We start from the raw sequence: 57098 nt of genomic DNA on the forward strand, positions 1-57098 counted from the left end.
GCCATTTGCAAACGGCGCTGCTGCGGGGTCATCACCGGCGCCGGGATACCGGCGGTCAGGCGCGGCAGGGGCTTTCCCTCAAGCTTGGTCAGCGACGCGATACGCGCCACCTCTTCGACCAGATCGGCCTCGCCCTGAACGTCGGGGCGCCAGCTTGGCACATGTGCCAGATTCCCCTCGAGACGGAAGCCAAGGCGCGTCAGGGTCTGGCGCTGTTCGCTTTCGGGGATGTCCATACCAACAAGGGACTGCACCCGCTCGGCGTTCAGACGGTAGGCGCGGGAATGGTCCGGCACATCCCCCGCAGAAACCACATGCGACGCCTCACCTCCACACAGATCCAGGATCATCTGGGTGGCACGCTCCAACCCTTCGTAGGTGTATTCAGGATCAACGCCACGCTCGAAGCGGTAGCGGGCGTCGGAATTGATCTTCAGCGCACGTCCGGTGGTTGCGATCTGGACATGATCCCAGAACGCGCTTTCCAGGAAGACATCCACTGTTTCCTCGGTGCAGCCGGTTTCCTCGCCACCCATGATGCCCGCGACGCTTTCCGGACCGTTGTCATCGGAGATCACCATCATCCCGGGCGCAAAGCGATAGGTCTTCTCGTCCAGCGCCAGCAGCTCCTCGCCGCCCGCCGCACGGTGAATGCGCAGATTGCCGGCGACCTTGGCCGCGTCAAAGACATGCAGGGGACGGTTCTGATCGAAGGTGAAGAAATTGGTGATGTCCACCAGCGCCGAAATGGGACGCAGCCCGATGGCGTTCAGACGGTCCTGCAACCATTTCGGCGAGGGGCCGTTCTTCACACCGCGGATCAGCCGGCCCGTGAATAGGGGGCAGCCATCCAGCGTGTCCTCGTCAATAGTGACCTTGATCGGGCTGTCGAACTGACCTTCGACCGGCGCATAGTCCCGGGTTTTCAGCGTCCCCAAACCGCGCGCGGCCAGATCGCGGGCGATCCCGTAGACGCCCAGCGCATCCGGGCGGTTGGGCGTGATCGCGATTTCGATCATGGGGTCCACCTTGGCGGGATCGTTCTGCGCCAGCCAGTCCACCAGCTTTTCGCCCACCTCGCCCGAGGGCAACTCGACAATGCCGTCGTGATCCTCGCCCAGCGTCAGCTCCTTCCAGGAGGCCATCATGCCATGGCTTTCGACGCCGCGGATCTTGCCCACTGAGAGGGTGAAATCCAGCCCGGGCACATAGTCACCCGGCTTGCAGAGCACCACGGTAATGCCTTCGCGCGCATTGGGCGCACCGCACACGATCTGCTTTTCGCCCTCATCGGTCATCACCCGGCAGACGCGCAGGCGGTCCGCATCCGGATGTTGTTCCGCGCCGACCACTTTGGCCAGGGTAAAGGCCCCGAGAGCGTCGGCAGGGTTCACGACCTCCTCGACCTCCAGCCCGAGGTCGGTCAGGGTCTCGGTGATCTCCTCGACGGTTGCATCGGTGTCGAGGTGGTCCTTGAGCCAGGAGAGAGTGAATTTCATCGGTCAGCGCCCTTTGGCAAAGTCATCAGGTTTGACCATGGCAATGACAAAGAATGCCCCGGGGTTCAAGCCTTGGCAGATCCAGACGCCCCCGGCGCGGCAAACTGCGGCGCGAATGCCGCCTTGGCCTCTCCTCACAAAGGCAGAATGACGTCCACGACGTGTGCACATGGCGCAACAAAGCCGCCCGCCCCTTAGCCGGCCAGCAGGCGCAACCCCTGCGTCACATCGGTACGCACCGCCAGACGCAGCCCTGGCTCGTCGCCCGCCTTCAACGCCGCGATAATAAGCTTGTGATTATGCGGCGGCTCGGTCCGGCCCAGCCGACCATACAGCGCCCGCATGGTCGGCCCCAGTTGCAGCCAGACCGTCTCTGCCATCGCCAGCATCGCAGGCGCCTGCGCCCGCAGGTAAAGCGTGCGGTGGAATTCAAGGTTGGTGCGAATATACCCCACCGCATCGCGTTTGGAGATCTTCTCGGCCACGGTGCCGTTGATCGCCTGCAACCGGTCGATCAGCGCCATATGGGCGCGCGGCAGGGCGCGAGAGGCAAGCTCAACCTCGATCAGGGCGCGCAGAGCTGCAAGTTCCTCGATCCGCTCGTTCGAGAGCTCCGGCGTCGAGACCCGCCCCGAGGACGACAGAAACAGCGCGCCTTCGGCCACCAACCGCCGCACCGACTCGCGTGCGGGCGTCATCGACACGTCGTAGTCCTTGCCAATTCCGCGCAGCGTCAGGGCTTCGCCCGGGCTTATTTCGCCGTGCATGATGCGGGTACGAAGCGCCCGATAAACGCGATCATGGGCCGAGCCTGTGTTCTCGGCAGTGGGTCGATTGCCCGTCAGCAGCTTGTCCATGGCGCGGTATGTGATCACAAAACCGGTGAAGATCAATCCTTTTCGGAGATATCTTCGAAACGATAGCGGTGCAGGGCATTGCCATCGCTCTGCAACCAGCGGCGTGGCGCAGCGTAGTCACCATATAGATCCTCGACCACCGACCAGAACGCGGGCGAGTGGTTCATCTCCTGCAAATGCGCCACCTCATGGGCCGCCACATAGGTCAGGACGTCCGGCGGCGCGAGGATCAGCCGCCAGGAGTACATCAGCCCTCCGGCCGCGGAACATGATCCCCAGCGTGACCGGGTATCGCGCAGGCTCAGGCTACAATAGGACCGACCCAATTGGGCCGCGTATCTGTCGGATGCCGCCGCAAGTCGATCCCGGGCAAGTTCCTTCAGGTATCGCTCCAGCCGGCGCGCCGGTGCCGACCCAGGCACGATCAGGGCCTCGCCGCGCTGCTCGACCCTGCGGCCCGCACCGATGCGGATATCCAGCTCCCGCCCCTCTACCGGCAGTCGTATCCCCGCCCGCACCGCAACCGGCTTTGGCTGCCGGGCGAGATGGCTGCGGATCCAGTCTTCCTTCTCCAGCAGAAACGCGCGGCCCTCCCGTTCGGACACCCGCGTGGGCAAGGTCAGCGTCACCCGCCCGTCGAGCGAGGAAATCCGGAGCGATAACCGCCGCGCCCGGGCCGAGCGGCGCAGTATGACCCGGACATCCGGATCGCCGGGCAGGCTCAGTTCTGGCATGACATCTCCCCACGCAGGCATGGCCGCAAAGGCTTTGACAGGGTCTGTCGCTTATGGCAAGGCACCTGAATCGTCTTACCGACTCACGCTATTTTCATAGGGGACCCACATGCCCAAGGAAGAATGGGGTACTAAACGTGTCTGCCCGACCACTGGCAAACGCTTTTACGACCTGAACAAGAACCCGATCGTCAGCCCCTACACGGGCGAGGTCGTGGAGATCGACACCGCCAAGAGCCGCATGATCGAAGCAGACGCGGAAGATGCGGCAAGCCTGAAGGCAAAACAGAACACCGACGGCGACGAGGCCGTGCTGGAAGATGACGACGACGCAGTCGACATGGACCTCGGTGACGATGTTCTTGAAGACGACGAAGAGGACAACGTGTCCCTCGATGAGATCGCGGATGTTGCCAACGAGGACGACGAGTCCTGAGGCGCCCGCACAGGGCCCCGCGCGATCGCTTGGCGGCGCGGGGCTGAAACCGGATCTCGGTTGCCCCCCTTACTCCGACTTTGAGCTGTTCTCCACGGTGTTGGCTGGACACGCCAGCACAGCAGAGCCTACCGCTTGGCGGTGCAGGTCACGCGCCGCTGAGCCCTTGCCCTCCCCCGAAACACCGGGGCCGTCGATACGGCCTGTCATCTCTGCGTCAGAGGTTGCCTCCTGCACAGGAGGCCACCGCGCAAAAGGCTCCGCCACTAAAAGATGCCGCATCGATTGAGAACGCACCCACGCCTCTCCGGCCGACACAGGTGCGCCTCACACAGCAGCCATCAATTACAAGCACCCGGCACCCGTCTTTCTGCTCCCTTACAGGTGTACGCCTCGCCTGCCCGCACCAAAGTTTTCACGCTGATCTGACAGGGGAATCTAAAAAATCCGCGTCCGGCGACATTTTCCGCTTGCAGCCAAATCTCTCCTCCCTTAAACGACCTCTCACACCGCAGGGGCGATGCCCAAGCGGAGTTGGAAGGGGCCTTAGCTCAGCTGGGAGAGCGCCTGCATGGCATGCAGGAGGTCAGCGGTTCGATCCCGCTAGGCTCCACCAACCCTTCCTGTTGAAAAGCACCAGATAGTTCTGCCTTTTTCGTCAGAGGATTTGCCTCTGTCGCGCAGCCAGGTGCTATTTTCCCTACGAAAATCCATGCTGCCTTGATCCGCGCCTTTCGGAGAGTCGATCGCTCGCAGCCCCTACCCTGTCAAAACCGAGGATGGCCCATGAGCGACCATTTCTTCGTCGTGACGGGCGGCCCCGGTGCGGGCAAGACCAGCCTGATCACCGAGCTCTCTCGCCGCAGCTTCCACACAACCCCCGAATCCGGCCGCGCGATCATCCGTGAGGAGATGGCCAGCGGCGGAGACGCCCTCCCCTGGGCCGACCGCATGGCCTATGCCGAACGGATGCTTGAGCGCGACCTCCGCGCCTACGAGGACGCTCAGGCACTCTCAGGCCCCGTGATCTTCGACCGGGGCATTCCCGACATCATGGGCTACCTGACCCTCTGCGGCCTCCTCGTATCGCCCCACGTCGCCGCAGCAGCCAAGGCAGCCCACTACAACCGTCGCGTCTTCCTCGCGCCGTTCTGGGATGAGATCTTCACGCAAGACAGCGAACGCAAGCAGACTCGCGCCGAAGCCGAAGCGACCTGTGCCGTCATGCGCGAGACCTACACCGCCCTCGGATACGAAATCACGGAGCTGCCGCGCGCCGACATTGTAACACGCGCCGACTTTGTCTGTAAGCAACTGGCAAATTGACCGTCATCTCTAGTTGCCGTGGCGAAACTGCTGAAGCAGACAAACCGCATGGTCCCTCCGGCCTCCCGCTGCCCGACACTCACGGCTCCAATGCCGACATCCGCCTTGCCATTCAGATGCCGCGGCGCGGCCCATCGATCCGGGCATTCGCGGCAACCGCGAAGCGAACAAGCGAACGAATCTATAATTCACAGCAAACAACGACTTTCACTGTTATTGCGCTTGCCTCAGCCCCTAATTAACTCAAACATTTTGGTTGGCTTGTAGCTTCATGCTCCCCTGGCTTTCAGTCTCGATGACCTAGGAGACGGTTCGGCTCCATTGGCGGCCAGTCAACCGACTCAAAGTTCTCAAGTGCGCGCGCACCATAGTCCGGCTCGACGGTCTCCGCTCAAGCGATCAAACCACTGACATGGTAAAAGATACCGGACACGGTAGTTTTCCTTGAAGCTGCGTGCACAGACGGGCTTTGTTGCACAGTTCCTTCCCTGGAATTCATCTCAACAGTCCAGCGTGATACCTGGTATGTATGAGCAGTTGGGCCGCTACGAAATACGAGACCACGAACTGGTCGTCCTACAATGATGCAATTAAGCAGCGCGGATCGCTATCTATCTGGTTTGATCCGGAGATGGTTTGGACGCCGCCGCCCAGCGGCAAGCGCGGTCGGCAGCGAAGCTTCAGCGATGCGGCGATCCAGACTTGCCTCACGATGAAGGTGCGTTTGGTATACCGTTGAGACAGAAGACGGGTTTCGGTCAGAGCCTCCTGCGGCTGGTTGGGCTGGATTGGGCTGTGCCAGATTACAGCACGTTTTGCCGCCGCCAGAAGACGCTGAATGTAAGCCTGCCGTGTCGAGGCGGTACCGGCCCGCTCATTCTCCTGATCGATAGTACCGGCATCAAGGCCGAGGGTGAAGGCGAGTGGAGTGCGGAGGATCAGAAAACAGTCTGGGAGACTGTTTTCCAGACAAACGCGCAAGCATGGCGGTCCGAAACGCCGGATTTGGCGCAAGACACACATCGGTATTGATGAATGAACGCTGGAAGTGCGCGCCGTGGAGGTCACAAGCAGCAATGTCGGTGATGCGTCAATGCTGCCCGAACTGTTGGGTCACCCCCCCCCGACCAGACAATCGGATCAGTGACTGCCAACGGAGCATACGACACACGCAAATGCCACGAGGCCGTTGCCGTCCGGGATGCACATGCTGTGACCCCGCCGCGCAGGAACGCCAAGCCCTGGAAGCCCACCAGTGCAGGCGCTATCACACGCAAAGAAGCAGTGCGTGCGTCTCGTTACCTGGGGTGTGCCTGTGGCGAAAGCGGTCAGGATACCACCGCCGAAGCCGCGTCGAGAGCAAAATGCACTGCGTGAAACTGATGGGTCAAAGGCTCATGGCGCGGGACTTCGATAGACAGGTCGCGGAAATCCAAATCCGCATCGCCGTGCTCAACCGCTACACAGCCCTCAGCATACCTGTCACCGGGCCCATAGGCTAAATCCGCCCGGGGAAAGGGGAAGCACGCCCATAAACCGGTTTGTGCAACAAAGCCACGCCGACTAGTTCCGCGAAGCCCTGCAAAATAGAGGGACACGCGCCTGTACCCCCGGTCGGAAGCAGCGCAAAACATCGCTAAAGCATCACAAGCGTCGCTAGAAACACCGCAACCACACCGGCATAATGCTTGACCGGCTCAAAGATCGACGACGTGTCGCAACCAGATACTACCGGTGCCCCAAAACTCTCTCCTCCGCCATCGCACTCGTAGCGCTTGTTATTTTCTGTTTTGAGATGCTGTAACGGGGCCTGCGTCGCGCGCTGCCCGTTATCGCTTGCAAGCTGACAGATCAGCTGCCGACCTTCCCGTATTGGATCCATATGGAGGACTATGGGATGAGACTATTTGTCGGATTGGACGTGTCGTTGGCCAAGACTGCGATCTGCGTGATCAGCGAGCACGGCAAGATCATCGATGAGGCCGAAGCCGCGAGCGAGCCCGAGGTTCTGGTACGCAGGTTGGGTGATCTGGATGGTAGCATTGCCGCGATTGGACTGGAGGCTGGGCCATTGTCGCAATGGCTTCACCGTGGACTGACAGAAGCGGGGTTGGTTACAGTGCTCATGGAAACGCGCCAGGTGAAAGGTGCGTTGAAGGCAATGCCTATCAAGACGGATCGGCGGGATGCTGAGGGCATCGCGCGCCTGCTTCATCTCGGCTGGTTCCGCCCGGTTCACTGCAAATCCGCCTCGGCTCAAGAAACTCGGGCTGTTCTCGGCGCTCGGAAAGCCATTCAACAGAACATGATCGCGCTGGAGATGTCCCTGCGAGGACTGCTGCGTAACTTCGGTCTCAAGGTGGGCGCAATCTCTCGCGGCAGGTTCGAGACCCGCATTCGGGAGTTGGCGGATGGCAATCCCATGCTGGAAACGGCAACAACGCCGATGCTTCGTGCCAGAGCGACCTTGCGTCTGGAACTCGCAGCCCTTGAGAAGCAGGTGCGCCAGCTCGCTCAGGACGACCCGGTTTGCCGCCGACTGATGACGATGCCCGGGATCGGAGCGGTGGTGGCATTGACCTTCCGTGCAGCCGTTGATGATCCGGCGCGCTTCAGGTCTTCCAAGAGGATCGGTCGTTGGGCCGGCCTGACGCCCTCGCGTAACCAGTCCGGCGAGCGTGATGTCTCGGGCGGCATTACAAAAGCCGGAGACGTCAACCTGAGACGGGCCCTGTGCCAGGCCGCAACCGTCATGATGAACCGTGGACGATCAACATGGCTGAGAACATGGGGGGCACAGCTCGCGTAACGTCGTGGCCGAAAAATTGCGATGGTTGCACTGGCACGTCGTATCGCTGTCATCCTCCATCGGATTTGGGTTGATGGCACCGTCTTCGAACCGGACGTGGCGCCACAAATGGCCTGATCGGTTGTTCCGCCACCCGCTGCCTGTTTAATCGCAGGCCTTCGAGGTCCCGCAGGGACGTGGTTCCGACGATGCCGCGGTCTGGACTGTCGCCGACATCTGTCAAGCACGCCTATGAGATGGGCACGTCGGAATTACATCGAACCAGCATCATGTTGGCAGCCACCACACTGACCACGAACCGAAGCATGTACCCGAGGGGCCTTTGCCGAAAGCCGCGAGAGAAAGCAGTGCCGACACGACGAAGCAAAAGCACCGCTCTGGCGGATCATTCTGCTTGCCCGAAACATGTTGACTGAACCGACCCCGTTACCGAAGTCCTGAGCCTACGGGTGACCGTCCAATGTGACGGCGGAGAGTAGATGTCGCGTGTAGTCCTGTTTCGGCTTGGTAAACACCTCATCCGCGGGGCCATGTTCGACAATGTCGCCCGCCTTCATCACCAGGATCTCATGCGACATGGCGCGTACGACATTGAGATCGTGGCTGATGAAGAGATAGGCCAGCCCGTAGCGGGCCTGCAGGTCGCGCAGCAGGTCAACGATCTGCACTTGAACCGTCATATCAAGCGCCGATGTGGGCTCGTCCAGCACCACCAGTTTCGGGCGGAGTACCATGGCGCGGGCAATCGCAATGCGCTGGCGTTGTCCGCCGGAAAACTCATGCGGGTAGCGGTCCATTGCGGCGGGGTCGAGGCCGACCTCCTCCATCACTTCCGCCACCAGTTCGCGTGGTTTGCGGTGTTGGTCGACCTCGTGGATGGCCAGGCCTTCGGCAATGATCTGCTGACAGGTCATCCGCGGCGACAGCGAGCCAAAGGGGTCCTGAAACACGATCTGCATGTCCTTGCGCAGGCGGCGCAACTCACGCGTCGACCACTTGCGAAGGTCCTGACCCTGAAAACGCACTTCGCCCTCGGAGGCGATCAGACGCATGATCGCCAGCGCCATCGTGGTTTTGCCAGAACCGGATTCCCCGACGATGCCAAGGGTTTCGCCGGCGCGCACAGAAAGCGACATCGGGTTCACGGCCTTCACATGGCCAACCGTGCGTTTGAGCAGGCCGCGCTGGATCGGGAACCAGACCTTGAGGTCGTTTGCCGCGACAAGCTCATCTGCATTCTCAGGGACCGGCCCCGGTCTGCCGGATGGCTCAGCCGCCAGCAGCTTCTGCGTGTAGGGGTGTTTGGGATCGGCAAACAGCTCTGCCGTGGGGCCCTCTTCGACGATCTCGCCGGATTTCATCACGCAGACCCGATCAGCGATGCGGCGCACGATCGACAGATCATGGGTGATGAACAAAAGCCCCATGTCTTCGCTTGATTTCAGATCCGCAAGAAGGTCGAGGATCTGCGCCTGAATGGTCACATCAAGCGCCGTGGTGGGCTCGTCCGCAATCAGCACATCGGGCTTGTTGGCAAGCGCCATCGCGATCATCACCCGCTGACGTTGCCCACCCGAGAGCTGATGTGGGTAAGCGCCAAGTCGGGTTTCGGCGTCGCGGATACCGACCTTGTTCAACAGGTCCAGAATGCGCCCGCGCGCATCTTCGCCCATCACGCCCTGATGCAGAGCAAGCGCCTCGCCCAGCTGTTTTTCAATGGTGTGCAACGGGTTGAGCGAGGTCATCGGCTCCTGGAAGATGAAGGAGATATCGTTGCCGCGCACCCGTCGCAGGGTGCGTTCATCCGCGCCGATCATTTCCTGCCCATCATAGGTGACGGAGCCGGAGACCTGTGCGCTGTCGCCCAGCAATTGGACCGTGGACAATGCGGAGACCGATTTGCCGGACCCCGACTCGCCCACCAGCGCAACCGTTTCGCCGCGCGACACCGTGAAGGACACGCCCTTCACCGCCTCGGTGAGCTGACCATCTTGGCGAAAGGCAACGCGAAGGTCCTTGACCTGAAGAATGGGGGCTTGCGTCATTGCGGCTGCCCACCCCGGCGAGAGGTCGCGCGTTTTTCAATCCTCATGTCTGCATGGCTCATGAAAAGGTCTTTCTCGGGTCAAACGCGTCCCGCACGCCTTCAAAGATGAAGACCAGAAGCGAGAGCATGATTGCAAAGGTAAAGAAGGCGGTGAAGGCAAGCCACGGTGCCTGCAGGTTCTGTTTGGCTTGTAGGGTCATCTCACCCAGCGATGGCGCCGAAGACGGCAGGCCAAAGCCGAGGAAATCAAGGCTCGCCAAGGTGCCAATGGTACCGGTCACGATGAACGGCAGCATAGTGAGTGTCGCCACCATCGCATTGGGCAGCATATGGCGGAACATGATGGTGACGTTGCCCACGCCAAGCGCCTTGGCTGCGCGTACATATTCGAGGTTGCGCGCCCGCAGAAACTCTGCGCGCACCACGCCTACAAGCGCCGTCCAGCTGAACAGGATCATCAAAAACACCAGGAGCCAGAAACTGCGCCCTAAGATCGCAAACATGATGATGATGACATACAGCGATGGCGTTGCGGACCAGATCTCGATCACGCGCTGGAAGATCAGATCGATCCAGCCGCCAAAGAACCCCTGCACAGCGCCCGCGACAATTCCGATCAGGCTTGCGGCGATCGTGACCACAAGAGTGAAGACGATCGAGAGCCGAAAGCCATAAATGACGCGCGCCAGCACGTCGCGTTTGGTGTCATCGGTACCCAACCAGTTCTGCCCGTTGGGCGGCAGCGGCGCGGCCCCGGAGCGATCCACTGGCGTGTCAAAGCTGTAGGGGATCGGCGGCCAGAGCGACCAGCCTTCGACAAAATCCTCTCCCGCATAGGTGCCCGCGTCAATCTCGGCAATGATGCCATCCGGATCGTCGAAACAATCCAGACTGCCGCCGGAAGCGATCAGGCATTTCACTTCCGGGTCGCGATAGACGGCCTCGGTCTGGAAATCCCCCCCAAAGGCGGTCTCCGGATAGAAGTTCCAGATCGGAGTAAAATACTCGCCGCGATAGTTCACCAGGATCGGTTTGTCGTTGGCCAATACATCCGCAAACAGCGACAGGCCAAACAGAACCAAAAAGATCCTGAGCGACCAGAGGGCCCGGCGGTTGCGCTTGAAGTTGTTCCAGCGACGTTGGTTCAGCGGAGACAGTGCCATCAGATCACCCCTCCCGCTTTTCAAAATCGATGCGCGGATCGACCAGCACATACATGATGTCAGACAAGATCCCCACCACTAGGCCCATCAGCCCGAAGATGAAAAGTGTTCCAAAAACAATAGGGTAGTCGCGTGCCACTGCGGCCTCAAACCCGAGCCGCCCCAGTCCGTCCAGCGAGAAGATCGTCTCAATGATCAGGCTGCCGGTGAAGAAGATCGAGATAAACACGCCCGGAAACCCTGCAATCACGATCAGCATCGCATTGCGGAACACATGCCCATAGAGCACCCGGTTCTCAGTAAGCCCCTTGGCCCGCGCGGTCATCACATACTGTTTCTTGATCTCATCCAGAAAGGAGTTCTTGGTCAGCAGGGTCAGCGTCGCAAAGGCCGAAATGGTCGATGCCACCACCGGCAAGGTGATGTGCCAGAAATAATCGCCGATTTTGCCCAGAAGGCTCAGCTCTTCCCAATTTTCGGATGTGAGACCTCGCAGCGGGAAAATCTGCCAGTATGAGCCCCCGGCCAAGAGCACCAGCAACAGGATCGCAAACAGGAAGCCCGGGATTGCATAGGCCGCGATGATCACGCCACTGGTCCAACTGTCAAAGCTGCTGCCATCGCGCAGCGCCTTCTTCACCCCAAGCGGGATCGAGATCATATAGGCGATCAGCGTCGACCACAGGCCAAGCGAGATCGACACCGGCATTTTCTCCAGCACCAGATCGATCACGCCTATGTTGCGGAAGTAGCTCTCGCCAAAATCGAGCCGCATATAGTTCCACATCATGTTGAGGAACCGCTCCAGCGGCGGTTTGTCAAAGCCGAACTCCCGCTCCAGCTCTTCGATGAACTCGGGCGGCAGGCCGCGCGCGCCGGCATACTGGCTCTCGGCTTGGCCCACGGTTTCAGCGCCGCCATCGTTTGTGGCACCGGCAAAGCCGCCAAAGACGTCGCCGCCGCCTTCAAGACGGGCAATCATCTGTTCGACCGGCCCACCGGGAACGAATTGCACCAGCGCGAAATTCACCACCATGATCCCGATCAGGGTCGGGATCACCAGCAAGAGGCGCCGTAGAATATAGTTGAGCATCGGGGACTTACCTCAGCGCGCCTGCATCGCGCAGCGCCTTGGCCTTGTCCTCGTTATACCACCAGAAGTCCAGATACCCGAGGCTGTAGGGTGGGATTTCCGCCGGGTGTTCGTATTGGTCGTAATAGGCCGCCCAATGGTTGGGGTTGTACCACAGCGGGATCATGATGAACTCATGCCGCAAGGCGCGGTCGAGCGCGGTCATGATTGCAACTTCTTCCTCGCGGGTTTCTGCCCGCAGAGATTTTGCGATGATCTCATCCACCAGCGGCGACGCCAGCCCGGCCGGGTTGAACAGCGAATAGGCCGAGGCCTCGGACCCGAACCGCTGCTCCAACCCCGTCCCGGTGCCAAGGAAGGTCGTGTAGCGGTCGACAACCAGATCGTAGTCCCGATCCCGCTCGCGGCTGGTGTATTGCGCGGTATCGACAACCTCGAAATTGACGGCGACGCCAAGGTTATCAAGGTTGTCGACAAAATTCTCCATCACGCCGCGTGTTGTGGGCGAAGAGGAGGAGGAGAACAGGAAATCGAGTTCGAACGGCGCACCATCAGGGGTAACCCGCTTGCCGTCGCTGCCCACGACATAGCCCGCCTCCTCCAGAAGCGCAGCTGCCTTGCGCGCATTCCGGCGATCAAACAGTCGGGCCGGATCAGATGTTGCCGGAACATAGACCTCTTCGTTCAGCATCTCTGGCGGGACCAGATCACCAAGGCTTTTCAGGAAGTCCCGCTCCGCGCCTTCGGGGGTGCCCGTCGCCATCAAGGGCGAGTTCTGGGTGAAGGACGCCCGACGTTCGAACAGCCCGTAGAGCAGGCTTTCATTGGACCACTCAAAATTGAACGCCAAGGCCAGCGCCTCGCGGACACGGCGGTCCTGAAGCTTGGGGGATGCCAGATTGAACACAATGCCGGAGGCCGCGGGCGGTGCACCATTGGGCAGTTCTTCGAGCTTTACAGCGCCGCTCTCGACCTTGGGGAAGTCATAGCCGCTGGCCCATTTCTTGCTGTCGCCCTCGGCACGGAATGTGTACTCGCCCGCCTTGAACGCCTCAAAGGCGGCGGTGTCATCGGCAAAGATCTCGACCCGAAGCGCATCAAAGTTATGCCGCCCCTGATTGATCGGCAGGTCCTTGCCCCAGTAATCGGGATTGCGTTTCAGGACGATGCGGCGCGACAGATCGATTTCGTCGATCACATAGGGGCCAGAGCCCGGAGGCCCCTCGATCCAGTTCTCGTTGAGTTTCTGACCGGTTTCTTCGAACCATTTCTTCGACCAGGCAGGCACCCCGCCCACCTGTTCGACCAGGCTGCGGCGGGACACGCCGTCGGCAAAATAGAATTTGATGGTGTGGTCATCGATGACTTCGACCTTGGGGATCAGCTTCCGCACAAAATCGGCGTAGGACTGCAACCCCTGATCCAGCAGCAGATTGTGGCTGAACGCGATGTCATGCGCCGTGACCGGAGTGCCATCAGAGAACCGTGCTTCGGGCCGCATATGGAAAATGACCCAGCTCTTGTCTTCCGGATATTCCACGGTTTTGCACAGCAGGCAGTAGGACTGGCCATATTTGTCCGCAGGCGCGCCGTCCGCAAGCAGGCTTTCGTAGGGGTAGACGGAAAAGGCATGCGCGCGCCCCTTGCCGGAATAGGGATTCATACTGTCCAGCGTGCCGATGAAGGGCACGGACAGCTCCCCTCCCTTGGGCGCATCCGGGTTCACGTAATCGAAGTGCTCGAAATCAGCCGGGTAGTCCAGATTCCCATAGAAGGAATATCCGTGGCTGGTGGTCACATTACCGTCCTCTGCGCCCTGCGCTGCAAGGACGGAAGCCAGCAGAGCAGCGGAGGACAACAGCATGGCGCTGGCAAAGGATCTGGGCCTGGACACGATGGGGGAAATTGCAGCCACCTTTGCCATCACACGCGTGCGTCTGTTCGTCATCTGCCTAAACCCTTCTTATCCGACACAATCCCGAACCGCCGCGCCTCTGTCGGGCGGTCACCGGTGTCTTTTTCTGCTGCCTTCGAAGCTAAATGTCGGAGCCTGTTGTTTTCAAGCCGAGATTGCCGCCTCGCGCCGAATTGACAACCGATCCCCGCAGATCCGGGGGGCCGGAGTGCCCCACGCCGGGCAAAAGTACAAAATCAGGGCGCTGGATGCTGGATGATCGCAGAACAGCACCACATATGCCAAAGGGCCGCAGCGCAGGCTGCGGCCCTTTGTGAATGGTTCGGGAATGATCGGGGGACTGGGCCGATCAGTTGCCGAGGCTTTCCAGATAGGCAATCAGGTCCACACGATCATCGACCTTTTTCAGACCCGCAAACGACATGGTGGTGCCGGAAGCATAGGCAGAGGGTTTGGTCAGGAATGCGTTCAACTCCTCCTGCGTCCAAGCGCCCTCAAGAGAGGTCAGAGCACCGGAGTAGGCAAAACCACCCACCGACGCGATATCGCGACCAACCACGCCATCGAGATGGGGACCGGTTGCATCGGTCCCATCAACCTTGTGGCAGGCGGTACATTTGCGGAAGACCTTGGCGCCTTTGTCCACGTCGGCCTCGGCCATCAACGTGGCAAAATCCACCTCGGGCTCATCGCTTGCGCCACCGGCGTCGGCCACTTCGATGACATAGGACGCTTCGCCGTGTGCATCGACATGGTAAAGTTCCTCAGCAACCCATTTGCCCAGAAGGAAAACAAGGAACGCACCGCAGAAACCTGCGGTCGCTTTGGTGAGTGTCATCGTGTCAAACATGATAGCGAGTCCATTTCAGCTGTCTTGCAGGCTGTCTAAGGCTTCCCCTATCAACTGGCAAGGTATAGACACCGCGACTAAACGACCATTTCCCCAAGTTTTTGCAAAGATGACGCAGCTATGACCCAAAAAATCGCAATCCAGGGCGAACTCGGCTCCTACAGCCATGAGGCGTGCCGCAACAAGCGCCCCGACATGGAGGTGCTGCCCTGCCGCGGTTTTGAGGATGCGATCGAGGCGGTCCGGTCCGGCGCAGCCGAGCTTGCAATGCTGCCGGTGGAGAACACGACCTATGGGCGGGTGGCCGATATTCACCGGCTGCTGCCCCATTCCGGGCTGAAGATCATCGACGAGGCCTTTGTCCGGGTGCATATCAATCTGCTGGGGGTGCCGGGCGCGACGCTTGCAGATGTGAAAGAGGCCCATTCGCATCTGGTGCTACTGCCGCAATGCGCCAGCTTCCTGCGCACGCATGACATCCGGGGCCGCGTCAGCCCCGACAATGCCCGCGCTGCGCGCGAAGTCGCCGAACGCGGCGACATCACGCACGCAGCCCTGGCCTCGGAACTGGCAGGCGAGATCTACGGGCTGAATACGCTGGCGCGCCACATCGAGGATCAGGGCAACAACACCACCCGTTTCCTGACCATGGCACGCGAACCGGATCTGAGCCGACGCGGCGACAACGGCATGATCACCAGCTTTGTCTTTCAGGTGCGCAACATCCCCGCCGCGCTTTACAAGGCGATGGGGGGCTTTGCCACCAATGGCGTCAACATGACCAAGCTGGAGAGCTACATGGTCAACGGCTCTTTCACCGCGACGCAATTCTATGCGGATATCGACGGCCACCCGGAAGATCACAATGTGCGTCTCGCGATGGATGAACTGGCCTATTTCACCACCAACGTCGAGATTCTCGGCGTGTACCCTGCGGATCGCAAGCGCTGAGCACTGGCGCGGGCCAGCCGGGGCACCGCATCGCACTGTAGCGATGCCTCCCCGACGGCCGGATCAGGCCACGCTTGTGGCGCCGCTCTCCCCGTCGGCCTCGTCTGCGCACGCGATCAGACGCATGTTGTCCCGGTTCATCGGCATGCCGAAATAATACCCCTGGACCGACGCGCAGCTTTCACCGCGCAGGAATCGCAGCTCGTCCTCCACTTCGACCCCCTCGGCCAGCACGGGAATGTCCAGCGCCGCCCCCAGCAGCAGCGTCGAGCGGACGATGGCGGCGCGTTGCGCATCCTTATGCACATCGCGCACGAAGCTCCGGTCGATCTTGATCTTGTCGAAAGGAAAGGCCTGAAGCGTGGCAAGCGAGGAATAGCCGGTGCCAAAATCATCCATCGCAATGCGAATCCCGACCGACTTGAGCTTGTGCATCACCTTCAGCGTATGCGCCTGATCGTCGATAATACTGGCTTCGGTGATTTCCAGTTCCAGCCGGTCCGGTGAAAGTCCTGTCGCCATCAGGATATCCATGACATCCTCGACAAAGGACGGCTGGACCAGCTGCTGCGGCGCAACATTGACGGCAACGCTATAGGGGCGGTCCCATCCGGCAGCCTCGCGGCAGGCCTCCCGCAGCACCCATTGCCCGATTTCGCGAATGAGCCCCGTTTCCTCGGCCACCGGGATAAATTCGACCGGGGACACACGGCCCCGCGTCGGGTGGTTCCAGCGCAGCAGGACCTCGAACCCCACCGGCGCCAGCGTATCAAGCGCATTTTGCAACTGATAGACCAGCTCGAACTCGTCACGCTGAAGCGCCAGACGCAAGTCATGCACCATCTGCGTCCTGTCACGGCTGCGACGGTCCATCTCCTCGTTGAACAGGCAAATCGACGCGTCCGGTTCCGATTTTGCGCGGTACATCGCGACATCGGACTTGTGCAGCAGTTCCGACGGATCGCGCCCATCCTCCAGCGTGGTTGCGACACCGATGGCGGCGCCGACACGCAGAGACACTTCTTCTAGATCAATGGGTTCGACAATCGCTGCGTGCAACCGCTCGGCAAAGCTCAGCACTTCCTCGATACGGCGAAACCCCTCCTTGATGGCAACAAACTCGTCGCCGCCGACGCGGGTGACATATTCGTCCTCTCCCTGCTGCGAGATCAGACGCAGGGCCACGCGTGTCAGCACCGCATCGCCGACGGCATGGCCATAGACATCATTCACCTCCTTAAAGAGGTTGAGGTCCACGGTCAGGACCGCGACGCGGGTTGTTTCGTTCTCCTGCAGGCGGAGCTTCAGCGCATCCAGCCTGCGGGTCAGCCACATGCGATTGGGCATGCCGGTGAGCGGATCATGCAGCGCCGCATGATCGAGCTGGGTCCGTGTCTCCCCCTCCAGATTGACCTCGATACTGGCCGAGGCGATGGCAATCAGCAGGATGATGGCAGTCACCGCAAAGATCAGCATCGCCATGGCCGTATCGGAAATCGTCTGTGGCGGCACTACGACCGCAGAGTCCAGCCGGACATCAATCGCGCTCATGCCAGTGAAATGCATCAGACAGATCGCCAGCACCATGACCAGCGCCGGCCACGCGCGGCCGCCAAGACCACCGATACGACGTGCGATCAGGCCATAACTCAGCGCCCCGAGGCCCGCACCGATGCCGACGGACGCGGTCACTGTCCCGATGTGCCAGATAATGTTTCCCGGCAGCAAATAGGCACTCATCCCGGTGTAGTGCATCGCCGATACTGTCATGCCAAAGATCGCCCCGGCCATGATCGGTGCGGAGCCCCCCCGGGCAAAGGCAAGCCCGGCGTTGGCGGCAAACGCGCCAAGCACGCCGACCACCAGCGACACCCCCGTCATCACAGGCTCGTATCCGTGATCGTAGCCGGGTTCATAGGCCAGCATGGCAATGAAATGCGTGGACCAGATCGTGGCGCCGGTGATCAGCCCCGCCAGCGGCAACTGCACAAGCCGTCGCTTGCCCCGCCATTCGGTCAGCCGAGCGGACATATGCGTGGAAAGCACGGACCCGACAACGCAGATCAGGGCTGCAACGGCGACAAGACCATAGTTATGTTCCTGCGTAATGCAGTCCAACAAGCGGTACATTGAACAATCCTTGGCTCAGAGAGGTCGTGAGCCCACCCTCGCACAAGACTGTTAACAAGTGAGGCTAATGCCCCGCGCAAGCCCTTGAAAAAATAGATATAAGTCTAATAATTTTATGGAAGATTGACTGTTGTCGAGGCACGCCCCCCCCCCTCGACACTCATGGACACCGCAGATCAGCGCAGCCTCTGTATACCCAAACAGAGATCGGGACCGTACGTCCCAACAGGATCAGCCTGGACTGTTTCCGGCCATCCGACAGCGCAGACAGCACCCGGCTTTGCGAATCCGCGATCAAGCCAAGCGTTCAGGCCAAGCGCTCAGGCGGACTGTGCCAACCGTTCTTCGGTGGCTTTTGCGAACTCGGCCACGCGCTGGCGAAACTTCCGGTTCAGCTTGTTGCGGGCGAGCTTCAGAGACTGGATCAGCAAACGTGCCGCAAGTGTCTTGGGTGTCAGATCAACCCGCACGGTCATCCGCGTGCGGCGCGGCGACAGGGCCAACAGTTCCACCCGCATGGTCCCGCTCATGCCATTCCCCTTGGCCAGCACGGCAATCGCATTTGGCCTGTCGTGTTCCTGCAGGGAAACCGTCATATGGCGCTGGCTGCCGCGAAACACAAAGGCCACCTCCCAGGCAAGCCCGGACGCAGGGGTGGCCACCTCACCGATGCGCTGAACCTCGGCCCCACGCCGGATGGCAGATCGCTCGAACGCCTCGAAATCTGTAATGGCAGCAAAGGCCTGTTCGATCGAGCAATCGATGTCTTCCTTGGTTTCGAAATGCATGCTGCGCCTGCTCCGTCACAGTTTACTCATCACATCCGCGCCGCGGGCGGATCGCCGTCGAGGTCAAAATAGATCATGTCCGTTACCCGAGTGTATCCGCAACCCAGTTTTCCAAGAGAAAACCGGCAATCGCCCCCTTGCGCGGTTTCTGCACCTTCGGGTGCTGCCCCGAGATCATATCCATGACCTCTTGCCGGGTCAGCCAAAGCGCATCTTCGATTTCGCTGGGGTCAATCACGATGTCGCTGCTCAGCGCCTCACCGTGGCAGCCCAACATCAGCGACATCGGAAAGGCCCAGGGCTGACTGGCCAGGTAGCTGACCGGCCCCACCACGATGCCGGATTCCTCGAACACCTCGCGGCGCACGGCGGCCTCAAGCGTCTCTCCTGGCTCAACAAAGCCTGCCAGCAAAGAATACATGCCGTCTGGCCAGCCCGGAGACCGCCCCAGCAACACGCGATCCCCACGTGTGATCAGCATGATGACCACCGGATCGGTACGCGGGAAATGCGACGCGCCGCACTCCGGGCATCGCCGCTGCCAGCCAGCCTGCTCGATCCGGCTCGGCGCACCGCAGCAGGCACAGAAACCATGGGTGGCGTGCCAGCCCAGCAGCGCCTTTGCGGTCGCGGCCAGCTCCGCCTCCCGCGGGGTCAGCCGCGTCATCACCGCGCGCAATTCCGCAAAGACATGGTTCTGCGGCAACTCCGGGTGATGCTGGAGACTGGGATCAAGGAACGTGCCAAGGGTGGTCGCTTCGGTTTCGTCCGGTGACCAGTCCTGCACATCGACAGCGAAATATCCCGCGTCTGGGCCCTCCGCTTCCCCGACCGCATCGCAGCTTGACGCTTCGGCGCACCCCAGAAACAGCGCGGTCTCCCGACGACAGGCCACCAGCGGATGACTGGTCGACACAAGCGCCAGGCCTTCGGGGGCGGAGTCCGACGTCTTCTGCAGGCAAAGTGGCTTGCCCTGCCACAGCAGAAGCACCCGACTTGCGGGTGCGGACCACAGGCGTTCCAGCGCCTGAGCATCACCGCGGACATGCGCCGCGCGATCCAGTCCGCTGCCACCAAATGTGACCTGTTCCGCCCGCTTCATCATCGTCCTGCCCCGTTGTTGAGTATCCGCCTGCGCCCTGTTCGGCACGGGATGACCGACGTTGAACCATCGGTATGCAGACAGGCGATGCCGCATTCCCGACGGCGACTCAAGCAAAAATGCCACGGTTCACATTTTCTCGCAAAAAGCTGAACTGGAGGGTTCCGCCTGTTGCACAAGCCTGTTTTTCTCGGCGTTAACGAATTCGCACCCCCCTGCGGACACACCGGTCGAGCAGTCGGAGCAGCGGGGGAAGCGATGGGCGAAGAACGGCACGTGATGACAGGTTCAGACAAAGGCATGGATGCAATGCACCATGCCAGCCATGGCACGGATCAGGTGGCAGGCCGGTTGCGGGTACTGGCCACAACCGACGTGCACAGCAACCTGCTCAGCCATGATTATTACGCGGATTCGTCCAACCCGGCCTTTGGCCTGAGCCGCACCGCAAGCCTGATTGCCCGCGCCCGCAGCGAAACCGACGCGATGGGCGGCGCCACACTGCTGCTGGACAATGGCGACTGGTTGCAGGGCACCCCCCTGGCGGAGACCGCCGCCGGGCAGGCAGGCATTGTGCCTCCGGCAATTCTTGCCTTTGCCGAATTGCGATATGATGCGGTGGGACTGGGCAATCACGAGTTCAACTTCGGCCTTGATGCACTGTCACATGCGCTGGATGCCCTCCCCTGCCCGGCGCTTTGCTCCAACCTGCGCGCGCTGGATCCCTCGTTGGAGTTGCCAATCAAGCGCAGCCTGGTGCTGACCTGCCAGATTGCCGGCGCCGATCAGCCACCGGTACGCGTCGGCCTGTTTTCGGTCCTGCCGCCACAAACAATGATGTGGGACGCAGATCACCTCGCGGGGCGGGTCGAAATCGAAGACATGGTGGACTGCGCGCGTCATTGCATCAGCGATCTGCGTGCCGCAGGTGCAGATGTGGTCATCGCGCTGGCGCACACCGGGCTGGGCGCGGCTGAAGCCAGCCCCGGAATGGAGAATGCGCTGCGCCCGATCAGCGCCCTGCCCGGGCTCGACGCGGCGGTGGGGGGGCATACGCATCTGCTTCTGCCCGCTCCGCAAGGCCCGCAAGAGGCTCTTGACGTGCCGGTGGTGATGCCCGGCTTCGGGGGCTCGCACCTCGGGGTGATCGATCTGGATCTGGTGCATGAAAACGAAGGCTGGAAAATCGTGCGCTCCCACTGTGAACTCCGTGCGGTGGGCACCCGCACCTCGCAGGGCGTGCACCCCCTCGCCCCGGAGGACCCCGGCCTGGTCGACGTCCTTGCTCCGGCCCACGCTCACACCCGCGCTGAAATGGCCAAGCCGGTCGGCTGTGCATCAGATGCGCAGCATTCGTATTTCACATTTTTCGGGCAGGATCGGGCATTGGCGCTGACCGCTGCGGCGCAGGCTGCCGCAATACGTCCGGTGCTGGCGGAATCCGCCTTTTCCGACCTGCCTCTGTTGTCGGCTGTAGCCCCGGCCAAGTTCGGCGGTCGTGCAGGACCCGACAACTACACCGATGTGCCCGCCGGTCCGATGTCCCGGCGCCACGTCGCGGATCTCTATATCTACCCCAACGAATTGCGATGCTGCATCGTCACCGGACGCCAGGTGCGGGACTGGCTGGAGATGTCCGCCGGGTTCTTCAGCCAGCTGACCCCGGAGGCACCGGCGATGCCGTTGGTGGATCCGGATCGGGCCGGTCATAATTTCGATGTGCTGTTTGGCCTCGAATACGAAATCGATCCCACCGCCCCCGCATGGTTTGACGCTGCCGGACGGCGACGCCACGACGGACCGGGGCGTATCCGCAATCTGCGCTGGCAGGGCACCCCCCTGTCCGACACACAGCGGTTCGCGGTCGGGCTGAACAGTTACCGCAGCAGCGGCGGCGGCAATTTTCACATGCTGGATGGAGCCGCGTCGCTCCCCCTGGCCCGACAGCTGGTGCGAGAGGCCGTGACCGCCTATGTGACCGGCCTCCTGCCCGAAGACCCCCTGTCCGCCGCCCCGTACCCCTGGCGTTTTGCCTCTGGCCTTGGAGTCGAAGCGGTCGCCTTGACCGGCCCCGGTGCACGGGCCAGGCTGCATGAACTGCCACCCCAGGTCGCCCAGACGGCACGCATGCTGAACAGCGGTTTTCTCGCGCTGACACTGTCGCTCTGATCAATCCCTGAGGGGCAGGAAACCCGCGCCTGCGGGTTGTCATCCCTTCGTCACTTGCCTATATCGGGATTCGAGAGGTTGGCGCGGGCAAGCGCCTCGCCAACCTGGTCAGGTCCGGAAGGAAGCAGCCACAACGAGCCCCGCTTGGGTCGATGTCCAACCTCTCACTTTGCATTGCCCCGCCATTGGCGGGGTTTTGCGTTTCTGCCGTCTGCCGAACTGGCTCACAGATCGCAGCTTAGCCGGACGCTGGCGGCGCTGTGCGGCGCGGGCCGTAAGCCCAGGCGATCTGGGCGTCGGTCTCGATCGCGCAGGGGCGCACCAGACGCAGACGATGGAGCGCGGCGTCGGGCCGTTCCCCGCTTTCGATCATCAAGCGCAAGGCCACCATGCCGGACCGTCCGCAGCCGCCCCGGCAATGCACCAGCACGCGCCCGCCACCGGACAGGGCCTGCCGACACAGCCCGCTGATGTCCGCCCAACGCTCCTGCTGATCCGCTGTAGGCGTCTGGTAGTCCTCGATCGGCAGATGAAACCAACGACTGCCGAGCCCCTGAATATCACAGCCCAGCGTCTCGGTTCCGAGAATGACCTGCTCCACCCTTGTGGTGAGTGTCACCACGATCGAGGCCCGCCACTCTCGTATCAAACGCAGGTCTCCGGGGTAGTCCCCGCCAGCACCGGGCGCCTGACTGAGCGCCAGGATACCCTCACCAATGGACAGGGCATGAAGAGAAAGGGTTTGCGCAGCCTCTTGCGGCTGCAAATCGGAAACACTCACCATTTACCTTCCCCCGGAAGCGGCGCGCTTGTCCGCGCGCAACAGGCGTTGATGCATCATAGACTCGGCAACCGACGGATCGGTAGCCTTTTTTGCAGGGTCTCCCTCGTCCTGCGCCGCAACAGTGGTGGACGAAGCCGCCAACCGACCTTAGTTTGCACAAGACCATTGGCGCGGGCTGCGAATCCGGCGATGCGCCCCAGAAGACCACCCGAAAGGCCCTCATGAGCGAGCACAGCCCCGAGACCTCCAGCGCACCGCAAGGCGGACAATATCAGGTTCTGGCACGCAAGTATCGGCCCGAGACCTTTGCCGATCTGGTCGGTCAGGACGCGATGGTGCGCACGCTGAAAAATGCCTTTGCTGCGGATCGTATTGCGCAGGCCTTCATCATGACAGGGATTCGCGGCACCGGCAAAACCACCACCGCGCGGATCATTGCCAAGGGCATGAACTGCATCGGGGAGGACGGTCAGGGCGGCCCGACCACGGAGCCCTGCGGCAAATGCGAACATTGTACGGCGATCATGGAAGGTCGCCATGTGGATGTGATGGAGATGGATGCCGCATCGCGCACCGGTGTGGGTGACATCCGCGAGATTATCGACAGTGTGGCCTATCGCGCGGCTTCGGCGCGCTACAAGATCTACATCATCGATGAGGTCCACATGCTGTCGACCTCTGCTTTCAACGCGCTCTTGAAGACGCTTGAAGAGCCACCGGCGCATGTGAAATTCATCTTTGCCACCACCGAAATCCGCAAGGTGCCGGTGACGGTGCTGTCGCGCTGTCAGCGGTTTGACCTGCGCCGGATCGAGCCGGAGGTGATGATCGATCTGCTGCGCCGGATCGCCACCAATGAAAAAGCCGAGATCGCCGAGGATGCGCTGGCGCTGATTACCCGCGCGGCAGAAGGATCTGCACGGGATGCGACCTCACTGCTGGATCAGGCGATCAGCCATGGTGCCGGGGAGACCACAGCGGATCAGGTGCGCGCGATGCTCGGTCTTGCGGACCGGGGCCGGGTGCTGGATCTGATGGATATGATCCTGCGCGGCGACGCGGCGGCGGCCCTGACGGAGCTGTCCGGCCAATATGCCGAGGGCGCCGACCCGATGGCGGTGCTGCGGGATCTGGCCGAGATCACCCATTGGGTGTCGGTGGTAAAGATCACCCCCGATGCAGCAGAAGATCCGACCATCAGCCCGGATGAGCGCGCCCGTGGACAGGATATGGCCAGCCGCCTGCCGATGCGGGTTCTGACGCGCATGTGGCAGATGCTGCTCAAGGCGCTCGAGGAAGTCGCCGCCGCTCCAAATGCAATGATGGCGGCAGAGATGGCTGTGATCCGCCTGACCCATGTGGCCGACCTGCCCTCGCCCGAGGAACTGGTTCGCAAACTGCAGGACACACCCCCGCCGCCCCATCCAGGTGGTCCGGGCGGGGGACACCCCATGCAAGGCATGGGGTCGCCTGCGGCGGGCGGGGGAGGCGGGGCTCCGGCTTACGCCTCCGCCCCGCCGCAAGGCGCCCCCGGCGGTGGCCCCAATGGTGGGCACACCATGTCGGCAAGTGGCGGGCAAGTGGCAGCGCTTGCGCCGCGTGTAGACAGCGCCTTGGCGCGCTATCCGAGTTTTGAACATGTGATCGAACTGATCCGCAAACACCGCGATGTGAAGCTGCTGGTCGAGGTCGAGGGGGGCGTGCGGCTGGTGTCGTATCAACCGGGCCGCATCACGTTCACCCCGACCGCAAATGCCCCGCAGGACCTCGCTGCCCGCATCGGCACTGCCTTGCAGAACTGGACCGGAAGCCGCTGGGTCGTCTCCATCGCGCCAGATGGTGATGCGCCAACGATTGCGGAACTGCGTGACGCTGCCGAAAACGCCCTGCGTGCAGAAGCCTCTGCGCATCCTCTGGTGCAGGCGGTGCTCCAGAACTTCCCCAAGGCGAAGATCACGAAGATCCGCACGCAGGAAGAACTGGCCGCTGAAGTTCAGGCCGAAGCCCTGCCCGAGGTCGAGGACGAATGGGATCCGTTTGAGGAATAAACCCTGTCCTGGATAGGCTTCTGCGAGCCCATCGATGACCGGCCTCACCCCAGACGCTTATCAGCAACGGTTTTGCACCCGTATCGGGTGAATAGCGCCCTGTGGGCATGTTCACGACGGCTCCAATCCTGCTTTGCCCTTGCCTGCACGAGGGCGCGCACGTATCTAACAGGATAAACCTGACATCAGGAGTGATAGGATATGTTCAAAGGCCTAGGTGGCCTCGGCGATATGGCCGGGATGATGAAAAAAGCCCAGGAAATGCAGTCCAAGATGGGCGAGATGCAGGAAGAGCTGCACAACATCATGGTCGTGGGCGAAGCGGGTGCAGGTCTGGTCAAGGCCACCGCCAGCGCCAAGGGTGATCTGAAGTCGCTCGACATCGATCCGTCGATCTTCAACGGCGACGACAAGGAAGTGGTCGAGGACCTGATCCTCGCCGCCGTGAAAGACGCGCAAGCCAAAGCGGCAGAGCGCGCACAGGAAGAGATGACCAAGCTGACCGATGGTCTCGGCCTGCCCAAGGACATGAAACTGCCATTCTAAGGCAGGTGACATGCGGAGATCAGGCGGCCCAAGGGTCGCCTTTTTTCATGTCGTCGCGGTGGCAGCGCGCAGAATGAGCAGGCAGGGCTTGCACTTCTGGGTGCGATGCGGCCTAGTTGAACAGAAGCAGAACAGGACAGCACCATGGCGGCGCAGGACAACAGTGATATCGAGGCATTGATCGCATTGATGGCCAAGCTGCCGGGGCTTGGTCCGCGTTCCGCGCGCCGGGCTGTACTGCACCTGATCCGCAAGCGAGCGCTGGTTCTGACCCCCTTGGCCGACGCCATGGGCCGCGTGGCAGAGACCGCACGCGAATGCCTGAACTGCGGCAATGTCGGCACCAGCGACATCTGTGCGCTCTGCGCGGATGAGACACGCGCCAATGGCGAACTCTGTGTGGTCGAGGATGTGGCTGATCTCTGGGCGATGGAGCGCGCCGGCGTGTTCAAAGGCCGCTATCACGTGCTGGGTGGCACGCTGTCCGCACTGGATGCCGTGGGGCCAGAAGATCTGCGCATTCCGCGACTGGTGGACCGTGTGGCAACGGAAGGCGTGAACGAGGTGATCCTCGCGCTCAACGCCACCATCGACGGGCAGACCACCGCGCATTACATCGCCGATCAGCTTGAGGGGCGCGTTAAGCTGACCTCGCTGGCGCAGGGCGTGCCGATCGGGGGCGAGTTAGACTATCTCGACGATGGCACGATCTCTGCAGCCCTTCGGGCGCGCAAAGAGATTTAACCCTCTCAAACGTACATTTGAGGAGCCGCGCGCCTGCTGGGTGTGGAACGCATGACACTCCAAAACCTTGAATAGACGCCCGTTCTCCGGCGGCGCGGTTTTCTGCCTGTGCTATCCAGCGGGCTGATCCTGTGGAAGCTTGCTCTCGCATGGGAATGCGCTGCGCAGCAGAACAAAAGAAGGAAACCGCCATGTCGCAAGCTGAGAAAGCCATCCGTTTTGCGGAGTTGCACAGGCAGGGCGATCCGCTTGTGTTCTACAACATCTGGGATGCAGCCGGTGCCAAGGCGCTGGTCGAAGAAGGCGTGCCAGCGGTTGCAACCGGCAGTTGGGCGATGGCCGCAGCACATGGGTATGAGGATGGCGAATCCATCCCGCTGGATTTCGTGCTGCGAATTGTCGCGCGTATCTGCGCCACTGTTTCAGTCCCTGTCTCCGTGGATTTCGAAGGCGGCTATGCCACCACCCCTGCCGCGCTTGCCGAAAACACCCGCAAAATCATCCGCGCCGGGGCTGTGGGGATCAATTTTGAGGACCGGGTGGTCAATGGCGCGGGGCTACATGCGATAGCCACCCAAGCGGAGCGGATCAGGACCATCAGAGCGGTCGCTGATGAGGAGGGCGTTCCGCTCTTTATCAACGCCCGCACAGATCTCTTTTTGGGCACCGCCCCCGCGACACACCCGGGCAAGATCCCGGAGGCCCTCCAACGCCAGGCCGCCTATGCAGAGGCCGGGGCCAACTGTTTTTTTGTACCGGGGCTGACTGCACCTGATCTGATCGCGCAAATCGTCGAAAGCACCACAGTTCCTGTAAACCTGATGATGATCGGAGATCTGCGCACGCTCGATGCAGCCACCGCACTTGGCGCATCAAGGCTGAGTTACGGTGCTGGGCCGTTTCTTCAGGCGCGCGCGGATCTCAAGAAAGCCCACGCGAACCTACGGTCCTGAGACCCGGCTGGCGGCGGTAACACGTCGTTCAGCGTCAGGCGTGACCCGCCGCGCCTTCGGCGCGGCGCCGGGCCCAACGCCGAGCAGAGCAGCTATTGCTGCTTGGATCGGGGGCGGGAGCGCCCCCCGCCTCGTACTAAACCTTAGCTATAATAGGATTTGAGCGCGGCAAGGGTCGCATCAAACCCCTCTCTGGTGACGTCCTTGTGCAGCACCATGCGGATGGCACCAGTGCCTCCGGCAGAGAGCACCACACCCGCTTTGGCCAGTGCCACGCCCAGCGACGCGTTGTCACCATCGGCGGGGGTGAAGAAGACCATGTTGGTATTGTGATCGACGGCACCTGCCCCCAATGCGCGCAGGGTTTCAGCAAGCACGGCCGCCCTTGCATGATCCTCGGCAAGCCGGGTCACATTGTGATCCAGCGCATAAAGCCCCGCCGCTGCCAGTACACCGGCCTGGCGCATGCCGCCGCCCACCATTTTGCGCAAACGGCGCGCCCGCGCAATCAGGTCCCTTGGCCCCACCAGAACAGAACCGACAGGTGCCCCAAGCCCTTTGGACAGGCAGATGGAGACACTGTCAAAGCGTTTGGCAATCTCAGCCAGATCACACCCCAGTTCTGCCACCGCGTTAAACACCCGCGCCCCATCCAGATGCACCGACAATCCCGCCTGGCGTGCCGGCGCGATACAGGCATCAAGGCGTGCAAGAGACACGGCCTTGCCATTATGAGTGTTTTCCAATGACAACAGCCGCGACATCGGATGGTGCGAGTCATCTTCTTTGACCGCAGCGGCAATATCAGCAGGGTCCAATCCGCCATCCGCAGAGACCTTCAGCGGGTCAAGAATAACCCCACCCAGCGCCGAGGCACCGCCTGCCTCATACTTGTAGACGTGATAATCGCGCCCGGTGATCACCTCCTCACCGCGCCCGCAATGGGCCAGCATGGCAACGAGGTTGCTTTGGGTGCCCGTCGGCAAGAACAAGGCCGCATCCTTGCCCGCCCGTTCCGCCAGGCTCTGCTCCAAACGGTTGAGCGTTGGATCTTCTCCGTAGACGTCATCGCCAACCTCTGCATCCGCCATGGCCGCACGCATGCCGGCATCGGGACGGGTGACCGTATCGCTGCGCAGATCGCACGTCGCGCCGACCCCGGACAAACCGGAAATTTGGGTATACTGGCTCATTATCATCGTCCTTTGTTCTGTGACCACCGCGCCGATACCGCGCCCGTCCCGCGCCCGCAGCATAGTGGTACACGAACGTACCACGGTGCAATGATCGGTAGTGTTCTCGATACAATCAAAGCCGCGTGACAGGGGGCGCGCGCGGAGTGTGCATCTGCTGCAATGCCCCGACCGGCATGTTGAGGGGTCTTATCACCTCTCTTGAGAGACCCAACAATTCTGATACAACTCAAATCACCCTGCCGCAGACGCACCGTGCGCACGAAAAATGGCCCCGCCCTCGTTGCACCCGGTATCCGCCTCAATGTCGCAGCACAAGAACGCCCAAAGCCAAAGAGCGAGATCACTGGATGCAGATTGAAGACACGGCCCTCCCGGGCGTGAAGATTATCACCCCGCAGCGCTTTGGCGATGCCCGCGGGTTCTTTTCCGAGAGCTGGAACCGCAAGCGGATGGAAGCGCATGGGATCGATCTGGACTTCGTGCAGGACAATCACTCCATGTCGGCCGAGGTCGGCACCATTCGCGGCCTGCATTTTCAGGCCCCGCCCCATGCGCAGGACAAGCTGGTACGCTGCGGTCAGGGCGCGTTGTTTGATGTGGTGGTCGACATCCGCAAAGGCTCTCCCACCTACGGAGACTGGGTCGGGGTTGAGCTGACGGCCGAGAACGGGCGGCAGATGCTGGTGCCCAAAGGTTTCTTGCACGGGTTTATCACCCGCGCGCCGATGACCGAGATCATCTATAAATGCACCGACTACTACGCCCCCGAATGTGACGGTGCCGTGCGCTGGGACAGCTGCGGCATCGACTGGGGGTTTTCCGGCCAGCCGATCCTGTCTGAGAAGGACACAGCCGCACCGGCGCTGGCAGAGTTCCAAACCCCCTTCACCTTCTGATCCCATGCAAGCCCTGACCGCGTCCCAAGCCCATCGCGCCTATCTGGAGCGGACCCGCTTTGGGGCGCTCGACGGCTTGCGGGCGCTGGCGATCCTGGCGGTGCTGATCCATCACAGCGCATTGGCGCAGGACAGTGGACCTTGGTCCCGGGGGTTTCTCGGGGTAGACCTGTTTTTTGTGATCTCCGGTTTCTTGATTACCACATTGCTCCTTCGGGAGCGGGATCGGGACGGGACGATTTCGCTGCGCGGGTTCTTCTGGCGACGCGCCCTGCGCATCCTGCCGCTTTACTATCTGGTGGTGACGCTCGCCGGATCCTATTTCCTGTTCTGGCGTGGCCATGCCGAAACGCTCCAGCTCTGGCCTGCCTATTATCTGTTTTTCGCCAATTTTCTCACCGATCACATTCCAACGCTCTATCCCACTTGGTCGCTGTCGATGGAGGAGCAGTTCTATCTGATCTGGCCCCTGGCGATGATCTGCCTTCCGCACCGTCTCTGGGGCTGGGCGCTCGGCCTCGGTGTGCTTGTGAATGTTGTCGCGGTGACGGGAGCACTGGAGGTCTTTGGCATCCGTGCGTTTTCCTGGGGGCCCCTGCACGTGCATCTTCCGGATGCCACCTACGCACCTCTGCTGATGGGCGCGGGTTTGGCCCTGATGCTGCATCAGCCACGCGGGTTCGCGATGCTGTGGCGCTTGTTTTGCGCGCCCGCCGCTGCGCTGCTTTGCCTGCTGATGCTGCTATTGCTACTGTTTGGTCTCTTGCCACAGGTCCTGGCCGGTTGGCCCTATTTTCTGGTGCATCTAGCCATGACCATTTGGCTCGCAACCCTGGTCCTGCACGAAGAAGGCTGGCTTCATCCATTGCTTCGTCTGCGTCCGCTGGCCCGCATCGGAACCGTAAGCTACGGCATCTACCTGCTGCACCTCATGGTGCTACATGTGGTGACGATCGGAGCCGGCGCTCTGGACCTGGCACAGGACAGCATCGCTTTCATCCTGCTGTATTGGGGCGGCACGCTGGCGCTTGCGGAGGTAAGCTTTCGCTACTACGAAAGCCACTTCTTCCGGTTGCGCAACAAACCCTTTGGACGCGTTGCAGCGCGGGGTCGATCCAGGCCATAAGACACAAAGCCCCGGTCACGTGGCTGGCCGAGCATGAAACAGCATCACGAGGCAAGGAGCAGGACCCATGAAGATACTGGTGACGGGGGGCGCAGGCTTTATCGGCTCTGCGGTGGTGCGCCAAGCGATTGCGGCGGGCCATGAGGTGGTCAATCTGGACGCGCTGACCTATGCGGCCTGTCTGGACAATGTCGCCAGTGTCGCCGAAAGCCCGCGCTATGCGTTTGAGCAGGCCGACATCCGCGACCGCGCGGCATTGGATCGGATCTTTGCGCTGCACGCGCCGGATGCGGTGATGCATCTGGCCGCCGAGAGCCATGTGGACCGCTCGATTGACGGGCCCGGTGATTTCATCGAGACCAATGTGACCGGCACCTTCAATATGCTCGAAGCCGCGCGCAAATTTTGGGTGGCGGTGGGCAAACCCGGTCATTTCCGCTTCCATCATATCTCTACCGATGAGGTCTATGGCAGTTTGCCGGCCGATAAATCGGTGATGTTCACCGAAGAGACCGCCTATGATCCGCGCTCGCCCTATTCAGCCTCCAAAGCCTCGAGCGATCATCTGGTGCGTGCCTGGCATGAGACCTATGGGCTGCCGGTGGTGCTGACCAATTGCTCCAACAACTACGGCCCCTTCCATTTCCCCGAAAAGCTCATCCCGGTGGTGATTTTGAATGCGCTCGCCGGTAAGGCGCTGCCGATCTATGGCGATGGGTCCAATATTCGCGACTGGCTCTATGTGGAAGATCACGCCGATGCGCTGTTGCTGGTGTTGCAGAAGGGCGAAAACGGGCGCAGCTATAATGTGGGCGGCGAGAATGAGCGCACCAACCTTGAGCTGGTCGAAACACTCTGTGCGATCCTTGATGACAAGCGCCCGCGCGGCGACGGGGCATCCTATAAAGAGCAGATCACCTTTGTGACCGATCGTCCGGGCCATGATGCACGCTACGCGATTGATCCCTCCCGTCTCCGCGAGGAGCTGGGCTGGCGGCCTTCGGTGACCGTCGAGGAAGGTCTGGCGAAAACCGTGCAGTGGTATCTCGACAATGAGGACTGGTGGCGTGCGCTGCAGTCCCGCAAGGGCGTGGGCGAGCGTCTTGGGACCGGAAAGTGAGCAGGCAGAGATTTAGTCTGCAAAGGATTCTGTTATGCTGACGGCGCATTTGCCCTCCGGATATATACTGGCGCAAGTTCCCCGCCGCACCTTTCCTGGTTTGCTGCCGGCCGCGCTGATCGGTGCGGTTTTCCCTGATCTAGATATGATCTGGTTCTATTTCGTGGATGACCGGGCCTTTCATCACCACCGCTACTGGGTGCATGTGCCTGCGTTCTGGGCCTGGGTTGCACTGGTCACTCTGCCGCTGATCGGTTTTTTTGCACGCCGCTGGCTAAAAGCTGCGCTGGTGTTTTTCGCCGCGATCTTTATGCATCTGGTTCTGGACAGTATCGGGGGCGGCATCATGTGGCTCGCACCACTGGACGACAGGCTGATGTCCCTGACGGTGGTAGCAGCGACGCAAGACCACTGGGTTTTGTCATTCCTGCTGCACTGGACCTTTTTATTTGAACTGGCGATCTGGGTGATTGCACTGACCTTGTGGTTGCGGCGAGGGCGCGTGAAAAACAGGGCCTCCGGCGGAGGTATTTGGGAAAAGATGAAGAAGGGGCGGATATGAGCATCCTTGTGTTTGGCGCAACCGGGCAAGTGGCGCGGGAATTGACGCGCTATGAGGGCGTGATCTCTGTGGGGCGTGCGCGTGCGGACCTGTCGGACCCCGGGGCCTGCGCGGCCCTTATTCGGGAGACCAGCCCGCAGGCGGTGATCAATGCCGCCGCCTATACGGCGGTTGATAAGGCCGAATCTGAGGAAGAACTGGCCACTGTCATCAACGGGGCGGCCCCCGGTGCGATGGCGGCGGCCTGCGTGCAGGCGGGTATTCCCTTTGTCCATATCTCGACCGATTATGTCTTTGCGGGCAGTGGCACGGCGGCTTGGCAAACGGATGATCCGGTGGCGCCGCCCAATGCCTATGGCCGCAGCAAACGCGCAGGCGAAGAGGCGGTGATTGCGGCGGGCGGGACTTATGCGATCCTGCGCACCTCTTGGGTGGTCTCGGCCCATGGCAATAATTTCGTCAAGACCATGCTGCGCCTCGGTGCGGAACGGGATCGCTTGACGATTGTCGGCGATCAGATCGGCGCGCCAACGCCTGCACGTGACATCGCACGGGCCTGTGTCGAGATGGCAGGGCAACTGCGTGCGGAGCCTGCAAAATCCGGCATCTACCACCTGCAGGGCGCGCCATATGTCAGCTGGGCAGGCTTTGCCGCAGAGATCTTTGCCCAAAGCGATCTGACCTGCGAAGTGGCGGACATCCCCACATCTGACTATCCAACCCCGGCGGTGCGGCCACTGAACTCACGGCTGGATTGCACCACGTTAGAGACTGTTTTTGGCATCCCGCAGCCCGACTGGCGCAGCGGGCTGCGCGATATTTTAAAGGAGCTCGCAGAGTGACGCAGCGCAAAGGTATTATTCTCGCCGGAGGCTCCGGCACCCGGCTTTATCCGATCACCATGGCTGTCTCAAAGCAGCTTCTGCCCCTTTATGACAAGCCGATGATCTACTATCCGATCTCGGTTCTGATGCTTGCAGGTATTCGCGAGATCTGCGTCATCACCACGCCGCAGGACGCCGATCAGTTCAAGCGCCTCTTGGGGGATGGCAGCCAGTGGGGCGTCAGCCTGACCTATGTGGAGCAACCCAGCCCCGATGGTCTGGCGCAGGCCTTTATTCTGGCCGAAGAGTTCCTCGCGGGCGCGCCCTCGGCGCTGGTGCTGGGCGATAACGTCTTTTTTGGCCATGGGTTGCCGAGCCTTCTGGCGGCGGCGGATGCCAAGGAGGTGGGCGGCACCGTCTTTGGCTATCACGTCTCCGATCCCGAGCGCTACGGCGTGGTCTCCTTTGATGGCGAAGGGCGGGCGCAGCAGATCATTGAAAAACCCGAGGTGCCGCCGTCGAATTACGCGGTAACGGGGCTTTATTTTCTGGATGGCACGGCGCCGCAACGCGCCAAGGAGGTTCAGCCTTCGGCGCGGGGCGAGCTGGAGATCACCGATCTCTTGCAGATGTATCTCGACGACGGCACCCTCTCGGTCGAAACCATGGGGCGCGGCTATGCCTGGCTTGACACCGGCACCCATGGCAGCCTTCTGGATGCGGGCAATTTTGTACGCACCTTGCACGAGCGTCAGGGCCTGCAGACCGGTTGTCTGGAGGAAATCGCCTATCATGCGGGCTGGATCAGCCGGGACGCGCTGGCAGAGCGGGCGGAATTGTTCAAGAAAAACAGCTATGGCACTTATTTGAACCGGCTGCTCTGAAAGTCCCTCCTTCGGGCGGCCTCGCCGCCAGCCCGAAGGGCGTTCAAACAGTCAATGCGTGCTCCAGCGCCACCGCGAGCTTGTCCGTCACCTCGTCGACCTGATCATCCGTCATGATGAAAGGCGGAGCGAGCAGCACATGATCCCCCTTGCGGCCGTCGCGGGTTCCGGACATCGGATAGCAGATAAGCCCCGCCTCAAAGGCCGCTTTTTTAACACGCGCCGCCACAGCATGCGCAGGGTCAAACGGGGTCTTGCTTTCTCGGTCCTTCACCAGTTCCAGACCCCGAAACAGGCCGCGACCACGGATGTCGCCCACATGAGGATGCTGCCCGAACTGGTCAACCAGCGCGGCCTGCAGACGCTCCCCCATCTGCGCAGACCGGGCAATCAGATCGCGTTCGAGCATCTGGGTCACCACAGCCAGCCCGGCTGCGGTTGCAACCGGATGACCCAGATAGGTGTGGCCGTGCTGGAAGAACCCCGATCCCGCGGCGATCGCATCATAGATCGCGGCAGTACAGAGCATGGCGCCGATGGGCTGATAGCCCGCACCAAGACCTTTGGCGATGCAGAGAATATCCGGCGCGACCCCATCGGCCTCACAGGCGAACAAGTGGCCGGTTCGCCCCATGCCGCACATGACCTCGTCGAGGATCAGCAGCACGCCATATTGATCGCAAATCTCGCGGATACGTTTGAAATACCCCTCGACCGCCGGCACCGCGCCAAGTGTCGCCCCGACCACCGGTTCCGCCATGAAAGCCATCACGGTGTCCGGCCCAAGGCGCAGGATCTCCGCCTCCAGTTCATTGGCCACCCGTTGACCGTAGTCAAAGCTGCTCTCCCCCTCGGCCCGGTCGACATATTCATAGCAGGGCGCAATATGCGACACGCCGATCAGCAAGGGATCGAACTGCCGCCGACGCCATTCATTCCCGCCCGCTGCAAGCGCACCAAGCGTATTCCCGTGGTAGCTCTGACGACGCGCAATCAGATGCCGGCGCTGCGGCTCACCGCGCTCAAGGTGGTATTGACGTGCCAGTTTGATCGCCGCCTCGGTCGCCTCAGAGCCGCCGGAGACAAAGTAGACCCGGTCAAGCGTCCCCGGCGCCTGCGAGATCAGTGCATCCGCCAGCGCCTCCGCCGGTTCAGACGTCATGAAGCCTGTATGCGCAAAGGCCAATTGCGCCACCTGATCCTGCACCGCCTTGATCACCGCGGCGTCGGAATGACCGAGGCAGGAGACCGCCGCACCGCCGGAGCCGTCAAAGTAGCGTTTGCCATTGGCATCAATGAGATAGCAACCATCTCCGGCGACGGCGACCGGCGGTGTGGACTTGCTATGACGTGGAAAAACATGGCTCATGACGAGGCTCGCAAATCTGTATCCAAGGGCGCAAGGCGATGGCCACGCGCGGCCGCCGCCTCGATGAAGGCCGCAACGGAGGCGGCATTGTCCCCCCATAGGGGCGCCCCCTGCGCGCCAAGGCTGTTTTCGAACCCGATCCGCACCTGCCCTCCGGCCTCGATCGCCGCCAACAGGCACGCATGTTCGGCCCCACCAAAGGCGCAGAGCGTCCAGTTCAGCTCCAGCGGCGCGATTTCAGTAAGGAATGCGGGCAGCATGTCCGGCCTGGCCTCCAGCCCGGTTGCATATTGACCAAGAACCAGGATCGCATCCCGCATATCCTCCGGCACGGTGCCGTCCTGATACCAGCGGGTCAGCTGTGCCACGCAATCGGGCGTATAGAGGATATGCTGCACCTCCGTCCCCGCCTCTGCGGCCACGGCATAGGCGCGCCGGGCAAGATCCCGGTCCCGTGCCATTTCCCGGACCGACACCGACGCAGCCGCCGGGCGCAAGCTCTCCAAACAGGCCAACTGTGCCGCAACGTCAAACACCCCGGCACTCTCCGTCGTAATCTGGATGCCCATCCCGGGCGCGGCAGCGCCAACTGCCGCCAGTGCTTCGCGATACAGGCCTGCATCAAGGCTGTGACACCCATCCTGATCCCGCACATGCAAGTGCAGACGATGAGCGCCCAGGCGATGACATTCCGCTGCGGTCGCTGCCAACTCCCGCGACGTGATCGGAAGCGCCGCATGATCCGACTTGCCACGCCGGGCACCGTTGGGCGCCACCATGATCCTGTAGTCCGTCACTGAACTCTCCCGTTGATGCAGATGCGCGGGCGCGCGCCGGCGACCGCATCACCCTGCCGTCAGGGGCGTTCATGCTCAAGGACTTCACCCCGCTCTGGTCGCAATTTTCTGCAAGCAGCGCTCCAAATTGGTCTCAACTCTCACCTTGAACTGGCCCTATCGCGCTATGAGGTTTTGCTCTTTGGTGATCAATGACCGAGTCCGTCCGCGCGTCGGCCGGGCCACCGAACCCCGAGTAGCCAAGAAAGGAACATGTCATGCATGGCACGTTCAGCGACAACGACCTCAGCCACGTCATCGAGGCCGACAAGGCCCATGTCTGGCACCATCTGGTCCAGCACAAACCGTTTGAAACCTCCGATCCCCGCATCATCGTCGAGGGCAAGGGCATGCGCGTTTGGGACCAGAACGGCAAGGAATGGCTCGACGCGGTGTCCGGTGCGGTCTGGACCGCAAACGTTGGCTATGGGCGCGAAAGCATCTGCAAGGCGGTCTACGACCAGATGATGAAGATGTGCTATTTCGCGCAGGCGGCAGGCTCTGTGCCGGGCGCGCTCTATGCCGAAAAGCTGATCGAGAAGATGCCCGGCATGTCGCGTGTCTACTACTGCAACTCCGGCTCCGAGGCCAACGAGAAGGCGTTCAAGATGGTGCGCCAGATCGCGCACAAGAAATACGGCGGCAAGAAAACCAAGATCCTCTACCGCGACCGCGATTACCACGGCTCCACCCTGGCGGCGATGTCCGCAGGTGGTCAGGACGAGCGCAACGCGCAATACGGCCCCTTTGCACCTGATTTTGTGCGGGTGCCGCATTGCATGGAATACCGCAAGCACGAGCTGGGTCTGGATCATCTCTCGGGCGAGGATTTCGGCATCGCCGCAGCCAATTTGATCGAAGAGATCATCCTGCGCGAAGGCCCCGAGACGGTTGGCGCGCTCTGCCTCGAACCTGTCACCGCAGGCGGCGGCGTCATTGAGGCGCCCGAAGGCTACTGGCCGCGCGTGCAGGAGATCTGCAAGCAATACGACGTGCTCCTGCACATCGACGAGGTGGTCTGCGGCATCGGGCGCACCGGCACCCATTGGTTCGGCTATCAGCACTATGGCATCAAACCCGACTTCGTGACCATGGCCAAGGGCGTCGCCTCCGGCTATGCCGCCATCGCCTGCATGGTCACAACAGAAGAGGTCTTTGATCTGTTTAAGAACGATGCCTCAGACAAGATGAACTACTTCCGCGACATCTCCACCTTTGGCGGCTGCACCGCAGGCCCCGCCGCCGCACTGGAGAACATGCGCATCATTGAGGACGAAAACCTCCTTGAGAACTGCACCAAGATGGGCGAGCGGATGATGTCAAACCTGCGGGCCTTGCAGGAAAAACACGCCGTCATCGGCGATGTGCGCGGCAAGGGGCTGTTCCTTGGCGCAGAACTCGTCACCGACCGTGACACCAAAGAGCCGGTGGACGAGGCGCTGGCACAAAAAGTCGTGGCGGAATGCGGAACGCACGGCGTGATCATCGGCGTCACCAACCGGTCGGTGCCCGGTCGCAACAACACGCTGTGCTTCTCGCCCGCGCTGATTGCCACAGCCGATGACATCGACAAGATCACCGATGCGGTGGATAAGGCTCTGACGACTGTCTTCGGCTGACGCTGGAAATTGGCCTGATGCAATTTTCAAAAGGTGGCTCTTTTCACAGGGCCACCTTTCTTTCATTCCACGAGGCAGACCACCCAAGACAGAAAGCCTCTTCTCATGTGGATGACCCCGATTTCCCTCTCAACTGAGGGCGCACGCCTCGTGCCGCTCACCTATGACCACACGCCGGAGCTGGTGGATGCCGCCGCAGATGGTGCTCTTCATCACCTGTGGTACACAACCGTGCCTGCCCCGGAAGGCGTTGAACAGGAAATCGGCCGTCGCCGCGCCCTGCAAGATGCGGGCAGCATGGTTCCCTTTGCCATCCTTGATGCGACGGGACGCGCGGTGGGGATGACCACCTATATGAATGTCGATCACACCAACCGGCGTGTTGAGATCGGCTCCAGCTGGTATCGCAAATCGGTGCAGCGCACCGGTCTCAACACCAAGATCAAACAGCTTATGCTCACCCACGCCTTTGAGGCAAAAGACGCCATCGCAGTCGAGTTTCGCACCCATGTTCTGAACCGCCAAAGCCGCACTGCGATCGAGCGCCTCGGCGCCAAACTTGACGGCATCCTGCGGGCGCATAGCATCCTGCCCAATGGAACAATTCGCGACACGGCCGTCTATTCCATCACCGCAGCCGAATGGCCCATGGTGCGTGCAAATCTCGCCCATATGTCGGCGCGCTGAGTGCGGGTCAAGGAGGCCGCAAGGCCCCGCCCATCGGGCGGCCTGTCCTTGACGCGCGCCTCTATACACAATCGAAAGAGGCTCTGACGGGCACACCTGCCCCTCAGAGCCTTCTCAGCAGAACCGCGCCGAAGGCGCGCGGCCCAACGACTCATGTCGCATGCGTCAGCATGGGGCCTGAGTCGGCGGGAGCCCCCCCCGCCGCCGCGCTCGCTTTCAGATCATCTGGAACACGACGCCCGACAGGATCGCTCCGGAAATACCCAGCGCCAGATAGGTGGCAAAGACCCGTGGTTTGACCAGCGACCAGACCGCTGCCATCGCCGGGATCGAACTCACCGCACCTGCGACCATAAAGGCCAGCGCCGCACCGGCACTCATGCCTTGGGTCATCAATCCGGCCAGCAGCGGCGGCGCCACATAAGAGTTCAGATACGCAGGCATCCCGACCAAGGCGGCGGTTGCGATTGGCACTACCCCTTCGCCCCCCACCAGCGAAGCAATCCACTCGGGGCGCACATATGTCACCAGGAGCGCTTCCAGCACATAGGCAAAGGCAAGCCACTTCAGCAGGAACAGAGCGTTTTCCACAAACTGACTGCGGAAGGTGTCGCGCCGCTCCGCCTCTTGCCAGAACCGCCAGTTGGGTTGTTGTTCAGCCTTGGGCGTGCCGCACCCACAGCAGCTTTTGACCGGCTCTTTCTTCAGGGGCTGCGCAAACAGCCCGCCACCGCGCAGCGCTTTTATGATGAACCCACCAAAGAGGCCCAGCGCCACCGCGCTCACCGCCTTGGCGATGGCAAAGGGCCAACCAAGAGCCGCTGCCGTGATCAACAGGGTTGGCGGATCGATCAGCGGGGAGGACAACCAAAACGCCATCACCGCTGCCAATGGCGCACCCAGCGCCAGAAGCCCGGCAATAAACGGGATCACCTCGCAGGAGCAGAACGGCGCCAGCCCGCCAAGAAGTGCTGCAAACAGGATCATCCGGGTCTCGCGCCCCACAAAGGCCCGCGCGACCAGTGCTTCCGCGCCTGAGGCCTTCAGATACGCCAAGAGCGTCACCGCAAAGAGAATGTACTTGGATGTCGACAACAGCGCCGCCGCCGCAAATGTCAGCACCGGCCAGAAATTTGCACTATCCAGAAGCGCCACCAAAAGAAGGATCAGCGCTCCAAGCGTCCATGGGCTTTGCACCCAACCCCAAGCGGCGCGCATCGGGCGAGGAGAAAGAGATGTATCAGCCATCGTTCGCAACCTTTCCATTGAAGCCCATTTCCGCATCCTGGCAGCATTCGCTCAGGATGAACCCTGCAAGGTTTTGAAGGTGGTCGAAATTCGCCCGGCAGATCGTGCTGCGGCCGGCTTTTTCCTGCACCACCACCTCCGCCGCGGCGAGGAATTTCAGATGATGCGCCAGTGTCGAGGCCGCGATACCGGTGCGATCGCGCACCTCGCCCACTGTCAAACCCGTTTCCCCCGCACGCACCAAAACGCGCAGGACCTCGAGCCGTGCTTCTGCGCCCATGGCGGCAAAGCCCTGGGCTGCTAGGGACAGATCCATGTGACTGCTCCAAATTGATTCTATAGAACTAGTTTTATGGTTTTCACGTGAGGGATACAAGACCCGATTTCTTCCGGATCCAGAATTCCGGTAACCGACTTCTGTGATTGAAACTTGCACACGCGGCGAAAATCGGCGCTCAAGAGTCGCAGTCCAGATTGCCACAGGCTTAAGTCCAGATTACGGTGTGCCGCATGGCTATCTCAGTCGAGACCTTTTTCCTCAATCCCGACGCGCAGGGCACACTCCAGGCTCAGATCCAGGAGATGATCGCTGCTGGCATCCTCTCCGGACGGTTTCGAGCCGGGGAAAAGCTGCCCTCGTCGCGGAAACTCGCCGCGCATCTCGGGGTCAGCCGCATCACGGTGACGCTGGCCTACACCGAGCTGGTGGCGAATGACTACCTGATGGCGCGTGGGCGTTCCGGGTTCTTCGTATCGGAAACAGCCCCGGTGCCCCCCTCCTTCGCCCCGACGGAACGCGGACAGGAACGGGTCGACTGGACCCGCACCATCACCCGGACGTTTACGGGTGGTGATACCCCGCGCAAACCAAAAGACTGGCGCAGCTATCGCTACCCGTTCATCTATGGGCAGGCCGATGCCAGCCTGTTTGACCACGCGAACTGGCGGCTCTGCGCCCTGCGCGCGTTGGGGCAAAAGGACTTCGCCGCGATGACAGGGGACTACTTCGATCAGGATGATCCGCTCCTGATCGAATATATCGCGCGCCACACGCTGCCCCGCCGCGGTATCATCGCCCGCCCCGAGGAAATCCTGATCACGCTCGGCGCGCAGAATGCGCTCTGGACAGTTGTGCAGCTCTTGCTGCAACCGGGACGCAAGGCGGCGATCGAGGATCCCAGCTACTATACGCTGCGCGATCAACTTAGCCACACGGGCAGCGCACTCGACGTGATCGGAGTGGACAGGGACGGGCTGCCGCCCGAGCAGATCGCCGCGGACACGGATGTCGTCTTCACCACTCCCAGCCATCAGAGCCCGACCACGGCGACCATGCCAATGGCGCGGCGCAAGGCTCTGCTTGATCGCGCCCGAGACATCGATGCGATCGTGGTCGAAGATGACTATGAGTTCGAAATGTCCTTTCGGACCCAGCCCTCGCCCGCATTGAAGTCGATCGACAGCGACGGGCGTGTGATCTATCTCGGCAGCTTCTCAAAATCCCTGTTTCCGGGCCTCCGTCTTGGGTACCTCGTCGGCTCCGAACCCTTCATCCGCCAGGCCCGGGCCTTGCGCGCAAATGTGCTGCGCCATCCGCCGGGACATATCCAGCGAACCGTCGCCTACTTCTTGTCGCTCGGCCATTACGACGCGCAGATCCGCCGCACCGCAAAGGTGTTGCAGGAACGCCGTGCGGTCCTGGAGGAGGCAATGGCAACCCATGGCCTGACACCCGCAGATCGCAACCTCTACGGTGGCTCTTCGCTCTGGATGCAGGCACCGGATCATGTGGATATGGGGCAGCTGGGCGACGGGCTGCGCGACAAAGGTGTTCTGATCGAACCCGGCGCGCCATTCTTTGCGCGCGAGACCCGGCGCCACAACTTCTATCGGCTCGGCTATTCCTCCATCGCCGCTGACCGCATCCCGCAGGGCATTGCCCATGTTGCCGATGCAATCCGCACCTTCCGTTCCTGACCAATTCCGGCTTTCCCCAACCCTCGAACGCGCGCCGGGGAGCTCCCGCCCGTCCTTGGCGTTTCTGACGAAACACCGCGTCCCGTTGGGCCCAGCGCCGCGCTAAAGCGCGGCGCTGGGCCCAACCCTGAGCGAAGCATCTTTGATGCGATCTGCGAAGGGGCGGGAGCGCGCCCTTCCCTGACACTCCGCCATCGCAAGAGATGCGATCAGGCTGGCACTACGGCACCGCGAAACTGGCCCTAACGCCTCTGCATGCCCCCGCCTAAACCGGAACAAAGACCCATCTCCTCCGGACCTATGGCCGCGAGACCAACAGGAGACCGCATCCATGCGCATGACCACCGAAGAAGCCTTTGTCAAAACCCTCCAAATGCATGGCATCGAGCATGCCTTCGGGATCATCGGCTCCGCCATGATGCCGATTTCCGATCTCTTTCCCAAGGCGGGCATCACCTTCTGGGACTGCGCGCATGAAGGCTCTGCCGGCATGATGGCCGACGGCTACACGCGCGCCACCGGCAAGATGTCCATGATGATCGCCCAGAACGGCCCCGGCATCACCAATTTCGTCACCGCAGTGAAGACCGCCTACTGGAACCACACGCCGCTTCTTCTTGTGACGCCGCAGGCCGCCAACAAGACCATCGGTCAGGGTGGTTTTCAGGAGGTCGAACAGATGAAACTGTTCGAGGACATGGTCGCCTATCAGGAGGAGGTCCGCGATCCCTCGCGTGTTTGCGAAGTGCTGAACCGCGTCATCATGCAGGCCAAACGCGCCTCTGCACCGGCACAGATCAATATCCCGCGTGACATGTGGACCCAGGTCGTCGACATTGCCCTGCCGGCCATTGTCGAGTTTGAGCGTCCCGCCGGGGGCGAACACGCGGTGACCCAGGCTGCCGCGCTGCTGTCCTCCGCGCAGAACCCGGTGATCCTGAACGGCGCGGGCGTGGTCCTGTCAAAGGGAGGGATTGCCGCTTCCATGGCGCTGGCCGAACGGCTCGATGCTCCTGTCTGTGTGGGCTATCAGCACAATGATGCCTTTCCCGGGTCCCATCCCCTGTTTGCCGGCCCGCTGGGCTACAACGGCTCCAAGGCCGGTATGGAGCTGATCAAGGAGGCCGATGTGGTGCTCTGTCTCGGCACCCGCCTCAACCCCTTCTCCACCCTGCCCGGTTACGGCATGGAGTATTGGCCCAGTGAGGCCAGGATCATCCAGGTGGACATCAATCCGGATCGCATCGGCCTGACCAAACCCGTGAGTGTCGGCATCGTCGGCGATGCCGCCAAAGTGGCCACGGGCATCCTCGACCAGCTTTCCGAGACGGCGGGCGATGCGGGCCGCGCGGCGCGCAAGGACAAGATTGCCGAGACCAAATCTCGCTGGGCGCAGCAGCTCGCCTCGATGGATCACGAGGACGACGATCCGGGCACCAGCTGGAACCAACGCGCCCGCGCGGACAAGCCCGACTGGATGAGCCCCCGCATGGCCTGGCGCGCGATCCAATCCGCCCTGCCGACAGAGGCGATCATCTCCTCGGACATCGGCAACAACTGCGCCATCGGCAATGCCTACCCCGCGTTCGAGGCCGGCCGAAAATACCTGGCGCCGGGCCTGTTCGGCCCCTGCGGCTATGGCCTGCCCGCGATCATGGGCGCCAAGATCGGCTGTCCGGACACGCCCGTCGTGGGGTTTGCCGGCGATGGCGCCTTCGGGATTGCGGTCAATGAGCTCACCGCCATCGGGCGCGAGGAATGGCCGGCAATCACCCAGGTGGTGTTCCGCAATTATCAATGGGGCGCGGAAAAGCGCAATTCGACTCTGTGGTTCGACGACAATTTTGTCGGCACCGAGCTTGATACCAAAGTCTCCTACGCCGGAATCGCGATCGCCTGCGGCCTCAAAGGTGTCGTGGCCCGCACCATGGACGAACTGACAAGCGCGCTACATCAGGCGATCGAAGACCAGAAGAACGGCATCACAACGCTGATCGAGGCTTTGATCAACCAGGAACTGGGCGAGCCGTTCCGCCGCGACGCCATGAAGAAACCGGTCGAGGTCGCCGGCATCTCACCCGACGACATGCGGCCCCAGGACGGTGCATGACCGCGCTGGTCCTGCCATTTGACCTGAGCCTCGCTCAGGGCGCCTTTCTCGCCGCCGCGCTGTTTTGCGCGGCGGTGATCCGCGGCTACTCCGGATTTGGTTTTTCCGCGATTTTCATTGTGCTGGCGGCGCAGATCACCAACCCGCTGCCCCTGATCCCGGTGGTGTTCTCCTGCGAAATCGCCATGACCGCCTTTCAGGCCAAGGGCATTCGCCCCCATGTGGACTGGTCCCGCGCGGGCGCGCTTCTGTTCGGGGCCGCGCTGGCCGTGATCCCGGCCGTGGCCATCATGGCGCGTCTCGATCCGGGGCAGGCGCGGATCGCGGTCTCCGCACTGATCCTCGTGCTGAGCCTGCTGTTGCTGAGCGGCTGGCAGCTGAAACGCCCCATCGGACGTCTGGGACACGGGGGCGTGGGTATCATTGCAGGCACTGCCAATGCAGCGGGGGTCGGCGGTCTTCCCACTGCTGCATTCCTGTCGGCGCAGGCCCTGAGCCCGGCAGCCTTTCGCGCCACCATGATCGTCTTCCTGACCGGCATCGACCTGATGGCCCTGCCCACCATGTCCGCGCATGGGCTGGTGACGGGCGAGACGGTGACGGGTGCCCTGATGGCCTTTCCCATTCTGGGCGCCGGTGTCTGGCTCGGCGGGCGCGGCTTTGCCAGTGCTGATCCGGCGCGATTTCGGCGCAAGGTGGTGATGCTTCTCGCGACTCTGGCCATGCTCAACATCCTCAAGGTGGCACTATGACCGCGCGACGCGACATCCTTGTCCTGAACACCGGATCCTCATCGGTGAAATTCGCGTGTTTCGACACAGGGTTGCAACTCCGCCTCAGCGGTATTGCCGAGGGCATCGGCGAACAGGGCCGGGTGCGCATGGGCGATGAGATCGAGCACCTCCCCCTTCCCACCCATGCCGAGGCTCTGGCCGTTGTTCTGAACCGCCTCACACGAGAGGGGTTCGGACCTGAGCACCTCAGTGCCGTGGCCCACCGCGTGGTCCATGGCGGCACCACTTTGACCGCCCCAACCCGCATCAGCCCGCAGGTCCGGGACGAGATTGCTGCCTGCGTTCCGCTTGCACCACTGCACAATCCACATGCGCTCGCGGCAATCGATGCGCTGCGTGACCTTGCGCCCGACCTGCCGCAATACGCCAGCTTTGACACCGCCTTTCACGCCAGCGCCCCGGAGGTGAACCAGCGCTATGCCCTGCCGCCCGAAGCCGAAGCGCTGGGTTTGCGCCGCTACGGGTTTCACGGGCTCTCCTATGCTGCGCTCTGCCGCCGCCTGCCCGAGATCAGCAGCGCACCGCTGCCGTGCCGCCTGCTGGCCTTTCACCTTGGCAACGGGGCGTCGGCCTGCGCGATCCTGAACGGACAATCGGTGGCGACAACCATGGGCTATTCCCCGCTCGAAGGGCTGACCATGGGCACCCGTGTGGGAACGTTGGACGCCAATGCAACCCTGCGGTTGGTCGAGGAAATGGGCCTGGACGCGGCCAGGACCCTGCTGAACCGCCAGTCCGGCCTCAAGGGTCTCTCTCATGGCCTGTCCGACATGCGTGCGCTGGAAGCGGCCGACACCCCCGAGGCACGGTTTGCGATCGCTCATTTCACCCAATCCGCCATTCGCCACGGCCACAGTCTGATCGGGGCCATGGGCGGCTGTGATGCGATCGTCTTCACCGGAGGTATCGGTGAGAACGCCGCCGCAATCCGGGCCGAGATCATCGCAGGGTTTGCCTGGCTCGGTGCGCGGTTGGACACGAAAGGCAACGCCGCCAACGCCGCACGGCTCAGCGCCGCAGACAGCACCCCAGATCTGTGGATCGTTCCGGCCGAGGAAGAACGACAAATCGCTGCGGATACCCGTGACCTGATCGCGATCACCGCGTCATGATCAAAACAGATACCCTCCCCTTTCCAAAACAATGGAACATACGTACCAATTTCAGGACGTAGAAAAGCAAATTGTTTCACCTTGAAGCGCCACGGTAAATTGATACACAAATGATGCACCAAATCCAAAGACATCCCGCCTCTGCCTGAAAGACTTCCATTGACCAACAAGTCCACGCCCGCCCGCCTGCTTCCTTCGCCTCACGCCCTGCGCGCCCGCGCCAAGGAGATGTTTCCCGGCGTTGCGGTGTCCATCATCGTGGCGGTGACGGCGCAGTTTCTGGCCGAACACTACGCGACGCCTGCGATGCTGCTGGCGCTGCTTCTCGGGATTGCGGTCAGCTTCCTCGGTGAGGAAGGGCGAACGGTGCCCGGCGTCACCTTCTCGGCGCGTGTGCTGTTGCGCCTCGGTGTGGCCCTGCTCGGCGTGCGCGTCTCGATGATGGTGCTGGCGGGCCTTGGTCTGCCGTTGATCCTGCTGACCGCGGGTGGCGTGGTGGCAACCATCTGTTTTGGCCTGCTGATCGCGCGTTTCTTCGGTCACGGCTGGCGTTTTGCCCTTCTGACCGCAGGTTCTGTCGCGATCTGCGGCGCCTCCGCCGCCATGGCGATCGCCGCCATTCTGCCCCGGGATGACCGCTCCGAACAACGGCTGATCTTCACCGTGATGGGGGTCACCGTGCTGTCCACGGTCGCAATGATCGCCTATCCGATTCTGGCACGCCTGATGGCGTTCGACCCGATCCAGGCCGGCGTCTTTCTGGGTGGCACCATCCATGACGTGGCGCAGGTGGTCGGTGCCGGGTTCTCGATTTCAGAGGACACCGGCGACACCGCGACCCTGGTAAAACTCATCCGCGTGTCCATGCTGGCCCCGGTGGTGCTTGTCGCCTCGCTGGTGATCCGCGCCCGGATCGAGGCCCCCTCCGAAGGCAAGCAGCCGCCGCTGCTGCCCGGCTTTGTCATCGCCTTTATCGCGCTCGCGGCCCTCAATTCCTTTGGCCTCATCCCCGAGGTCGTGACGGAGTTCCTCAGCGCCTGCTCGCGCTGGCTCCTCCTCATCGCCATTGCCGCCGTCGGCATGAAGAGCAACCTCAAACAGGTGCTCTCTGTCGGTGGCGCCGCCATCGCGCTTCTCATTGTCGAGACGCTGTTTATCGCCGGGGTCATACTTGTGGGGATCACGCTTTTGACCTGACGCAGGACTATTAGGGAGGCCAGATGACAATCCAGCAACCCGAGGTGGAGACCTCGCCGCCGGTCTCGGACGAGATCCGCAAGACGACCTGTTACATGTGTGCCTGCCGCTGCGGCATCAATGTGCACATGAAGGAGGGCAAGGTCGCCTATATCGAGGGCAACCGCGACCATCCGGTCAACAAGGGCGTACTCTGCGCCAAGGGCAGCGCGGGCATCATGCAGCATAACGCCCCCTCGCGCCTGCGCGCGCCCCTGAAACGGGTTGGCCCGCGCGGTTCCGGCGAGTTTGAGGAAATCTCATGGGACGAGGCGCTGGATATCGCGCAAGGCTGGCTGGAGCCCCTGCGCGAAAAACATCCCGAAAAGCTGGCGTTTTTCACCGGGCGCGATCAGTCTCAGTCCTTCACCAGTTTCTGGGCGCAGAACTTCGGCACCTGCAACTACGCCGCGCATGGCGGGTTTTGCTCGGTCAATATGGCCACAGCCGGTATCTACACCATGGGCGGGGCGTTTTGGGAATTCGGCCAGCCCGACTGGGACCACACCAAGCTGTTTCTTCTGTTCGGCGTCGCCGAGGATCACGACAGCAACCCGATCAAGATGGGCATCGGCAAGATCAAGGCCCGGGGCACGCGCGTCATTGGTGTGAACCCGATCCGAACCGGCTATAACGCGGTGGCGGATGATTGGGTCGGCATCACGCCCGGCACCGACGGGCTGTTCATCCTGTCGCTGGTCCACGTGCTGATGAAGGCGGGCAAGATCGACCTCGACTATCTGTCGCGCTACACCAATGCGCCGGTGCTCGTGAACCAGGACCCCGACAGTGACGACTTTGGCCTGTTCCTGCGCGACGACCATGGCGCGCCCTTGGTGATCAACCGCGCCACCGGCCAGCTTGCACCTTACGACATGCACGGGGTGCGCCCCGATCTGAATGGCACGTTCCAGATGGGCGATGTCACCCATGTCTCCGTCTTTCGGCTGATGGCCGAGAAATACCTCGATCCCCAATACGCCCCCGAAGCGGTCGCCGATCAATGCGGCATCCCCGCCGCGCGCATCCGCGCCATTGCGACCGAGATCGCCCGCGTCGCCTTTGACGAGGCCTTCGAGATCCAGCGCGAATGGACCGATTTCCGGGGCGAGACCCACCAGACCATGCGCGGGCGCCCCGTCTCCATGCATGCGATGCGCGGGGTCTCGGCGCACGCCAACGGGTTCCAGACCTGCCGCGCGCTGCATGTGCTGCAAATCCTTCTGGGCACGGTGGAGGTGCCGGGCGGTTTTCGCTTCAAACCGCCCTACCCCAAACCCGCCACCGCCCATCCGCCGCCCCATTGCCGCGTCACCCCGGGCAAGCCGCTCGACGGGCCGCACCTTGGGTTTGTCCAGGGGCCGGAGCATCTGGCGCTGCTGAACGACGACAGCCCGGCGCGCATCGACAAGGCCTTTACATGGGAGAACCCGATGTCCAGCCACGGGCTGATGCATATGGTGATCTCCAACGCCCATGCGGGCGATCCCTACAAGATCGACACCCTGTTTCTTTATATGGCGAATATGGCGTGGAACTCCTCCATGAACACGCGCGGCGTGATGGAGATGCTGACGGACACCGACGAGAACGGCGAGTATGTAATCCCGCATCTCATCTACTCCGACGCCTATTCGTCGGAAATGGTGGCCTATGCCGACCTGATCCTGCCCGACACCACCTATCTGGAACGTCACGACTGCATCTCGCTGCTCGACCGTCCGATCTGCGAGGCCGATGGCGCGGCGGATGCCATCCGCTGGCCGGTGGTGGAGCCTGACCGCGACGTGCGCGGCTTTCAGACCGTACTCGTACAGCTCGCCAACCGAATGAAACTGCCCGGCTTCACGGCGGAGGATGGCAGCGCCAAATATCAGGATTACGCCGACTATATCGTCAACCACGAACGCAAGCCGGGCATCGGCCCGCTGGCAGGATTTCGCGGTGATGGAACCGAGACCGGACGCGGCGCGCCGAACCCGGATCAGCTGGACAGCTACATCAAAAACGGCGGCTTTTTCCTCAACCACATCCCCGAGGAGGCGCAATATTACAAACCCTGGAACCGTGCCTATCAGGACTGGGCGGTGGGCATGGGCCTGTTTGACGCGCCGCAGCCCTACCTGTTCCAGCTCTATGTGGAACCCCTGCGCAAATTCCAGGCCGCCGCCGAGGGCAAGGGCGAACGTCAGCCCCCCGACCATCTGCGCGCGCGTCTGAAACAGACCATGGACCCGCTGCCGATCTGGTATCAGACCGATCAGCAGGGCAACGACGGCTTCACCGTCTCCGCCCTCACCCAGCGGCCCATGGCGATGTACCACAGTTGGGGCAGCCAGAATGCCTGGCTGCGGCAGCTGCATGGGGCTAACCCGCTCTATGTCCCGACCAGACTGATGCGTGCGGCGGGCCTCAAGGACGGCGACTGGGCCCGCGTCACCTCTCCACATGGCGAAATCACCGTGCCGGTGCTGGAGATGGCGGCCCTCAATGACAACACGGTCTGGACCTGGAACGCCATCGGCAAACGCAAGGGTGCCTGGGCCCTGTCCCACGACGTCCCCGAAGCCACCAAAGGTTTCCTGCTCAATCACCTGATCCACGAATTGCTCCCGCCCAGGGGGGACGGCCTCCGCTGGGCCAATTCCGACCCGATCACCGGCCAGGCCGCCTGGTTCGATCTCAAGGTCAAGATCGAAAAGGCCGCCCCGCCCGACGGCCTGAGCGAAAGCCAGCCCGTAACCCCGGCGCAAACCTCCCCCATTGGCAAAGGCCCGAAAACCCTAACGTGGAAGGTCGGCAAATGAGCCCCTCCCCCCTTCACCTTCTTAAAAATATCTCGGGGTCCGGGGCAGAGCCCCGGTTCAACCCTCTCAACTCAAACGGAGGCCCGCAGACATGACCGACCTCCCGCGCACCACCAGCCGCAAGATGGGCCTGGTGATCGACCTCGACACCTGCGTGGGCTGCCATGCCTGCGTGATTTCCTGCAAGGGCTGGAACACCGAAAACTACGGCACGCCGCTCTCGGATCAGGACGCCTACGGCGCCGATCCGTCCGGTACCTTCCTCAACCGCGTGCATTCCTACGAGGTGCAGCCGGAGCAAGGACATGCCCAGTTGGTCCACTTCCCGAAATCCTGCCTGCACTGCGAGGACGCGCCCTGCGTCACCGTCTGCCCCACCGGTGCCAGCTACAAACGGGTCGAGGACGGCATCGTGCTGGTGAACGAGGAGGACTGCATCGGCTGCGGCCTCTGCGCCTGGTCCTGCCCCTATGGCGCGCGCGAGCTCGACCTGGCGGCGGGGGTGATGAAGAAATGCACCCTCTGCGTGGACCGGATCTACAATGAGAACCTCCCCGAAGAAGACCGCCAACCCGCCTGCGTGCGGACCTGCCCGGCCGGCGCGCGGCATTTCGGCGATCTGGGCGATCCCGGTTCCGAGGTCTCGCAACTGGTGGCCGCGCGCGGTGGCATGGACCTGATGCCGGAGATGGGCACGAAACCTGTCAACAAATACCTGCCGCCGCGCCCAAAGGACACGCTCTCACAGACGCAAGAGCAGATCGACGTGCTTGCCCCCTTCCTCGCCCCGGTGGCGGAGGATACTGGCGGCTTTCTGGGCTGGCTTGACCGTGCGTTGGACAAACTGCCCGGGGGGTCAAACTGATGCATCCCGCACCCTCCGTCATCGTCTTCACCACGCTCTCGGGCCTCGGCTTTGGCCTGTTGTTCTTTCTCGGCCTCGGCATGCCCGAAGTCACCGGCATGGTAGCCTTTGTCTTTTACCTGATCGCCTACGCGCTGGCGGTCGGGGGCTTGCTGGCTTCGACCTTTCACCTCGGCCACCCCGAGCGCGCGTGGAAGGCCTTCTCGCAATGGCGCAGCAGCTGGCTCTCGCGGGAGGGATGCTGTGCCGTCGCAGCCCTCCTCACCATGGGCGTCTACGCCACGGGTGCGGTGTTCCTGCAGAGCCATTGGACGTTTGTGGGCGCACTTGGGGCGGCGCTCAGCCTTGGCACCGTCTTCACCACCTCGATGATCTACGCACAGCTGAAGACCGTGCCGCGCTGGAACATGGTGCCGCTGACGCCAGCGCTGTTCCTGACTCTCAGCCTCGCGGGCGGCGCCCTCCTTGCGGGGCAAGAGGGGCAGGCGATGGGGCTGCTGACGCTGGCGGGCTTGACGCTGCTGGCCTATTGGCATCAGGGCGACCGCGCCTTTGCCCTCTCCGGCACCTCGCTAGCCACGGCAACGGGGTTGGCGGCACGCGGGGACGTCCGCGCCTTTGAACCGCCCCATACCGGCACCAACTACCTGTTGCGGGAATTTGCCTATGTGGTCGGGCGCAAACATGCGACGCGCCTGCGGGTGATCGGCTTTGCGCTTGCGATTGCCCTGCCGCTCCTGTGCCTGCTGCTCCCGGTTCAGGGGCTGATGGCAAAGCATCTCCTCGCCGCGCTGGCGGTGGTTCTGCATATCGCAGGCGTCGCGTGCACGCGCTGGCTGTTCTTTGCAGAAGCCGAGCATGTGGTCGGGCTTTATTACGGCAAACGTTAAAAAATCTGCCCCCCCTGTGTCACACACTGGGGGGCTGCTTCGTCCTGTTTCCATCACCGTCACAACGTGAAAGGAACAGCCCCATGACCGAACGCCTCAACGCCTTTGCCGAGGCTGGCGACCTCTTCAAGCCGATGCTGGAGCAGGAGGAGGTCCTCAAAGCATCCGGCCTCAGCCTTACGATCATCGAACTGGTCAAGCTGCGGGCCTCGCAGATCAACAAATGCGCCTATTGCCTGCACATGCACACCCATGACATGCGCAAGATGGGCGAGAGCGAAGATCGCATGCACCTGCTGCCAGCCTGGCGCGAAAGCCCGCTCTACTCGGCGCAGGAGCGCGCGGCGCTTGCATGGACCGAAGCCCTGACCCGCGTGGCTGATACGGCGGCGCCGGATGAAGACTACGCGCTGGTGGCAGAGCAGTTCTCGCCCCGCCAGCAGGTTGCGCTGACCCTGATGATCGGGGCCATCAACAGCTGGAACCGGCTTGCCATCGGATTTCGCACGCCTCATCCTGCGTCCGAGGAGGCCAGCGCCGCGTGAGCCAGCAGCCACAGGATACCGGAACCCTTGCGTTCCTTTCGGTGCGGCCGCGTCTCTTTGCGGTCGCCTACCGGATGCTGGGCAGCGTCGCGGATGCCGAGGATATCCTGCAAGAGGCGTATTTGCGCTGGCAATCGGTGTCTCAGGCCGAGGTGCGCGACACAACCGGCTATCTGGTGCGCGTGGTCACACGGCTCTGTCTGGACCAGTTGAAATCGGCGCGTGTCAAGCGCGAGACGTACGTGGGCGAATGGCTACCGGAGCCGCTGCTGACCGAAGACCCGGTGGATGCGCTGGACCACGATGTCTCTGTGGCGTTGCTCCTGGCGCTGGAGCGGCTGACGCCGTTGGAGCGTGCCGCCTTTCTGCTGCACGACGTCTTCGGCAACACCCATGAAGAGGTGGCCGAAGCGCTGGACCGCAGCCCAACCGCCTGCCGCCAGCTGGTGTCCCGGGCGCGTCGCCATGTCCAAGCCGAACGCCCCCGTGCCCGTGTCGCACCCGACGAGGGGCGCGCCCTGACCGAAGCCTTCTTTCGCGCCTCCAAGACCGGCGACATGGCGGCGCTGACACAGCTTCTGGCACAGGATGTGGAGCTGGTCAGCGATGGCGGCGGCAAGGTCCTGGCGACACTGAACCCGATCTATGGCCGCGACAAGGTGATGCGACTGGCCGAAGGGCTGGCGCGCAAGTCCGGCGCCCATCTGCCGCCACGCTGGCGATTTGCGATGCTGAACGGCCTGCCCGCGATCCTCAGCCTGGAGCAGGAAGGTCTGGTTCAGGCCACGGCGCTGGAAATCCGCGACGGGCGGATCGCCAAGGTCTATGTGATCCGCAATCCCGAAAAGACCGCGCATCTGGCCAAGGTTCTGTAGAAACAGCGCCCCACCACAAGACAATTCGCCAAAACAAAACAGCCCCGGCAAAACCGAGGCTGTCGCATTCAGTAAAAACTGAAATCGATCAGAGCAAGCCTGCGTGCACCATGGCTGCATCAATCTTGGCCTTGGTGCTGTCCTCAAGCCCTGTAAGCGGCGAACGCACTTCCTCGGAACACAGGCCCAGCTTCGACATGCCGTATTTTGCGCCCACCAGACCGGGCTCGATAAAGATCGCCTCATGCAGTGGCATCAGGCGGTCCTGATACTCCAGCGCGGTCTTGTAATCGCCCGCCAGCGTCGCCGCCTGGAACTCGGCGCAGAGTTTTGGCGCGACGTTTGCGGTGACGGAAATACAACCCACACCGCCATGTGCGTTAAAGCCCAGCGCGGTGGCATCCTCGCCCGAGAGCTGGATGAACTCCGGACCACAAGAGGCACGCTGCTGGCTGACGCGCTCCAGCTTGCCGGTGGCGTCCTTGACACCGACTATGCGCGGCAGTTTTGCCAGCTCGCCCATGGTGGCGGGGGTCATATCCACAACTGAGCGCGGCGGGATGTTGTAGATGATGATCGGGATGTCGGCGCAGTCATGCAACGCGCTGAAATGTGCGATCATGCCGCGTTGGGTCGGCTTGTTGTAGTAAGGCGTCACAACCAGCGCCGCGTCGGCACCAACCCGGTGGGCATATTCCACAAAGCGAATCGCCTCGACGGTGTTGTTGGACCCGGCGCCGGCGATCACCGGCACACGGCCAGCAGCGGTTTCCACCACCACTTTGATGACCAACTCGTGTTCTTCGTGGGTCAGCGTCGGGCTTTCACCGGTGGTGCCAACGGGGACGAGGCCGGTCGAACCTTCGGCAATATGCCATTCCACCAAGTGTTTGAGCGTATCCAGATCCAACTCACCATTGCGAAACGGGGTGACGAGGGCTGGCATAGAGCCTTTGAACATGGGAACGCTCCAGTTAGTGGTTTTGATGCGGGCAAATCCTTGCCCGGACAGGCGCGCTGGCGGGAAATTGAGTTGCACCCCGCGACACACGCACTATCGTCACAGCCTCTATCCCCGGATTGCTGGAAAATGCAAGAGATGACACGCAGACTCGCCTGTTCATTGCTGATTTGCGCGACCCTGTTTGGCGCGCCCGCGCATGCGCGCGGACTTGATACCGCCCTCCCCCTGATGCGCGATGGCCAGTGGCAAGAGGCCCTGATCGACGCAGGCGAAGAGGGATCACTTGCCCGTGACGTAATCGAATGGCACCGCCTGCGTGCAGGCAAAGGCACTGCCCGCGATGTCATGTCCTTTATCGACCGCCGCCCCGATTGGCCGGGAATGGACTACCTGCGCCGCCAGAGCGAAGAAGTCATCGCCACCGCAGGACAGGCAACGATACTTGCGTTTTATCGCGATACATCTGAGGCACAGACTGCCGAAGGAGCGCTCAGCCTTGGCGAAGCGCTGATTGGTGCGGGCCGTAAAGGCGAAGGCGAGGCAGAGATCGTGCGCGCGTGGCGCAGCATGGCAATGTCAGAAGAGGTACAAAACGCCTATCTTGCGCGCCATAAGACTCTGCTCGCCAAACATCACGAAGCGCGCCTGAACCGGCTTTTGTGGGAGGGCCACAAAGTATCCTCGCGCCGGATGCTGGATCTAGTCAGCGATGGGGCGCGCAAACTGGCCGAAGCCCGGATTGCCTTGCAGGAACAGGCCAATGGTGTTGATGCGGCGATCGCTGCGGTGCCTGCCAACCTGCAAGATGACGCGGGGCTGGCCTATGACAGGTTTGCGTGGCGCGATGCCAAACGGCGCCAGGACGATGCAATTGCCATGATGTTTGAGCGCTCCACCTCTGCCGAGGCGTTGGGAGAGCCGGACAAATGGCTGCGCCGGCGCGCGGATTTCGCGCGCCAACTGATGCGCGACAATGACAACACCCGCGCCTACAAACTCGCGGCTTACCATTTTTCTGAACCCGACGCAGGCTATGGCTATGCCGACAACGAGTGGATCGCAGGCTATGTCGCCCTGCGCAAACTGGATGATGCCGAGCTTGCGGTCTATCATTTCACCCGTTTCCTCGCCGCCGTGGAAAGCCCGATCTCGGTTGGGCGTGCAGGGTATTGGCTGGGGCGCGCCTATGCCCAGATGGGCGAGATCGACAAGGCCCACGCGGCCTACAGGCTTGGTGCAAAATTCCAGAGTTCCTATTACGGGCTGCTCTCCGCACAGGCGCTGGGGCGCGGGTTTGATCCGCGCCTGACCACACCCGAAGCGCCCGACTGGAAGGGCGCGCCTTTCCTGCAATCGTCGGTTTATAAGGCTGGCATCGCTTTGCTCGAGGCGGGCGATCTGTCGCTGGGCGAGCGGTTCCTGACCCATCTGGTCGAAAGCCTGCCCCCGGATCAGGCGCTGCAACTGGGCCAGATGGCGGTGGATATGAAACAGCCCCACTTGGCTGTGATGATCTCCAAACGTGCTGCCCAGGACGGGCTGGAACTGGCAGGCGCTTATTATCCCTTGCACCCTGTCACCCAGATGAGCCTACCGATGGCGTCCGAGATGGTCTTGGCAATCGCCCGACGCGAAAGCGAATTTGACCCGGTGGTCATCAGCCATGTGGGCGCGCGCGGATTGATGCAGGTGATGCCCGGAACGGCGGAATTGGTGGCCAAGGACCTCGGCATCCTCGACGATCACAAGGTCTCGCGCCTGACCGAAGACTGGCAATATAACGCCAAGCTCGGTGCCGCCTATCTGGCGGGGCTCGCAGGAGAGTTTGACGGCAATGTGGTCCTGATGGCGGCAGGCTATAACGCAGGCCCCCATCGCCCCATTGCATGGATGGAACGCTACGGTGATCCGCGCGACCCGGAGGTGGATGTGGTCGACTGGATCGAGCACATCCCGTTTAACGAGACGCGCAACTACGTGATGCGCGTCACCGAGAGCCTGCCGGTTTATCGCGCGCGGCTGGGGCAGACACCGCTGCCCCAGCCGTTCACGCGCGAACTATCTGGCCGCACGCTTCAGGTTTTCGCGCCAAAAGGTGAATAGCCCCGCAGCCACAACGATGGCCGCACCAATGATCACATTGGTGCGCATATCCTCGCCAAATACCAGCAGGCCAATCATCGCGGCCCACGGCAGCTGCATATACGCAAACGGCTGCACGGCGCTGGCCTCTGCCATCTCGTAGCATTTGATCAGGAGCCAATGCCCAAGTGCGCCCGTGACGCACAGGGTCGCCATCCAGCCCCAATCCGGTGCGGTCATCGGCTCCCACCACCAAAGCCCCAAGGGCGTCACAAAAATCATGCCGTAAACGCCGGTGTAGAAAAAGCTGGTCGCGGTGGTGTCGCGGCGCGCCACATAGCGGGTAAGCAGGCCATAGAGTGCAAACATCAGTGCCGCCAGCAGCGGGATCAGTGCCGCCACCTGAAACACGCCTGACCCCGGTTGCAGGATGATCAGCACACCGATGAAACCCACGCCAATCGCCGCCCAGCGCCGCCAGCCCACTTGTTCGCCAAGGATCGGCCCCGAGAGCGCAGCGATCAGCAGAGGATAACAGACAAAGACCGCGTGGCTCTCGACAAGGCCAAGCACGGTAAAAGCCAGAACCATGACGCAAATCTCTGCCACAAGCACAAAGGCGCGAAAGATCTGCACCCACGGCTGGCTGGTCTGTGCGGCAGCCCTGACGCTGCCACTTTGTTTCAGTGCCAGCGTGATCACAAAGGCCGCAAAGAACCAGTAGCGAATGGTGATCACCATAAAGACGTTATATTCGCTCGCCAAATGCCGCGAAATCCCGTCTTGCAGGGCAAAGACGATCGTTGCGCCGATCATCAGCAAGATGCCCAGTCTGGTGTCGTTCTTGGCCATGACCTGTTCCATGGTTCAGCCTTTCAATTCATCTGTCAAAATTGCCCGCGTCATATGCCGCTTGCGCCCAAAACCGGGGGTGCGCTCTACTTTGAAACCTGCAGCCTCCAGCCCGCGACGGACAAATCCGGCCGCGGTGTAAGTCGCTGCGGTGCCGTTTGGTGCAGTATGATCCGCGACTGCCTGCATCAGATCGTCTTGCCACAGTTCCGGGTTCTTGGCGGGCGAAAACCCGTCCAGAAACCAGGCGTTCGCCTGTCCTGTCCACTCTGGCAGCGACCTGCGCGCGTCGCCGATGACAACCTCCAACTGCAAGCTGCCCAGATCACAGCGTCCATCGCCGGTCCAGTACGCCAGAAACCGCTCCGCCCATGGCGTGATCGCGGGAAAGGCCTCCAGCGCGCGTGCCATATCGGCTGGGGCCATTGGGGAGGCCTCGAAACTGGTGAACCGCAGCGGCGTGCCTTGTCCGCTCTGTTCCCACGCGCGCCACGCGGCCAGCATGTTAAGACCGGTGCCAAACCCAAGTTCTGCGATGTGGAAACCGGGCTGAAACCGGGCGGGCAGATCATTGCCGGCCAGAAAGACATGCTCAGTCTCCAACAGGCCGTTTTGCAGCGAAAAATAAGGGTCGTCGAACTGATCGGAGACGGGCAAATCGCCCTCTCGCCAGCTCAG

48 protein-coding genes, 1 tRNA gene, 1 other RNA gene and 3 pseudogenes (2 of these 53 running past the window's edge) are annotated in these 57098 nt (G+C 61.9%); 33 read left to right on the forward strand and 20 right to left on the reverse strand.

Annotated elements, in window-relative coordinates:
• The 3 genes from pheT to ACXAF5_RS17840 form a co-directional block, all read right to left on the reverse strand.
• Window positions 1-1499, reverse strand: the 5' portion of a protein-coding gene (gene pheT, locus ACXAF5_RS17830) for a phenylalanine--tRNA ligase subunit beta (RefSeq protein WP_474947605.1). It extends 898 nt beyond the left edge of the window; 1499 of the gene's 2397 nt are visible here — the first part of the coding sequence; the start codon lies at window positions 1497-1499; its stop codon lies beyond the left edge, outside the window.
• A gap of 194 nt (window positions 1500-1693) precedes the next feature.
• Window positions 1694-2356, reverse strand: coding sequence for a GntR family transcriptional regulator (locus ACXAF5_RS17835; RefSeq protein WP_305037469.1), 663 nt, complete (start codon window positions 2354-2356; stop codon window positions 1694-1696).
• A 32-nt stretch (window positions 2357-2388) separates the two neighbouring features.
• Window positions 2389-3090, reverse strand: coding sequence for a M48 family metallopeptidase (locus ACXAF5_RS17840; protein ID WP_474947606.1), 702 nt, complete (start codon window positions 3088-3090; stop codon window positions 2389-2391).
• 109 nt (window positions 3091-3199) lie between these two features.
• Between ACXAF5_RS17840 and ACXAF5_RS17845 the strand changes: the two genes are divergently transcribed.
• The 6 genes and pseudogenes from ACXAF5_RS17845 to ACXAF5_RS17870 all read left to right on the forward strand — a co-directional run bounded on the left by ACXAF5_RS17845 (window position 3200) and on the right by ACXAF5_RS17870 (window position 7778).
• Window positions 3200-3526 (forward strand): TIGR02300 family protein, encoded by a 327-nt coding sequence (locus ACXAF5_RS17845; RefSeq protein WP_474947607.1) that lies wholly within the window; start codon window positions 3200-3202, stop codon window positions 3524-3526.
• 540 nt (window positions 3527-4066) lie between these two features.
• A tRNA-Ala gene (locus ACXAF5_RS17850) sits at window positions 4067-4142 on the forward strand.
• Between the two features lie 170 nt (window positions 4143-4312).
• The gene (locus ACXAF5_RS17855) at window positions 4313-4852 is read left to right on the forward strand and encodes an AAA family ATPase (protein ID WP_474947608.1); all 540 of its coding nucleotides are present in this window, start codon (window positions 4313-4315) and stop codon (window positions 4850-4852) included.
• Between the two features lie 529 nt (window positions 4853-5381).
• Window positions 5382-6354: pseudogene (locus ACXAF5_RS17860) on the forward strand (IS5 family transposase).
• A 65-nt stretch (window positions 6355-6419) separates the two neighbouring features.
• A pseudogene (locus ACXAF5_RS17865) lies at window positions 6420-6656 on the forward strand (transposase); the annotation flags it as partial.
• Between the two features lie 93 nt (window positions 6657-6749).
• Window positions 6750-7778: pseudogene (locus tag ACXAF5_RS17870) on the forward strand (IS110 family RNA-guided transposase).
• A 326-nt stretch (window positions 7779-8104) separates the two neighbouring features.
• On the opposite strand, the gene ACXAF5_RS17875 reads toward ACXAF5_RS17870, so the two are convergent.
• From ACXAF5_RS17875 to ACXAF5_RS17890, 4 genes are read right to left on the reverse strand one after another with little or no spacing between them, the layout of a single operon-like run.
• A complete protein-coding gene (locus tag ACXAF5_RS17875; protein WP_474947609.1) occupies window positions 8105-9706 on the reverse strand; it encodes an ABC transporter ATP-binding protein in 1602 nt (533 codons plus the stop codon).
• 58 nt (window positions 9707-9764) lie between these two features.
• Window positions 9765-10871: an ABC transporter permease gene (locus ACXAF5_RS17880; RefSeq protein WP_239365764.1), complete on the reverse strand. Its 1107-nt coding sequence runs from the start codon at window positions 10869-10871 to the stop codon at window positions 9765-9767.
• A 4-nt stretch (window positions 10872-10875) separates the two neighbouring features.
• On the reverse strand, window positions 10876-11964 hold the full coding sequence (locus ACXAF5_RS17885) for a microcin C ABC transporter permease YejB (RefSeq protein WP_239322504.1): 1089 nt from the start codon (window positions 11962-11964) through the stop codon (window positions 10876-10878).
• Between the two features lie 7 nt (window positions 11965-11971).
• Window positions 11972-13912, reverse strand: a complete 1941-nt coding sequence (locus ACXAF5_RS17890) for an extracellular solute-binding protein (RefSeq protein WP_474947610.1) — start codon at window positions 13910-13912, stop codon at window positions 11972-11974.
• Here ACXAF5_RS17890 and ACXAF5_RS17895 point away from each other — a divergent pair.
• Complete coding sequence (locus tag ACXAF5_RS17895) at window positions 13827-14138, forward strand: hypothetical protein (RefSeq protein WP_474947859.1); 312 nt, start codon at window positions 13827-13829, stop codon at window positions 14136-14138. The two genes, ACXAF5_RS17890 and ACXAF5_RS17895, sit on opposite strands and share 86 nt — an antisense overlap.
• 90 nt (window positions 14139-14228) lie before the next feature.
• Here ACXAF5_RS17895 and ACXAF5_RS17900 read toward each other — a convergent pair whose 3' ends face one another.
• Window positions 14229-14729, reverse strand: a complete 501-nt coding sequence (locus ACXAF5_RS17900; protein ID WP_474947611.1) for a c-type cytochrome — start codon at window positions 14727-14729, stop codon at window positions 14229-14231.
• Window positions 14730-14849: 120 nt separating this feature from the next.
• On the opposite strand from ACXAF5_RS17900, the gene ACXAF5_RS17905 reads away from it, so the two are divergent.
• Window positions 14850-15680, forward strand: a complete 831-nt coding sequence (locus ACXAF5_RS17905) for a prephenate dehydratase (protein ID WP_474947612.1) — start codon at window positions 14850-14852, stop codon at window positions 15678-15680.
• Between the two features lie 63 nt (window positions 15681-15743).
• Here the strand turns inward: ACXAF5_RS17905 and ACXAF5_RS17910 are convergent, their stop codons facing one another.
• The 3 genes from ACXAF5_RS17910 to nudC form a co-directional block, all read right to left on the reverse strand.
• Window positions 15744-17810 (reverse strand): putative bifunctional diguanylate cyclase/phosphodiesterase, encoded by a 2067-nt coding sequence (locus tag ACXAF5_RS17910; RefSeq protein WP_474947613.1) that lies wholly within the window; start codon window positions 17808-17810, stop codon window positions 15744-15746.
• A 320-nt stretch (window positions 17811-18130) separates the two neighbouring features.
• A complete protein-coding gene (locus ACXAF5_RS17915; protein WP_474947614.1) occupies window positions 18131-18598 on the reverse strand; it encodes an SRPBCC family protein in 468 nt (155 codons plus the stop codon).
• Window positions 18599-18680: 82 nt separating this feature from the next.
• Entirely contained in the window at window positions 18681-19700 is a 1020-nt protein-coding gene (nudC, locus tag ACXAF5_RS17920; RefSeq protein ID WP_474947853.1) for an NAD(+) diphosphatase, read from the reverse strand.
• Between the two features lie 279 nt (window positions 19701-19979).
• On the opposite strand from nudC, the gene ACXAF5_RS17925 reads away from it, so the two are divergent.
• Complete coding sequence (locus tag ACXAF5_RS17925) at window positions 19980-21869, forward strand: 5'-nucleotidase C-terminal domain-containing protein (protein WP_474947615.1); 1890 nt, start codon at window positions 19980-19982, stop codon at window positions 21867-21869.
• Window positions 21870-21940: 71 nt separating this feature from the next.
• An RNA gene (gene ffs, locus ACXAF5_RS17930) (signal recognition particle sRNA small type) lies at window positions 21941-22039 on the forward strand.
• A gap of 68 nt (window positions 22040-22107) precedes the next feature.
• On the opposite strand, the gene ACXAF5_RS17935 is transcribed toward ffs, so the two are convergent.
• Complete coding sequence (locus tag ACXAF5_RS17935; protein WP_239322497.1) at window positions 22108-22653, reverse strand: protein-tyrosine phosphatase family protein; 546 nt, start codon at window positions 22651-22653, stop codon at window positions 22108-22110.
• 221 nt (window positions 22654-22874) lie between these two features.
• Between ACXAF5_RS17935 and ACXAF5_RS17940 the strand changes: the two genes are divergently transcribed.
• The 4 genes from ACXAF5_RS17940 (at window position 22875) to ACXAF5_RS17955 (ending at window position 26944) form a co-directional block, all read left to right on the forward strand.
• Complete coding sequence (locus ACXAF5_RS17940) at window positions 22875-24701, forward strand: DNA polymerase III subunit gamma/tau (RefSeq protein ID WP_474947616.1); 1827 nt, start codon at window positions 22875-22877, stop codon at window positions 24699-24701.
• Window positions 24702-24902: 201 nt separating this feature from the next.
• Window positions 24903-25247, forward strand: coding sequence for a YbaB/EbfC family nucleoid-associated protein (locus ACXAF5_RS17945; protein WP_474947617.1), 345 nt, complete (start codon window positions 24903-24905; stop codon window positions 25245-25247).
• 144 nt (window positions 25248-25391) lie between these two features.
• The gene (gene recR, locus ACXAF5_RS17950) at window positions 25392-25991 is read left to right on the forward strand and encodes a recombination mediator RecR (protein ID WP_065323376.1); all 600 of its coding nucleotides are present in this window, start codon (window positions 25392-25394) and stop codon (window positions 25989-25991) included.
• 191 nt (window positions 25992-26182) lie between these two features.
• On the forward strand, window positions 26183-26944 hold the full coding sequence (locus ACXAF5_RS17955; protein WP_474947618.1) for an isocitrate lyase/PEP mutase family protein: 762 nt from the start codon (window positions 26183-26185) through the stop codon (window positions 26942-26944).
• Window positions 26945-27087: 143 nt separating this feature from the next.
• Here the strand turns inward: ACXAF5_RS17955 and ltaE are convergent, their stop codons facing one another.
• On the reverse strand, window positions 27088-28137 hold the full coding sequence (gene ltaE, locus ACXAF5_RS17960; protein WP_474947619.1) for a low-specificity L-threonine aldolase: 1050 nt from the start codon (window positions 28135-28137) through the stop codon (window positions 27088-27090).
• A 350-nt stretch (window positions 28138-28487) separates the two neighbouring features.
• Here ltaE and rfbC point away from each other — a divergent pair, with 350 nt between their 5' ends.
• The 6 genes from rfbC (at window position 28488) to rfbA (ending at window position 33552) form a co-directional block, all read left to right on the forward strand.
• On the forward strand, window positions 28488-29036 hold the full coding sequence (gene rfbC / locus ACXAF5_RS17965; RefSeq protein ID WP_239322492.1) for a dTDP-4-dehydrorhamnose 3,5-epimerase: 549 nt from the start codon (window positions 28488-28490) through the stop codon (window positions 29034-29036).
• Window positions 29037-29040: 4 nt separating this feature from the next.
• Window positions 29041-30162, forward strand: coding sequence for an acyltransferase family protein (locus ACXAF5_RS17970; protein WP_474947620.1), 1122 nt, complete (start codon window positions 29041-29043; stop codon window positions 30160-30162).
• 67 nt (window positions 30163-30229) lie between these two features.
• Entirely contained in the window at window positions 30230-31282 is a 1053-nt protein-coding gene (gene rfbB / locus ACXAF5_RS17975; RefSeq protein ID WP_474947621.1) for a dTDP-glucose 4,6-dehydratase, read from the forward strand.
• Between the two features lie 34 nt (window positions 31283-31316).
• Window positions 31317-31844 carry a metal-dependent hydrolase gene (locus tag ACXAF5_RS17980; protein WP_474947622.1) on the forward strand — a complete coding sequence of 176 codons (528 nt, stop codon included), beginning with the start codon at window positions 31317-31319 and terminating at the stop codon, window positions 31842-31844.
• On the forward strand, window positions 31841-32686 hold the full coding sequence (rfbD, locus tag ACXAF5_RS17985; protein WP_474947623.1) for a dTDP-4-dehydrorhamnose reductase: 846 nt from the start codon (window positions 31841-31843) through the stop codon (window positions 32684-32686). The genes ACXAF5_RS17980 and rfbD overlap by 4 nt, the downstream gene beginning before the upstream one ends.
• A complete protein-coding gene (rfbA, locus tag ACXAF5_RS17990; RefSeq protein ID WP_474947624.1) occupies window positions 32683-33552 on the forward strand; it encodes a glucose-1-phosphate thymidylyltransferase RfbA in 870 nt (289 codons plus the stop codon). The genes rfbD and rfbA overlap by 4 nt, the downstream gene beginning before the upstream one ends.
• Window positions 33553-33595: 43 nt before the next feature.
• Here the strand turns inward: rfbA and ACXAF5_RS17995 are convergent, their stop codons facing one another.
• Window positions 33596-34921: an aspartate aminotransferase family protein gene (locus ACXAF5_RS17995; protein WP_474947625.1), complete on the reverse strand. Its 1326-nt coding sequence runs from the start codon at window positions 34919-34921 to the stop codon at window positions 33596-33598.
• Window positions 34918-35718, reverse strand: coding sequence for a 3-keto-5-aminohexanoate cleavage protein (locus tag ACXAF5_RS18000; RefSeq protein ID WP_474947626.1), 801 nt, complete (start codon window positions 35716-35718; stop codon window positions 34918-34920). The genes ACXAF5_RS17995 and ACXAF5_RS18000 overlap by 4 nt, the downstream gene beginning before the upstream one ends.
• Window positions 35719-35975: 257 nt before the next feature.
• On the opposite strand from ACXAF5_RS18000, the gene ACXAF5_RS18005 reads away from it, so the two are divergent.
• Entirely contained in the window at window positions 35976-37376 is a 1401-nt protein-coding gene (locus ACXAF5_RS18005) for an aminotransferase family protein (RefSeq protein WP_474947627.1), read from the forward strand.
• Between the two features lie 105 nt (window positions 37377-37481).
• Entirely contained in the window at window positions 37482-38063 is a 582-nt protein-coding gene (locus ACXAF5_RS18010; RefSeq protein WP_474947628.1) for a GNAT family N-acetyltransferase, read from the forward strand.
• 216 nt (window positions 38064-38279) lie between these two features.
• On the opposite strand, the gene ACXAF5_RS18015 is transcribed toward ACXAF5_RS18010, so the two are convergent.
• Together ACXAF5_RS18015 and ACXAF5_RS18020 are read right to left on the reverse strand one after the other, a co-directional pair.
• Window positions 38280-39311: a permease gene (locus tag ACXAF5_RS18015; RefSeq protein WP_474947629.1), complete on the reverse strand. Its 1032-nt coding sequence runs from the start codon at window positions 39309-39311 to the stop codon at window positions 38280-38282.
• Window positions 39304-39627 carry an ArsR/SmtB family transcription factor gene (locus tag ACXAF5_RS18020; protein ID WP_474947630.1) on the reverse strand — a complete coding sequence of 108 codons (324 nt, stop codon included), beginning with the start codon at window positions 39625-39627 and terminating at the stop codon, window positions 39304-39306. The genes ACXAF5_RS18015 and ACXAF5_RS18020 overlap by 8 nt, the downstream gene beginning before the upstream one ends.
• Window positions 39628-39821: 194 nt before the next feature.
• Here ACXAF5_RS18020 and pdxR point away from each other — a divergent pair, with 194 nt between their 5' ends.
• The 10 genes from pdxR to ACXAF5_RS18070 all read left to right on the forward strand — a co-directional run bounded on the left by pdxR (window position 39822) and on the right by ACXAF5_RS18070 (window position 52522).
• Entirely contained in the window at window positions 39822-41288 is a 1467-nt protein-coding gene (gene pdxR / locus ACXAF5_RS18025; protein WP_474947631.1) for a MocR-like pyridoxine biosynthesis transcription factor PdxR, read from the forward strand.
• Between the two features lie 331 nt (window positions 41289-41619).
• Window positions 41620-43398: a sulfoacetaldehyde acetyltransferase gene (xsc, locus tag ACXAF5_RS18030; protein ID WP_474947632.1), complete on the forward strand. Its 1779-nt coding sequence runs from the start codon at window positions 41620-41622 to the stop codon at window positions 43396-43398.
• Window positions 43399-43403: 5 nt separating this feature from the next.
• Window positions 43404-44150, forward strand: a complete 747-nt coding sequence (locus ACXAF5_RS18035; RefSeq protein WP_474947854.1) for a TSUP family transporter — start codon at window positions 43404-43406, stop codon at window positions 44148-44150.
• Window positions 44147-45304 carry an acetate/propionate family kinase gene (locus ACXAF5_RS18040; RefSeq protein ID WP_474947633.1) on the forward strand — a complete coding sequence of 386 codons (1158 nt, stop codon included), beginning with the start codon at window positions 44147-44149 and terminating at the stop codon, window positions 45302-45304. Before ACXAF5_RS18035 ends, ACXAF5_RS18040 begins: the two co-directional genes overlap by 4 nt.
• A gap of 228 nt (window positions 45305-45532) precedes the next feature.
• Window positions 45533-46501 carry a YeiH family protein gene (locus tag ACXAF5_RS18045; RefSeq protein ID WP_474947855.1) on the forward strand — a complete coding sequence of 323 codons (969 nt, stop codon included), beginning with the start codon at window positions 45533-45535 and terminating at the stop codon, window positions 46499-46501.
• A 23-nt stretch (window positions 46502-46524) separates the two neighbouring features.
• Window positions 46525-49347 carry a molybdopterin oxidoreductase family protein gene (locus tag ACXAF5_RS18050; RefSeq protein WP_474947634.1) on the forward strand — a complete coding sequence of 941 codons (2823 nt, stop codon included), beginning with the start codon at window positions 46525-46527 and terminating at the stop codon, window positions 49345-49347.
• Between the two features lie 91 nt (window positions 49348-49438).
• Window positions 49439-50212 carry a 4Fe-4S dicluster domain-containing protein gene (locus ACXAF5_RS18055; RefSeq protein ID WP_474947635.1) on the forward strand — a complete coding sequence of 258 codons (774 nt, stop codon included), beginning with the start codon at window positions 49439-49441 and terminating at the stop codon, window positions 50210-50212.
• Window positions 50212-51102 (forward strand): dimethyl sulfoxide reductase anchor subunit family protein, encoded by an 891-nt coding sequence (locus ACXAF5_RS18060; protein WP_474947636.1) that lies wholly within the window; start codon window positions 50212-50214, stop codon window positions 51100-51102. Before ACXAF5_RS18055 ends, ACXAF5_RS18060 begins: the two co-directional genes overlap by 1 nt.
• Before the next feature lie 83 nt (window positions 51103-51185).
• On the forward strand, window positions 51186-51647 hold the full coding sequence (locus tag ACXAF5_RS18065) for a carboxymuconolactone decarboxylase family protein (protein WP_474947637.1): 462 nt from the start codon (window positions 51186-51188) through the stop codon (window positions 51645-51647).
• Window positions 51644-52522 carry a sigma-70 family RNA polymerase sigma factor gene (locus tag ACXAF5_RS18070; RefSeq protein WP_474947638.1) on the forward strand — a complete coding sequence of 293 codons (879 nt, stop codon included), beginning with the start codon at window positions 51644-51646 and terminating at the stop codon, window positions 52520-52522. The genes ACXAF5_RS18065 and ACXAF5_RS18070 overlap by 4 nt, the downstream gene beginning before the upstream one ends.
• A gap of 88 nt (window positions 52523-52610) precedes the next feature.
• Here the strand turns inward: ACXAF5_RS18070 and dapA are convergent, their stop codons facing one another.
• Window positions 52611-53483: a 4-hydroxy-tetrahydrodipicolinate synthase gene (dapA, locus tag ACXAF5_RS18075; protein ID WP_005611979.1), complete on the reverse strand. Its 873-nt coding sequence runs from the start codon at window positions 53481-53483 to the stop codon at window positions 52611-52613.
• Between the two features lie 138 nt (window positions 53484-53621).
• Here dapA and ACXAF5_RS18080 point away from each other — a divergent pair, with 138 nt between their 5' ends.
• Complete coding sequence (locus tag ACXAF5_RS18080; protein ID WP_474947639.1) at window positions 53622-55589, forward strand: lytic transglycosylase domain-containing protein; 1968 nt, start codon at window positions 53622-53624, stop codon at window positions 55587-55589.
• On the opposite strand, the gene ACXAF5_RS18085 is transcribed toward ACXAF5_RS18080, so the two are convergent.
• Together ACXAF5_RS18085 and mnmC2 are read right to left on the reverse strand one after the other, a co-directional pair.
• Window positions 55545-56420 (reverse strand): DMT family transporter, encoded by an 876-nt coding sequence (locus tag ACXAF5_RS18085; protein WP_474947640.1) that lies wholly within the window; start codon window positions 56418-56420, stop codon window positions 55545-55547. The genes ACXAF5_RS18080 and ACXAF5_RS18085 overlap by 45 nt on opposite strands.
• A 15-nt stretch (window positions 56421-56435) precedes the next feature.
• Window positions 56436-57098, reverse strand: the 3' portion of a protein-coding gene (gene mnmC2 / locus ACXAF5_RS18090; RefSeq protein WP_474947641.1) for a tRNA (5-methylaminomethyl-2-thiouridine)(34)-methyltransferase MnmC2. It continues 21 nt past the right edge of the window; the window shows 663 of its 684 coding nt (coding positions 22-684); its start codon lies beyond the right edge, outside the window; it ends in the stop codon at window positions 56436-56438.

The organism is Epibacterium sp. ABV4_022, from assembly GCF_056159345.1.

Excerpts from the sequence above, each read along its gene's own strand:
- ACXAF5_RS17895 (WP_474947859.1), top strand. The coding sequence starts at position 13,827 with ATGGCGCTGGCAAAGGATCTGGGCCTGGACACGATGGGGGAAATTGCA.
- ACXAF5_RS17875 (WP_474947609.1), bottom strand. The coding sequence starts at position 9,706 with ATGACGCAAGCCCCCATTCTTCAGGTCAAGGACCTTCGCGTTGCCTTT.
- ACXAF5_RS18020 (WP_474947630.1), bottom strand. The coding sequence starts at position 39,627 with ATGGATCTGTCCCTAGCAGCCCAGGGCTTTGCCGCCATGGGCGCAGAA.
- ACXAF5_RS17925 (WP_474947615.1), top strand. The coding sequence starts at position 19,980 with ATGACAGGTTCAGACAAAGGCATGGATGCAATGCACCATGCCAGCCAT.
- ACXAF5_RS17835 (WP_305037469.1), bottom strand. The coding sequence starts at position 2,356 with ATGGACAAGCTGCTGACGGGCAATCGACCCACTGCCGAGAACACAGGC.
- xsc (WP_474947632.1), top strand. The coding sequence starts at position 41,620 with ATGCGCATGACCACCGAAGAAGCCTTTGTCAAAACCCTCCAAATGCAT.
- ACXAF5_RS17855 (WP_474947608.1), top strand. The coding sequence starts at position 4,313 with ATGAGCGACCATTTCTTCGTCGTGACGGGCGGCCCCGGTGCGGGCAAG.
- ACXAF5_RS17915 (WP_474947614.1), bottom strand. The coding sequence starts at position 18,598 with ATGCATTTCGAAACCAAGGAAGACATCGATTGCTCGATCGAACAGGCC.
- ACXAF5_RS17880 (WP_239365764.1), bottom strand. The coding sequence starts at position 10,871 with ATGGCACTGTCTCCGCTGAACCAACGTCGCTGGAACAACTTCAAGCGC.
- ACXAF5_RS17955 (WP_474947618.1), top strand. The coding sequence starts at position 26,183 with ATGTCGCAAGCTGAGAAAGCCATCCGTTTTGCGGAGTTGCACAGGCAG.
- ACXAF5_RS17885 (WP_239322504.1), bottom strand. The coding sequence starts at position 11,964 with ATGCTCAACTATATTCTACGGCGCCTCTTGCTGGTGATCCCGACCCTG.
- nudC (WP_474947853.1), bottom strand. The coding sequence starts at position 19,700 with ATGAAGCGGGCGGAACAGGTCACATTTGGTGGCAGCGGACTGGATCGC.
- ACXAF5_RS17890 (WP_474947610.1), bottom strand. The coding sequence starts at position 13,912 with ATGACGAACAGACGCACGCGTGTGATGGCAAAGGTGGCTGCAATTTCC.
- ACXAF5_RS17970 (WP_474947620.1), top strand. The coding sequence starts at position 29,041 with ATGCAAGCCCTGACCGCGTCCCAAGCCCATCGCGCCTATCTGGAGCGG.
- ACXAF5_RS18010 (WP_474947628.1), top strand. The coding sequence starts at position 37,482 with ATGTGGATGACCCCGATTTCCCTCTCAACTGAGGGCGCACGCCTCGTG.
- ACXAF5_RS18015 (WP_474947629.1), bottom strand. The coding sequence starts at position 39,311 with ATGGCTGATACATCTCTTTCTCCTCGCCCGATGCGCGCCGCTTGGGGT.
- ACXAF5_RS18045 (WP_474947855.1), top strand. The coding sequence starts at position 45,533 with ATGTTTCCCGGCGTTGCGGTGTCCATCATCGTGGCGGTGACGGCGCAG.
- ltaE (WP_474947619.1), bottom strand. The coding sequence starts at position 28,137 with ATGAGCCAGTATACCCAAATTTCCGGTTTGTCCGGGGTCGGCGCGACG.
- ACXAF5_RS17935 (WP_239322497.1), bottom strand. The coding sequence starts at position 22,653 with ATGGTGAGTGTTTCCGATTTGCAGCCGCAAGAGGCTGCGCAAACCCTT.
- ACXAF5_RS17900 (WP_474947611.1), bottom strand. The coding sequence starts at position 14,729 with ATGTTTGACACGATGACACTCACCAAAGCGACCGCAGGTTTCTGCGGT.
- rfbB (WP_474947621.1), top strand. The coding sequence starts at position 30,230 with ATGAAGATACTGGTGACGGGGGGCGCAGGCTTTATCGGCTCTGCGGTG.
- ACXAF5_RS18065 (WP_474947637.1), top strand. The coding sequence starts at position 51,186 with ATGACCGAACGCCTCAACGCCTTTGCCGAGGCTGGCGACCTCTTCAAG.
- rfbC (WP_239322492.1), top strand. The coding sequence starts at position 28,488 with ATGCAGATTGAAGACACGGCCCTCCCGGGCGTGAAGATTATCACCCCG.
- ACXAF5_RS18085 (WP_474947640.1), bottom strand. The coding sequence starts at position 56,420 with ATGGCCAAGAACGACACCAGACTGGGCATCTTGCTGATGATCGGCGCA.
- ACXAF5_RS17995 (WP_474947625.1), bottom strand. The coding sequence starts at position 34,921 with ATGAGCCATGTTTTTCCACGTCATAGCAAGTCCACACCGCCGGTCGCC.
- rfbD (WP_474947623.1), top strand. The coding sequence starts at position 31,841 with ATGAGCATCCTTGTGTTTGGCGCAACCGGGCAAGTGGCGCGGGAATTG.
- ACXAF5_RS17910 (WP_474947613.1), bottom strand. The coding sequence starts at position 17,810 with ATGTACCGCTTGTTGGACTGCATTACGCAGGAACATAACTATGGTCTT.
- ACXAF5_RS17945 (WP_474947617.1), top strand. The coding sequence starts at position 24,903 with ATGTTCAAAGGCCTAGGTGGCCTCGGCGATATGGCCGGGATGATGAAA.
- ACXAF5_RS17845 (WP_474947607.1), top strand. The coding sequence starts at position 3,200 with ATGCCCAAGGAAGAATGGGGTACTAAACGTGTCTGCCCGACCACTGGC.
- pdxR (WP_474947631.1), top strand. The coding sequence starts at position 39,822 with ATGGCTATCTCAGTCGAGACCTTTTTCCTCAATCCCGACGCGCAGGGC.
- ACXAF5_RS17980 (WP_474947622.1), top strand. The coding sequence starts at position 31,317 with ATGCTGACGGCGCATTTGCCCTCCGGATATATACTGGCGCAAGTTCCC.
- ACXAF5_RS18080 (WP_474947639.1), top strand. The coding sequence starts at position 53,622 with ATGACACGCAGACTCGCCTGTTCATTGCTGATTTGCGCGACCCTGTTT.
- ACXAF5_RS18050 (WP_474947634.1), top strand. The coding sequence starts at position 46,525 with ATGACAATCCAGCAACCCGAGGTGGAGACCTCGCCGCCGGTCTCGGAC.
- ACXAF5_RS17840 (WP_474947606.1), bottom strand. The coding sequence starts at position 3,090 with ATGCCAGAACTGAGCCTGCCCGGCGATCCGGATGTCCGGGTCATACTG.
- recR (WP_065323376.1), top strand. The coding sequence starts at position 25,392 with ATGGCGGCGCAGGACAACAGTGATATCGAGGCATTGATCGCATTGATG.
- ACXAF5_RS18005 (WP_474947627.1), top strand. The coding sequence starts at position 35,976 with ATGCATGGCACGTTCAGCGACAACGACCTCAGCCACGTCATCGAGGCC.
- ACXAF5_RS18060 (WP_474947636.1), top strand. The coding sequence starts at position 50,212 with ATGCATCCCGCACCCTCCGTCATCGTCTTCACCACGCTCTCGGGCCTC.
- ACXAF5_RS17905 (WP_474947612.1), top strand. The coding sequence starts at position 14,850 with ATGACCCAAAAAATCGCAATCCAGGGCGAACTCGGCTCCTACAGCCAT.
- ACXAF5_RS17940 (WP_474947616.1), top strand. The coding sequence starts at position 22,875 with ATGAGCGAGCACAGCCCCGAGACCTCCAGCGCACCGCAAGGCGGACAA.
- ACXAF5_RS18040 (WP_474947633.1), top strand. The coding sequence starts at position 44,147 with ATGACCGCGCGACGCGACATCCTTGTCCTGAACACCGGATCCTCATCG.
- ACXAF5_RS18055 (WP_474947635.1), top strand. The coding sequence starts at position 49,439 with ATGACCGACCTCCCGCGCACCACCAGCCGCAAGATGGGCCTGGTGATC.
- dapA (WP_005611979.1), bottom strand. The coding sequence starts at position 53,483 with ATGTTCAAAGGCTCTATGCCAGCCCTCGTCACCCCGTTTCGCAATGGT.